The organism is Enterobacter cloacae complex sp. IR5458, from assembly GCF_049238025.1.
GTDB classification, from domain to species: Bacteria; Pseudomonadota; Gammaproteobacteria; order Enterobacterales; family Enterobacteriaceae; genus Enterobacter; species Enterobacter kobei.
In genome coordinates this window covers 1-57,317 of the sequence record NZ_JBMKIF010000018.1, presented here as the reverse complement: position 1 = coordinate 57,317, position 57,317 = coordinate 1, and the positions used below count along the sequence as shown (strand labels likewise).

Here is a 57,317-nt window from a genome sequence, read left to right as displayed (position 1 = left end):
TCGTGGTCAGCAGGTAGACATCCGCAAACATGTAGAACATCCAGATGGTTCGCAGCGTCACCACCGTAGCCAGCACTGGCATGATGGCGGGCAACGTCACGATACGAAAACGCTGCCAGGCGTTAGCCCCGTCCATCTCTGCGGCTTCGTACAACGATTTGTCGATGGTCTGCAAAATCGCCAGGAATGAAATGAAGGCGTACGGGAAGTAGCGCCAGATGGCGAACAGCACGACCAACACAAAGCTACTGCCGGGGTTGTCGAACCACAGCGGTGCCTGGTCATAAAGGTGCAGCAGATCAACGCCCAGGTAGTTCACAATGCCGTAGCCGTTGTTGAACATATATTTCCAGGCAAACACCAGGGAAATAGACGGCGTCACGTAGGATAAAATCACCAGTGAACGTGCCGTTTTGCGCATCCGAAATTCGCGATTAAAGAAGATCGCCACGGCCAGCCCCAGCCCGGTGCTGCCCATCACCACCAGCGCCGTATACCAGAACGTCATCCACAGCGAGTGCCAGAATGCCGCATCACTGAGGATGCGAATATAATTGTCCAGCCCAACAAACACAGCGCTAATGCGCGGGTTAAGCGGCAGTCGTAAGAAACTGATTTCAATATTGGAAATCATTGGCCAGGCCACCAGGCCCCCCAGCAAAATCAGGCTGGGGGCCAACAGCAGCATGGCGAAAGGCATATCTGATCGACCAGAAAACAACGTCTTCATAATTTCCTTCCGCAAAGCGCTCCTATCGTTGTGAAATCAGGTCAGCCAGTCGCTTCTGGCTATTGCTGAGCGTAGCGCTGAGATCTTGTTTACCCACCGTGACGTTATGCACCATGGAACTGATAATGCCGGACCCGGTGACATCGCCCATGCGGGTAAAGTTCTTGTCGCCCACAGCGCCAAACACCTGCACATTTGGGAACTGAGCAATCAGCTCATAAGGCAGTTGCCCAAACGCTTTAATGACCTCGTTGTTTTTCCAGGTATCCGTACCTACCACCAGCTTGTTCACCGGCAGCGCCGCACCAGGCGACATCATGACCCAGTCGGTTGCGTTTTGAGCCTGCTCCATCCACGTCACAAACTTTTCAGCCGCCTGCGTTTCAACTTCAGATTGCCCCGTGGTGATCGTCAGCGATGTGATCATGCCGTAGACTGCAGAGGTCTTTTCGGTAGGGACTACGAAGCCAAGATTGGCAGGGTTTCCATCATGGAATACCGCAGGCAGGATGTAGGTGGAATAAACCGCCATCGGTGCGGAACCGTTCATGAAGGCATCTTTGATCTCCATGACGTCGTTCGAGCCCGGCATGGTGGTCGCGGCCAGCGCTTTATAAAAAGAGAGCGCTTTCGCCATCACAGGGGTATCGATTTCGACGTTCCCGTTGGCATCAAAAACGTTCGCGCCGCCGGAAAGTGCAAACTGGGAGAATGCCTGCTCGGTCATGACGCTTTCCGCGGTAGGCAGCGCAATGCCGTAATGTTTTTTGGCCGGGTCGTTTAGTTTCTCACTGGCCTTCAGCAGTTGTTCCCAGTTGTGAGGCTCCTCAATACCCGCAGCAGCCAGCACATCTTTGTGATACCAGACGCCGGACAGCCAGGCACTCATTGGCACGCCCGTCCAGGCGGTACCGTCTTCGGTACGGACTACGCGCAGGATCCCGTCATAGAAGGTGTTTTCGCCTACCGCTTTAATGGCTTCGCCAATCGCCTTGCGATCCAGCAGCTGTTCCTTATCCATGACTTTTGCGTAATCATGGCTGACTTCAATCACCTCAGGCAGCGCCCCGGTTCTCGCGAGCGTAATCACCTTGGTGTTGTAGGCGTCTTCTTCCACCGGCACCTGTTTCACCGTGATGCCAGGGTTCTCTTTTTCAAATTTCTCGATCAGTTTCGTAATAACCGCCTGACGCTCCTGCTCTACTGAAGAGTGCATAAACTCAATGGTCACAGCAGACGTTTTATCATCCTTACAGCCTGATAACAGGGCGCACGAAACCAGTGCTGATAACAGCACAATTTTGGGCATTTTCATTTAAGGGTCCTTTTTTAGTTTTCTTTAATCCACATAACCTGCCATGGATTGAGGGTCAGTTCCGTACCGTCAATAGCCTGTCCTGATAGCAATTCCACACCGGAAAGCACTTTCTCGTAAACGGTATGAACGTTATGACTAAAATTAAATAGCGCGGTAATTCTTTCACCATTATCAGCCACGCGAACAATTTTAAGAATCTGTTCATCAAGTGATTCAAACATTGCCTGAGCATCAGGATGAAAAGCGCGTTCCCCACGACGAATAGCAATAAACTCGCTTAAACGGGAATAGATTTTATGGCGAATACTTTGTTTATTATTGAGCTCAAGGTCAACCTGACCGGCGGTGTATTTCTTGCGGTTTATCGCGCGGTTATAGCCGAGGCGTTCAACGCCTTCATAATCGTTACGCGAGCCAAGAATGCTTTGAATATATACGGCAGGTACACCCGGGAAACTCAACAGTACAGCATGTGCCAGAATAAACCGCGCAATACGTTCATTATCCGGGCTGTCTTGCGAGCTTAATGCGTCCAGATAGGTCACATTGATTTCGTAAGGACTGCGCGTTCCGTCAGGATTATTTTTCCAGTTAACCAGCGCCCCTTCCTGCTGAAGTTTTTCAACCAGTGACAGTATTTCTGACTCCGGAAGAATGCCGCGTAACGGGTTCAGGCCGATACCGTCATGAGACGCCAGGAAGTTGAACCAGGTCGTTTTTGTTGAAGGCAGCGCCAGCGAACCCGCCCACTGGCAAAGTGCTTTTACATCCTGACGATGAACAGCATGCAGCACCAGCGGTGGCAAGGAGAACTGATAGACCATCTGGGCTTCATTTTCACCATCACCGAAGTACGAGATATTGTCTTTATGCGGGACGTTTGTCTCGGTAATGATCACCGTGCCGGGTGCCACAGCGTCGGTAATCGCACGGAAAAGCTGGATAAGGCAGTGTGTCTGCTCAAGATGGATGCAGCTGGTTCCTGGAATCTTCCACATAAACCCAACGGCGTCGAGGCGAATGTAACGCGCCCCTTCCGCCAGGTAATGGAGCAGTACGTCAACCATCGCAATCAGTACCTGAGGCGAGGCGAAGTTGAGATCGATCTGGTCATCACTGAACGTGGTCCAAAGATGACGCACGCTTCCATCATGCAGCTTAAATGGCGTCAGCAACGGTAGTGCGCGAGGGCGCGTCACGGCAGATAAATCAGTTTCAGGATCGACAGAAATAAAGAAATCGTCAAAGCCCGGCTTCTGCGCAAGATAATTAGCAAACCATTCACTTTTTGCTGACATATGGTTGCACACGAAGTCAAACATTAAGCTGGCAGACTGTTTTAATTCAGCAACTTCCTGCCAGCTTCCGGTTTCAGGCGCGACGCTGTGGTAATCAATAACGGAAAATCCGTCATCAGAGGACCACGGATAAAAAGGTAAAAGATGGACATGGGAAAACGTGCGGGCAAGCCATTCATTATAAAAGCGGGTAAACACCGGCAACGCTTTCTCCCCTTTCGCGGAGAACTGATCGGCGTAAGTAATCAGGACAACATCTTTTTCATCCCAGCCTGATTTGCGCTTTTCTGTAATATCAATAGCGGCTTGCTCAAGCTTTGATAATAACACGTCTAAATGTGCGTCAGAAAATGATTCACCGTAGATATGATTGATAAGTTTTTTAATTTTTGCGTTCACTTTATTTTCCATGGTAGCGGTCCCACGAAGGGCAATCTACTCCCATGAAAAATATCTGTCAACGAAGCGGGAGGCTGAAAAACGCAATTCCAAAGCGGCTCTGCTCAGTATTGTGAGCTGCCGCAAAGAAAGCACATTAAAGGGAGGGAAATGTTTGAGACGGCGCCAGCCCTTCTCTGGGAAAGTAGGGGCTGACGCGCGTGTGAATTAGCGAGATAAGTAACGGCGCGATAGCCGTTTTGCCACTTTTTGCAGCATTGGTTCGAGCGCTACGGCCAGCAACATTCTGACCGGCTTACGGGCAACAGATTTGATCGCCCAACCCGCCACACCTGCCGGGCCGTAACGTAATGCCGTCATCAGAACCAGCTTACCTGCGATTTTCAGGCCGGGTTTTACCTTATGACCGGCCTGTTGCCAGTTTTGCTTCATATAAATTCTCTCTTAAAGCTGACGAAAACGACTTCTCAGCGTAAAGGTATCCGACGTGACATAACGTTCCATTTCACGTAACCGCTTCTCCCCTGCGGCCAGTTGCTCGTCAACCGCGTTCAGAAGATCGTTACTGGTTGGCGCACTTTCTGCGGCCAGTTCTCCGTCGGGCATGGGATCAAGGACAAACGACAGTACGATGTATGCCACGAACGTGATAAACGCCAGACCGAAGAAAATAGACAGTACCGTCACCACACGAACCAGTTTTACTGGAACGTCAAGATAGTGTGCCAGCCCGGCACAAACGCCACGCACCATCCCCTGCTGTGGGATTCGCCACAACTTTTTGTTCAGATTCAATCCGGTCATTAACGATCCCTCCAGTTTGGATGTTCTGCATCCAGGATCGCTTCCAGCGCCTGAATGCGGTCACGCATCTTATTTGCCTGTTCGGTAAGCTGCGCAAGACGTTGCTGTTCACTCTGGGAAAGATCGCCTTGTGAAGAACGGTTGCTGTAGTGCAGCCATAGCCAAATCGGCAAAACAAACAGCACGAAAATCGTCAGGGGAATGGCCAGAAAAAGCGCGCTCATGTGTACTCCTTGTCTTAGGATGCATAGCGGCACGCTCAGGTGCCGCAACAGTATTATTGGTTATCTTGCTTCATTTTGGCTTTCAATGCCGCCAGCTGCTCGCTGATTTCATCGTCCGCTTTCAGGTCGGCAAACTGTTGATCCAGTGACTTTTGCTTCCCGATGCTGTGGCTTTCTGCTTCCGCTTCCATCTGATCGATGCGACGCTCGAAGGACTCAAATCGCGCCATGGCCTCATCCAGCTTGCCGCTGTCCAGCTGACGACGTACGTCGCGGGAAGAGCTTGCCGCCTGATGACGCAGCGACAGCGCCTGCTGACGTGCGCGGGTTTCGCTCAGTTTATTTTCGAGCTCACCAATCTCTTTTTTCATGCGGGTGAGCGTGTCATCCACCAGCGTCACTTCATGCTCAAGCGTCGCGACCATGTCCGTCAGCTTCTGTTTTTCAATCAGCGCCGCACGAGCCAGATCTTCTTTATCTTTACGCAGGGCGAGTTCCGCTTTTTCCTGCCATTCATTGAGCTGGGCGGTAGCCTGCTCAATCCGGCGCGTTAACTGTTTTTTCTCAGCAAGCGCGCGAGCAGAGGTAGAACGCACTTCAACCAGCGTGTCTTCCATCTCCTGAATCATCAGACGCACCAGCTTTTGCGGGTCTTCCGCCTTTTCCAGCAGTGAGTTGATGTTGGCGTTCACGATGTCGGCAAAACGAGAAAAAATACCCATAATAAAAATCCTCTTATTTCTGTGGTCGGGCAATGCCCTGCTGTTGAGATAATACAATTCCCGTGCCAGTTTTTTATCCTATTGATTTTGCTTGATGTGTTTGATTTATACGCAATGAAGAACTATGCTGACCTGGTGAATATCGCTAAGGAGTGGTTAATTTCATCATGGCTGGATACAAAGACAATTTACTCGGGGAAGCAAACAGCTTTCTGGAGGTGCTGGAACAGGTGTCCCGCCTTGCACCGCTCAACAAGCCGGTGCTGATTATCGGCGAGCGCGGCACGGGTAAGGAACTGATTGCCAACCGCCTGCACTATTTATCCGGACGCTGGGACGGCCCCTTTATCTCGTTAAACTGCGCGGCGCTAAATGAAAACCTGCTCGATACAGAGCTTTTCGGCCACGAAGCAGGCGCCTTTACCGGCGCCCAGAAGCGCCATCCGGGACGGTTTGAGCGCGCCGACGGCGGTACGCTGTTTCTTGATGAACTCGCCACCGCGCCCATGCTGGTGCAGGAAAAACTGCTGCGCGTCATTGAGTATGGCGAACTGGAGCGCGTCGGCGGTAGCCAGCCGCTGCAGGTTAACGTGCGTCTGGTGTGCGCCACCAACGCCAATCTGCCGGAGAGGGTCGCGGAGGAGAAATTCAGGGCCGATCTGCTTGACCGCCTGGCCTTTGACGTTGTTCAGCTTCCCCCCCTGCGCGAGCGAAGAAGTGACATTATGCTGCTCGCAGACCAGTTTGCGATTCAGATGTGCCGCGAGCTCGGCCTGCCTCTGTTCCCCGGCTTCAGCGATTATGCAAAGGAGACACTACTGGCCTATCACTGGCCGGGAAATATTCGCGAACTGAAAAACGTCGTGGAGCGCTCTGTCTACCGCCACGGCAGCAGCGAGGCGGAACTGGATAACATCATTATCGATCCTTTTCAGCGTCATGCGCCGCCGGTCACCGCCCCCTCATCGTCTGACCACGCCCCCGCCCTCCCTCTTGATTTACGTCAGTTCCAGCACGACCAGGAACAACAATTGCTGGAGCAAAGCCTGAAGACGGCGAAATATAACCAGAAACGGGCGGCTGAACTCCTGGGTCTGACCTACCATCAGTTACGGGCATTGCTCAAAAAGCATCAAATGCGCTGACAATATCGGCACTTACCCGCAGACATTTTTACGAAGCAGGCGTAAGTGCGATACACTTTGCAGATCGAACCTAAAAACCTTAAAAATTATGCGTCTGGTTTTATCGTCCTTTTTTGCACTCGGTCTGTTCAGCAGCATGGCTTTTGCCGCGCCGGGGCAGACTTCGCAGCCTGACATCCGTGACAGTGGCTTCGTCTATTGCGTGAGCGGCCAGGTGGATACCTTCAACCCGCAAAAAGCGGGCAGCGGCCTGATTGTCGATACGCTTGCCGCGCAATTGTATGACCGTCTGCTTGATGTCGACCCGTACACCTACCGTCTGGTCCCTGAGCTTGCGGAAAGCTGGGAAGTGCTGGACAACGGTGCAACCTACCGCTTCCACCTGCGCAATGATGTCGCGTTTCAGCGCACGCCGTGGTTTACCCCCACGCGCAAGCTGAATGCGGACGATGTGGTCTTTACCTTCCAGCGGATCTTTAATCGCAATCATCCGTGGCATAACGTCAATGGAGATCATTTCCCTTACTTCGACAGTCTGCAGTTTGCCGACACGGTTAAGAGCGTGCGTAAGCTGGATAACCGAACGGTTGAATTTACGCTAACGCGCCCGGATGCCTCCTTCCTCTGGCATCTGGCGACCCACTATGCGTCCGTCATGTCTGCTGAATATGCGTCGCAGCTTGCGAAAAAAGATCGCCAGGAGTTGCTCGATCGCCAGCCGGTGGGCACCGGTCCGTTCCAGCTGGCGGAATACCGTGCGGGGCAATATATCCGCCTGCAGCGTCATGAACATTTCTGGCGCGGCACGCCGCTGATGCCGCAGGTGGTGGTTGACCTCGGCTCCGGCGGAACGGGACGTCTCTCAAAACTGCTCACCGGGGAATGTGACGTGCTCGCCTGGCCTGCCGCCAGCCAGCTCACTATTTTGCGTGACGATCCGCGTCTGCGTCTGACGCTACGCCCGGGAATGAACATCGCTTATCTGGCCTTTAACACGGATAAGCCGCCGTTGAACAACCCTGCCGTCCGTCATGCCCTGGCGCTGGCGATTAACAACCAGCGTCTGATGCAGTCGATCTACTACGGCACGGCGGAAACCGCGGCCTCTATTTTACCGCGCGCCTCGTGGGCCTACGACGGTGAAGCTAAAATTACGGAATACAATCCGGCAAAAGCACGCGAACAACTGAAAGCGCTGGGCGCGGAAAACCTCACCCTCCAGCTTTGGGTGCCGACCAGTTCCCAGGCGTGGAACCCGAGCCCGCTGAAAACGGCCGAACTGTTACAGGCAGATATGGCACAGGTGGGCGTCAAGGTGATCATCGTGCCGGTTGAAGGCCGTTTCCAGGAGGCGCGCCTGATGGACATGAATCACGATCTCACGCTGACCGGCTGGGCTACCGACAGTAACGACCCGGACAGTTTTTTCCGGCCGCTGCTGAGCTGTGCGGCGATCAACTCGCAGACCAACTACGCTCACTGGTGTAACCGGGAGTTTGACGCCGTGCTGCAAAAAGCGCTCTCTTCCCAACAGTTGGCCTCACGCATCGATGCTTATGATGAAGCGCAGAAAATCCTCGCCGAGGAGTTGCCCGTGCTGCCGCTGGCCTCTTCCCTGCGTCTACAGGCCTATCGCTATGATATTAAAGGTCTGGTGCTGAGTCCGTTCGGCAATGCCTCGTTCGCGGGCGTCTCGCGCGAAAAAGAACAAGAGGTGAAAAAACCATGATTATTTTTACCTTGCGCCGACTCCTGCTGCTGCTGGTGACGCTCTTTCTACTGACCTTTGTCGGTTTCAGCCTGAGCTATTTTACGCCGCACGCCCCGCTTCAGGGCTCATCGTTGTGGGATGCCTGGCTGTTCTGGTTTAACGGTCTACTGCACTGGGATTTCGGGGTGTCCAGCATCAACGGGCAGCTTATCTCCGACCAGTTGAAAGAGGTTTTTCCGGCCACGATGGAGCTGTGCATTCTGGCCTTCGGTTTTGCCCTGATGGTGGGGATCCCCGTGGGTATGCTGGCCGGGATCTATCGCAACAAATGGCAGGATAAGTTCATCAGCGCCCTCGCCCTGTTAGGCTTCTCCATCCCGGTATTCTGGCTGGCGCTGCTGTTAACGCTCTTCTTCTCGCTGACGATGGGCTGGCTACCGGTCTCGGGGCGTTTCGACCTGCTCTACACGGTGAAAACGGTGACGGGTTTTGCCATTATTGACGCCTGGCTGTCCGATTCAGTGTGGCGTCATGAGATGATCGTCAGCGCCGTGCGCCATATGGTGTTGCCGGTACTGACGCTGGCCGTCGCCCCGACCACGGAAGTAATTCGCCTGATGCGCCTGAGCACCATCGAGGTGTTTGACCAGAACTATGTCAAAGCCGCCGCCACGCGGGGTTTGTCACGCCTGACCATCCTGCGCCGCAACGTTCTCCATAACGCGCTACCGCCGGTGATTCCGCGTCTGGGGCTGCAGTTCTCCACCATGCTCACTCTGGCGATGATCACCGAGATGGTCTTTAGCTGGCCAGGACTGGGACGATGGATGATCAACGCTATTCGCCAGCAGGACTACGCCGCTATTTCAGCGGGTGTGATGGTGATTGGTTCGCTGGTGATTATTGTTAACGTGTTGTCCGATATTTTGGGTGCGATGGCTAACCCGTTGAAGCATAAGGAATGGTATGCCTTACGATAACGTATACAGTGAAAAGCGCACACCCGGTGCGCTGCGTACCGTGTGGCGTAAGTTCTATGGTGACACCACGGCGATGATCGGCCTTTATGGCTGCGCCGGGCTGGTATTACTCTGCCTCTTTGGCTCGTGGTTTGCCCCGTATGGCATTGACCAGCAGTTCCTCGGCTATCAGCTTCTGCCGCCTTCCTGGTCACGCTACGGCGAAGTCTCTTTCTTCCTCGGCACTGACGACCTCGGACGTGACGTATTGAGCCGCCTGTTAAGCGGCGCTGCTCCGACGGTGGGTGGTGCATTTGTGGTCACGCTTGCGGCGACAGTCTGTGGACTGGCGCTCGGTATTTTTGCGGGATCCACGCATGGCCTGCGTTCGGCGGTACTGAACCACATTCTGGACACCCTGCTGTCGATTCCGTCTCTGCTGCTGGCGATCATTGTGGTTGCTTTTGCCGGACCGCATTTGTCGCATGCGATGTTTGCCGTCTGGCTGGCAATCCTGCCCCGCATCGTGCGCTCGGTTTACAGCATGGTGCATGACGAGCTGGAAAAAGAGTATGTCGTCGCCGCCCGTCTGGACGGCGCGACCACCTTCAACATCCTGTGGTTTGCCGTTCTGCCGAATATCGCCGCCGGGCTGGTCACCGAGATCACCCGTGCGCTGTCGATGGCGATTCTCGATATTGCTGCGCTCGGCTTCCTCGACCTTGGCGCCCAGTTGCCGTCACCTGAATGGGGCGCAATGCTCGGTGACGCGCTGGAGTTAATCTACGTGGCGCCGTGGACAGTCATGCTGCCGGGGGCGGCGATTATGGTGAGCGTGTTGCTGATCAACCTGCTGGGCGACGGTATTCGCCGTGCAATTAACGCGGGGGTGCAATAATGCCACTTCTTGATATCCGCAACCTCACCATCGAATTCAAAACCGGTGAAGGCTGGGTTAAGGCCGTCGACCGCATCAGTATCACGCTTGCTGAGGGTGAAATTCGCGGGCTGGTGGGTGAATCTGGCTCAGGGAAAAGCCTGATCGCCAAAGCTATCTGCGGCGTGGCGAAAGACAACTGGCGCGTGACCGCCGACCGTATGCGCTTCGACGACATTGACCTGCTGCGCCTCTCCCCGCGCGAGCGGCGTAAGCTGGTTGGCCACAACGTCTCGATGATCTTCCAGGAGCCGCAATCCTGTCTCGATCCGTCCGAGCGCGTGGGTAAACAGCTCATGCAGAACATCCCCGGCTGGACCTATAAAGGCCGCTGGTGGCAGCGTTTCGGCTGGCGTAAACGTCGCGCCATCGAACTGTTGCACCGCGTCGGGATCAAAGATCATAAAGACGCGATGCGCAGCTTCCCGTATGAGCTTACCGACGGTGAATGTCAGAAGGTGATGATTGCTATCGCGCTGGCTAATCAGCCGCGCTTGTTGATTGCGGATGAACCCACCAACGCGATGGAGCCGACCACGCAGGCGCAAATTTTCCGCCTGCTGTCACGTCTGAACCAGAACAACAACACCACCATTTTGCTGATCAGCCATGACCTGCAGATGTTAAGCAAATGGGCGGACAAAATTGATGTGATGTACTGCGGGCAAACGGTCGAAACCGCCCCCAGCGAAGACCTGATCAACGCCCCGCATCATCCGTATACGCAGGCGCTTATCCGGGCTATTCCTGATTTTGGCAGCGCCATGCCGCACAAGAGCCGCCTGAATACCTTGCCAGGGGCGATTCCGCTGCTGGAATCCTTGCCGATAGGCTGCCGTCTTGGGCCTCGTTGCCCGTATGCTCAGCGTAAATGTATTGAGACACCACGCCTGACCGGCGCCAAAAATCATCTTTACGCCTGTCATTTCCCGCTGAACATGGAGAGAGAGTGAAATGGTCGAAACCTTACTGGAAGTCCGCAACCTGAGTAAGACCTTTCGCTATCGTACGGGGCTGTTTCATCGTCAGACTGTCGAGGCGGTAAAGCCGCTAAGTTTTACCCTGCGTGAAAAACAGACGCTGGCGATTATTGGCGAAAACGGCTCCGGGAAATCGACGCTGGCGAAGATGCTTGCCGGCATGGTAGAGCCTACCGCTGGAGAAGTGTTGATTGACGATCATCCTCTGGCGTTTGGGGATTACTCTTTCCGCAGCCAGCGTATCCGCATGATCTTCCAGGATCCGTCAACCTCGCTCAATCCTCGCCAGCGTATTTCGCAGATTCTGGATTTTCCTCTGCGTTTGAACACCGAGCTGGAGCCCGAGGCGCGACGAAAGCGCGTCTTTGAAACCCTGCGCATGGTGGGACTGTTACCGGATCACGAAAGCTACTATCCGCATATGCTGGCCCCCGGCCAGAAACAGCGCCTGGGTCTGGCGCGCGCATTGATTTTGCGCCCGAAGGTAATCATTGCCGACGAAGCGCTTGCCTCGCTGGATATGTCGATGCGTTCGCAACTGATTAACCTGATGCTGGAGTTGCAGGAAAAACAAGGTATCTCCTATATCTACGTTACCCAACATCTCGGAATGATGAAGCACATCAGCGACCAGGTGATGGTGATGCACCAGGGGGAAGTTGTCGAACGTGGCAGCACAGCGGATGTCATGGCCTCTCCGCTTCATGAGCTGACGAAACGACTGATTGCCGGTCATTTCGGTGAAGCGCTGACCGCCGATGCGTGGAGAAAGGACCGCTAAGCACAACGGTAACCCCCCCCCCGCTAAATCAAGGATTAAATAACCTGCGTACGTTATTTAATCCTTTTAATTTTCGTCTCCATCCTTGCTCCATATTTTACGCAATATCCATCAACAGTTCTTCTCCAGAATATCAGGACATTACGGAGGAGAAAAAATGATCACCGCCACTTATGTTCTAAAATACACAGAGTATCTCATCAGAAAATGTCGTTCATTTTTAATGACGGACCTGCACTTCCATACTGTGAGGCTCAAGAGAACAACCGGGAAAACCCCTGACATTAAATCACCCTCGACGTTGAGTGAAAAAATATGCCATCGTCTGGTCTATGACCATAATAACGTCTATACAATGCTTGCCGATAAACTCGCCGTTCGGGAATACGTTTCTACCAGAACTACGCGCGTGAAAACGGTGCCATTACTTGGTGTTTATACCAGGGCGTCGCAAATTGATTTTTCAGTACTTCCTGACAAATTCGTCCTTAAGTGCAACCATGACAGTGGTAGCACAATAATATGTACCGACAAAGCGCTCTTTAATGACAGGGAAGCCTGTAAAAAACTGAGCCTCGCGTTAAAGAAAAATCTGTACTACACCACGCGCGAATGGCAGTACAAAAACATTACGCCGAGTATACTTTGCGAGCCATTTGTCGATCTCTTCGACGATGCTGACAGGAATACAACGCCCGAAATGTTGAGGATCCATTGCTTTCATGGCGTTGCCCACTATGTTGAAGCGGATTTTACGGATGATAACGGGAAAGGGTTTATCAACGTTTATGACAGGCACTGGAACTTACAACCTTTCCAGATGGAATATCCGAATACTTCAGCAGATCCTGGCGAACCGCTTTTATTCCGAGAAGCATTGTTGGCCTCCCAGGAGCTGGCGCAGGGAATTGATTACTGCCGCGTTGATCTTATGCTAAAAAAAGATGAAATCTATTTCAGTGAAATAACCCTAAGCCCGAGACGCGGTAAACTGACGATTACCCCACAGGAATGGGATGCTAAGCTAGGACAAATATGGCATTTATCGCCAGCAAGCACATTTAATCTGCCGCTGAAACTCACGGGTCGGGCCAGGTGAGTTTAAATATTGAGTGGTTTTGCTTTGATAAGGTATAAGTGACATCGCCACCATGGGCCAGCATGATGGCTTTTACCACCGATAAGCCTAAACCACACCCTTCGGGATTCAATGCCCTGGCGCCATTATCCCGCTGAAAAGGCTGAAATAAAAAATCGTGGAAGGCCTCAGGGATGCCCGGTCCGCCATCCTGAATAAGAATATAATTGCCTTTATCAGACACGCCATTTTTGACAATGAGCGTCCGCGAGGTTGAATAGTGTAATGCGTTGTCAAAAAGCACGGCCAGACACTGGTTGATACGCAACGGATCGAACACACAACGCTGCTCCCTCAACGCTGTCTTTATCGTAAACTGATTACGTTTAAATTCGGGCATGAACGTATCAAGCGCGTCCTGTATTGTCCCGTTGAGATCCGTTCTGGATTTAGACAACGTATAACCCGCCCCACCGTCAGAGCTGACAACCCGTAGATCTTCAATAAGGCGGGTTAACCCTTCGGTCTGCCTGAGAAGATTATTAAAAAGCACCGGATCCGGTTCAAAAACGCCGTCTACCAGACCCTGAAGCCGCCCGCGTAAAATCGTGACCGGGGTTCTGAGTTCATGGGCAATGGCGGCATTCCAGGATTTACGCTGCATATCCAGCGTCTGCAGTTTTTCCGCCATTTCATTGAAATCCATGACCAGGTGATTGATCTCTCCCAGCCTGGAACTGGCACAATAAGCCCGGGCATCCAGTTGGCCCTGCGAAATTTTTTTCAGGCTGGACGCGACCGCGTTTAGCGGGGTGAGTATCCGCGAGGAAAGTTTGATCGTTAAAAAAACCGCGAATATCAGACTGATTGTTGTTGCTGTCCCGATCCACACCCAGTCCCACAGGGTCATCTGCTCGTCTTCCCCCGCCGCAGCGCCGCCGGGGAGGTGATCCAGAATAAAGGAGTAAAAAAACCAGGAGCCCAGTATGGAAATGGCAATGATCGTAAACGTCAGCAACATCATGTACGTTAAGATCTGACGACTCAGGACAGACTCTCTGTTCATTTTTTCTCCCCAAGCCGGTAACCCATACCCCTGATGCTCTCAGGGACGCCGTAAAGCCCCGCGAGCTCAAGTTTTTTACGCAGCTTGCTCATATGGCTATCTACTGTTCTGTCGAGGGTATCACCTTCCGGAAGACATGCGTTGAGTAACTCTTCGCGGGAGCAGACCTTTCGCGGATATCTGACCAGATACGTAAGAAGCTTAAATTCCGTCGTCGTTAACACCGGGGAGATCACTTCAGGTCCTACGGTAACCTCAACGTAGAAATCATCCGGATAGACCGTAATAAAAGGCGTCCTGAGAGGCGCGGCCCCCGCCTGCTGAATAGCGGGTTTGGTTCTACGCAGCACGGCTTCAACCCGCGCGACAACTTCAGAAGGGTTAAAAGGCTTGATAACGTAATCATCTGCGCCAAGCCTCAGCCCCATGAGTTTATCTACGTCCTGATCGAGGGCAGAAACCATAATGACGGGCACGGAACTTTCCTGACGAAGCGTCGTGAGGACGCTCCAGCCGTCGCATACGGGCAGATGAATGTCCAGCAAGATGAGATCCGGTTTATGAAGGCGATTAAGCGCTATCGCCTGCTCGCCCTGTCTGGCCCTCAGCGTTTTCATCCCTGAACGCTCTAAGTAACTCATCAGTATTTCAGCAATGTCGTCTTCATCTTCAACAACAAGGATTAGAGTATTTTTGTTCATTTTATCTCCGCGGGTGAAATCCCTTTGAGCACGCTATCAGATATCTTTAGCACAATAAGACACAGCCTCCGGGAAAAAGTGCCGTAGCCATGAAAATTTCCAGCACTAATTTAAATGTCCGGCCATGCCTCCACACAGCCTACACATTCAGTCAATAAAGACTCGACAATGCCTGGCCAGAATAGCTATTCGGGCAGAACCCTTCTTTCATAGAACGGTGAGAATTAACCCTGTCGCTTTAAGGCTTTATGAATCTGGCTGAGATAATGAACATGGAATTTTCGAAATATTTCTCTACTAAGAAAATCGGTATATATACGCTGTTCCTGCTGCTGTCGTGGGGATTACTTTATACCTGGCTGGTGTTGATGCATAAAATGGATGAAAAAGTTGCCGCGACGCTGCCCTCCTCTCCCATTATTTATGGTTGCATCGCTTTGTCGGTTGTCTCTTTGATAATACAAAACAAAGCAGGTGCATTCACTGAATTACTTGTCATCGCCTTCTGGCTAATGGTGATTTTTATATATCTCATAATTACGTTCACTGTGCTGCTGAACGCTACGCCAGATTTCGACGATTTGGTGTTTTACTACGAGTGTTATTTAATTCTTTTTTTCTGCGGTTCGCCGTTGTACCTCATTATGAGAATGATTTGAACAACCGCACGGTTGCGCTCCACACTCTCTCCATAAAACTGCCATTTCCGCTAAACAGGCGAGTTGTAGACTTCCTGCCAACCCTTATTGCTCAAAATACACTCACTTAAAGAGTCTGAAACCTGTTACCCAGAATGAATAACCTTAATAACAATCGTCGTTCTCCAGATACAGCTGGCGTTATGTACTCGCTTAAAGAGCTCGCGGTACGTCACCGGAAAAAACTGGTTGTGACTTTTTTCCTTGTCGTGGCTGAAAACGTGATGTTTTTACTGTATCCCGTTCTGGCAGGCATCGCGATTAATGCCATTCTTGCGGGTAAGACACTTAACGCCGCACTGTACGGACTGATGGTGCTCTGTATGTGGATCATAGGTGCGACAAGACGGAGTGTTGATACACGAACGTTTGCTCGTATTTATGCCGGGCTTGCGGTCTCCGTTGTGCTTTCACAGCGGAAATACCAGCTTAACCATTCGGCTATCGCCGCCAGGGTCACACTCTCGCGCGAGTATGTGGATTTCTTTGAAATGCACTTGCCCCTGCTTATTACCTCGCTGAGTTCTCTCTTTGGTGCGGCAATCATGCTGTTATTTATCGAATTCTGGGCCGGCATCATGTGCTGTGCAATCGTCATCATTCTGATGGGATTTGTCTCGGAATATGCCCGTAAAAATGAATGGTTATTCATGCGCCTGAATAATCGTCTTGAGAAAGAAGTTGATTATGTTCATAAGGCAGGCACCGCCACCCTTCACCGACATTACGTCACGCTTGCACGTTTACGCATTGCGTTATCGGACCGGGAGGCGTGGGGCTATTTATGGGTGGGTATACTCGTTGCCCTGCTTTTTACGCTGACCATTATCTGGATGACGCAATCGGCTGGCATCACCGCCGGACATATTTATTCCGTGATGACATACATGTGGATGTTCGCGACAAGTCTCGATGACGCCCCGCAGCTTCTTGAGAAATTTTCTCAGCTCAGGGATATCGGTAAACGCGTATCAGCCGATGACGAAATTCACGTATCTGGACGTTAATTTAATGCCTCATTTTTTTATTGAACGCCCCGTATTCGCCTGGGTAGTGGCGCTTTTTATTGTCCTGACGGGTGTACTGTCTATACCCCGGTTGCCGGTTGCGCAGTATCCGGCGGTAGCACCGCCGGGGATCATTATTTCTGTCACTTATCCGGGGGCCAGCCCCGATATCATGAATACGTCCGTGGTGTCGCTCATCGAGCGTGAAATATCGGGCGTGGATAATTTGCTCTATTTCGAATCATCCAGCGACACAACCGGTTCTGCATCTATTACCGTGACCTTTAAGCCCGGCACAGACATTAAGCTGGCACAGATGGATCTTCAGAACCAGATCAAGATTGTAGAGCCACGTTTGCCGCAGGCGGTCAGGCAAAATGGCATCAACGTCGAGGCGGCCAATTCCGGATTTTTAATGATAGTGGGGTTGAAGTCCACAACCGGCAAGTTTGAAGAGGCGGATTTAAGCGATTATTTTGCCCGCAACGTCAGCGACGAACTACGCCGTGTGCCGGGAGTCGGAAAAGTCCAGCTGTTTGGTGGCGAAAAAGCGCTGCGCATCTGGCTGGATCCCATGCAGCTGCACAGTTACGGGCTTTCGGTGAGCGATGTTCTTACCGCTGTAGCTCAGCAAAATGCCCTTGTTTCGCCGGGGAAAACGGGAGACGAACCGGCAACTGCAGGACAAGGCGTAACCTATCCCATCACCGTGAAAGGGCAACTCACTTCTGTAGAGGCTTTCAGAAACATTACCCTTAAAGCAGATGCGTCTGGCGCAAGGCTGAAACTGTCCGACGTTGCGCGGATTGAGTCTGGCCTGCAAAGTTACGCTTTCGGTATCCGCGAAAATGGGGTGCCGGCAACGGCTGCGGCAATCCAGTTGTCGCCAGGCGCCAATGCGATGAGCACGGCGTCAGGCGTACGTGCACGTATCGACGAACTTTCTCAGGTGTTGCCGGAAGGAATGGCGTTTACAGTTCCCTTCGATACCGCACCGTTTGTAAAGCTGTCCATCATGAAGGTGGTGCAAACCTTTGTGGAAGCGATGGTCCTTGTCTTTCTCGTTATGCTTCTGTTTTTACATAAGATACGCTGTACGCTTATCCCCGCGATTGTGGCCCCCGTCGCGCTGCTGGGCACCTTCACAGTGATGCTATTGAGTGGATACTCGATCAATATTCTGACCATGTTCGGCATGGTGCTGGCGATAGGGATTATCGTGGATGACGCCATTGTGGTCGTGGAGAACGTTGAACGGCTGATGGAAGAAAAAAACCTTTCTCCGCGCGACGCTACCCGGGAGGCCATGGCCGAAATCACCCCGGCAATTATCGGGATCACGCTGGTACTTACCGCTGTCTTTATACCCATGGGTTTTGCTGATGGGTCCGTAGGCATTATTTATCGACAATTTTGTATTTCCATGGCGGTATCCATACTGTTGTCGGCATTTCTTGCCCTCACGCTGACTCCCGCGCTTTGTGCGACGTTGCTTAAGCCCCACAGCGCGCAAAAACACGGTGGCGGCAGGTTCGCGGTAGGCTTTAACGCCCGTTTTCATACCCTGACGACATGGTACGAATCCGGCCTGGGCGCGGTTCTGAAACGAACCGGCCGAATGCTGCTTCTGTATGTTGCGCTTTGTGCTGCGCTATTTTTAGGATTGTCTTCGCTGCCCTCATCCTTTCTGCCGGACGAAGATCAGGGCTATTTTATGTCCTCTATTCAGCTTCCCTCTGATGCCACAATGCAGCGCACCCTGAAAGTAGTAAAAACATTTGAACAGGAAATTGCGACCCGACCGGATATTGAAAGCAACATTATGATCCTGGGTTTTGGGTTTTCAGGATCAGGACCGAATTCGGCCATGGCGTTCACCACGCTGAAGGACTGGAAAGAAAGGCACGGCTCTACAGCCGAGGATGAAGCCGACCATATGCAGGCCAGTATGGCAAACGTCTCTGATGCCGTAACGATGAGCCTGCTCCCGCCTGCCATTTCGGATATGGGTACCTCGTCGGGCTTCACCTGGTACGTGCAGGACAGAGCGGGACTGGGCTACGAGGCGTTAAAGCAGGCGGCCGATGCGCTGGTGCTGAAAGCGAATCAACGTCCTGAACTGAGTGGCGTGTATATCGACGGCCTGCCGGAAGGCACTAGCCTGGCGCTTCAGATTGACCGGGAAAAAGCGGAAGCTCTGGGCGTCTCATTTGATGAAATCAACCAGACGCTCTCCGTCACCATGGGTTCAAACTACGTTAATGACTACACGAACAATGGGCGTGTTCAGCAGGTGATTATCCAGGCCGATGCGCCTTACCGAATGCAACCTGAGCAGATCCTGAAATTATCCGTTAAAAACCGCCAGGGGCAGAGGGTGCCAGTGTCAACGTTTGCGACGCTCTCCTGGAACGTTGCACCGCAACAACTAACGCGTTATCAGGGGTATTCTGCTATCCGCATTACCGGCAGTGCGGCCACAGGTGAATCCAGCGGTACCGCAATGAAAGTTATGGAGAATTTGTCCAGGGATTTACCTCAGGGCTTGGCGGGAGAATGGGCCGGGAGCTCATTGCAGGAAATAAAATCCCAGTCGCAGCTCCCGGGTCTGATCGTCCTGTCGATTCTGGTGGTGTTTATGGTGCTCGCTGCCCTGTATGAGAGCTGGTCAATACCTTTTGCCGTCATGCTGGTGGTGCCATTGGGACTGATCGGTGCAGTCATGGCCGTGTCTGTTGCCGGCATGACGAATGATGTTTTCTTCAAGGTCGGCCTTATCACCCTGATAGGCCTGTCTGCCAAGAACGCCATATTGATTGTGGAGTTTGCCAGACAATTGCATCGTGAAGGGAACCCTCTGGTGGCGGCAACGATACAGGCCGCAAGCCAGCGCCTGCGCCCTATTCTGATGACATCGTTAGCCTTTACGTTGGGAGTGGTTCCCTTAATGCTGGCCAGTGGCGCAAGTGACAGCACACAACACGCCATCGGCACCGGTGTCTTTGGCGGCATGATTAGCGGTACGCTTCTCGCGATCTTCTTCGTCCCGGTTTTCTTTATTGTCATCGCGCGTTTCATAGAAAGCGCCAGGAAAGGGTCACTATCGTGAGGGATCGCCCATCCACGCTGGTTGGATGAGGCGAAGCTGCTGCCGGGTGATATACTGGACGAATGCTGAAATTTTGAACCCACGCCTCACCTTCTGGGGCATTCGTCTTTGGCGATCGGCGAGAAATATCGTGACACAAGGGGCTGTGAGTGGGCTATAATTTCGAGCTAATTTCGAATGATTTTGAAATACTGCCTGTAACGCTATGAATTACAAGGCAAAATAAGCAATGAATATAAGGATTAAAGCTATGGGTTTTCTTTCCGGTAAGCGCATTCTGGTGACTGGCGTTGCCAGCAAACTGTCCATCGCATACGGCATCGCACAGGCAATGCATCGCGAAGGCGCTGAGCTGGCGTTCACCTACCAGAACGACAAGCTGAAAGGCCGTGTTGAAGAGTTTGCCGCGCAGCTGGGTTCCAGCATCGTTCTGGAATGTGACGTTGCACAAGATGAAAGCATCGATGGCATGTTTGCTGAGCTGGCAAAAGCATGGCCGAAATTCGACGGTTTCGTTCACTCCATCGGCTTCGCGCCTGGCGACCAGCTGGACGGTGACTATGTGAACGCGGTTACCCGTGATGGCTTTAAAATCGCTCACGACATCAGCTCCTACAGCTTCGTTGCGATGGCTAAATCTTGCCGCGCGATGCTGAACCCGGGCGCAGCGCTGTTGACCCTGTCCTACCTGGGCGCGGAACGTGCTATCCCTAACTACAACGTGATGGGTCTGGCTAAAGCGTCTCTGGAAGCCAACGTACGCTATATGGCGAACGCAATGGGTCCTGAAGGTGTGCGTGTTAACGCCATCTCCGCGGGTCCTATCCGTACCCTGGCGGCGTCCGGCATCAAAGATTTCCGTAAAATGCTGGCGCACTGCGAAGCGGTTACCCCGATTCGTCGTACTGTTACCATTGAAGATGTGGGTAACTCTGCTGCATTCCTGTGTTCTGACCTGTCCGCGGGTATCTCCGGTGAAGTGGTTCACGTTGACGGCGGCTTCAACATCGCTGCAATGAACGAGCTGGAAATTAAATAAGCTCAGACTCTCTTCCCGCACGGGAAGAGAGTTTTCCCCCGCACCATCCCCTCGTTATTCCGTTCTGCTATTTGTTATCACCTAACAATATTTTTCCCTTTATCTGCGTTACGCCAGGATATTGATCGCCATTTTGAGATCAAGGAACGCCCATGGAACAACGCCGTTTTTCCGGCAAAGGCCACTGGTATCACGAAACCCAGTCAAACCACGCGCAGTCGGATGCGCTGCCCCTGGTGCCCGAAGCCGCTAACGTTGACGATCGTTTTTTGCTCGATTTAGCCCTGCCCGATGAGATTGTCGCCGCCTGTACCGGCTGGCTTGCCCCTGCCAGAGCCTTATGCCATCAGCTGTTTCCCCTCTCACTTCCCGTCAATCGTCTGCGAACGCTCAGCGCCTATGACCGATTAAGTACCGCGTTGACGGTTGCGCAGGCCTGTGGCGTTCAGCGGCTATGCAACCATTACGCCGCCCTTCTTGCTCCGCTGCCGGGTCCTGACTCCTCCCGCGAAAGTAACCGGCGGCTGGCGCAAATCACGCAGTATGCCCGTCAGCTCGCCAGCTCACCGGATGTCATTGATGACAAGGCGCGAAACCAGCTTGATGAGGTGGGTCTCTCTACCTATGACATTGTGGTGATTAACCAGATCATCGGCTTTATCGGTTTTCAGGCGCGCGTGGTTGCGGTCTTTCAGGCTCTGCTTGGCCATCCCGTTCGCTGGTTGCCGGGCCATCATATTCAGCCGCACACCCTGCCAGCGTGCGCCGGTAGGTGGATAGCGCTTCTTCCCGTGGTCGAGCTTCGCTATGCGAGTGCGCAACAGCTTGAGTCCCTCTCCCGCTGGCAGGCAGAACCTGCGCTTGAGGCGCTGACACCCGTCCTGTGCCATGAACCGACCTTGCTCGACCTGACGGGAGAGATCCTGATAAACAGCCGGGAAGAGAGTGCGCTTTCCCCGCCGTCGCTTTTGGCAGCAGTCGACTTGCTGACACGCTCGCCGGACCGCTTCAGTGCCGCGCAGTTTACCCCACTCATGGAAGAAGGACTGACTGTTGCCCAGGCGATCAACCGCCTGTCTCAAAGCGCGTTTGAGGGCTGGCTTAATCGACTAAAAGTCGCGGCTGGCAAAGCGGAATAACCACACGCAATCCCCAAAGACCGCTTGCTGTAGAAGTGAGAATCGCGTAAAACTGTCAGCCGCTCAATGGCTACGAAAATAGAACATTATGTTTCAGGACAACCCGCTGCTAGCGCAGCTTAAACAGCAACTGCATTCCCAGACGCCGCGTGCAGAAGGGGTCGTGAAAGCCACGGAAAAGGGCTTTGGCTTCCTTGAAGTTGACGCGCAGAAAAGCTACTTCATTCCGCCACCGCAGATGAAGAAAGTGATGCATGGCGATCGCGTCATGGCCGTCATTCATACAGAGAAGGAACGTGAATCCGCTGAGCCGGAAGAACTGATTGAACCGTTCCTGACCCGCTTTGTCGGTAAGGTTCAGCGAAAAGACGATCGTCTTTCTATCGTGCCGGATCATCCCCTGTTGAAAGATGCCATTCCCTGCCGGGCCGCCCGCGGCGTTGAGCATGATTTTAAAGAAGGTGACTGGGCCGTAGCAGAAATGCGCCGTCATCCTCTGAAAGGCGACCGTGGTTTCTATGCAGAGCTGACGCAGTTCATCACCTTTGGCGATGACCATTTCGTCCCGTGGTGGGTCACGCTGGCGCGCCATAATCTTGAAAAAGAAGCGCCGAACGGCGTGGCGACTGAAATGCAGGACGAAGGTTTGACGCGCCGCGATCTCACTGCGCTGGAATTTGTCACCATCGACAGCGCCAGCACAGAAGATATGGACGATGCGCTCTACGCTGAAGAGAGCGCCGATGGCAAACTGCATCTGACCGTCGCCATTGCCGATCCTACCGCCTGGATTGCACAAGGCAGTAAACTGGACGAAACGGCCAAAATCCGTGCGTTTACCAACTACCTGCCAGGCTTTAACATCCCGATGCTGCCGCGCGAACTGTCAGACGATCTCTGCTCGCTGCGCCCAAATGAAGTGCGCCCGGCTCTCGCCTGCCGCATGACCATCGCCGCGGATGGGACGATTGAAGACGATATCGAATTCTTTGCCGCCACCATCGAATCCAAAGCCAAGCTGGCCTATGACAATGTCTCTGACTGGCTGGAAAACACCGGCAGCTGGAAACCTGAATCTGATGCCATTGCGGCGCAGATTCGTCTGCTGCACCGTATTTGCCTGAAGCGTGGCGAATGGCGTACAACCCACGCCCTGGTGTTCAAAGATCGTCCGGATTACCGGTTTGTTCTCGGTGAGAAAGGCGAAGTGCTGGATATCGTGGCCGAGCCGCGACGCATTGCTAACCGCATCGTCGAAGAAGCGATGATTTCCGCCAACATTTGCGCCGCACGCGTGCTGCGCGACAAGCTGGGCTTTGGTATTTACAACGTTCACACCGGATTCGATCCGGCCAATACCGAAGCGCTGGCGGCCCTGCTGAAGAATCACGATGTGCATGTTGATCCGGAAGAAGTCCTGACGCTGCCAGGATTCTGCAAGCTTCGCCGCGAGCTGGACGCACAGCCATCCGGTTTCCTTGATAGCCGTATTCGCCGCTTCCAGTCCTTCGCTGAAATCAGCACCGAACCAGGCCCGCACTTCGGCCTCGGTCTGGAAGCTTACGCCACCTGGACATCCCCAATTCGTAAATATGGCGACATGGTTAACCACCGTCTGCTGAAAGCGATTATCAAAGGCGAAACGATTGCACGCCCTCAGGACGACACGACCGTGCAGATGGCAGAGCGTCGCCGTCTGAACCGCATGGCGGAACGTGACGTTGGAGACTGGCTGTACGCGCGTTTCCTGCAGGATAAGGCCGGAACCGACACCCGCTTCGCTGCGGAGATTATTGATATCAGCCGCGGCGGGATGCGTGTCCGTCTGGTGGATAACGGTGCTGTCGCCTTTATCCCTGCCCCATTCCTGCATGCCGTTCGTGACGAACTGGTCTGTAGCCAGGAAAGTGGCACCGTGCAGATTAAAGGTGAAACAGTTTACAAAGTCACTGAGGTGATTGACGTAACTATCGCTGAAGTCCGCATGGAAACCCGCAGTATTATCGCGCGACCAGCTGTCTGATAACCCGCTAAATTGTCGGCCATTTCCGTTCGGGAAGGCCGACAATTTTTCTTTTTAACCCGCCCCACAAATTCATCATTTTTTCTGACTATTTTCCGATTCCCCCCGCCCAAAATGGCCATAATTATCTACAGTAAAAGAGTGCCGTCATATTCGGTCACCTGAATAGCTGGATGCTCAGTATTCTTTTTTGGCAGACTCGTTTTATTATAAGAAAGCAGGGAAAAACAATACGTTCACTTCGGTTTTACCGCTGTTTCACAACGGAAAAGTCGACTGCAAATGAATAATTTGTGCGCTAATGAGTAGCAGCGGGAGAAATCATGATCGACGATCTTGAGCAGAATTTGCTGTTTCGTTACATGGGTACTCACAGTCCGTGGTGGCGATTGTCGGCAGACAGCAACGCTCTGCACCTTGCCGCCAGCGAAAATGCCGATGCGACTCAGGTGGTGACGCTGGACGATGAACAAGCCACGTTGATCCGCCAGTTAACGGTAATTACCTCCAGCATTTCAATGAACCTCTCCCTGTATGGCGAAGAGGTTCCCGTGCATCTTGTCGGCCGCAAAATCACCCGAAACGAGTGGGCCGGCACGGCATCGGCCTGGAACGATACCCCCTCCGTAGCACGCGATCTCGCTCAAGGACTCTCCTTCGCGGAACAGGTGGTTTCGGAAGCGAATTCCGTCATTGTGATTCTCGATCAGCACGGCAATATTCAGCGTTTTAATCGCCTGAGCGAAGAGTATACCGGTCTGAAAGAGCAGGAAGTGATCGGTCAGAACGTGTTCAAATTGTTTATGAGTCGCAGCGAGGCGGCAGCCTCGAAGCGAAATATTACCGGTTTCTTCCGTAACGGCAGCTCCTACGAAGTCGAACGCTGGATCAAGACGCGGAAAGGACAACGCTTGTTTCTGTTCAGAAACAAATTCGTTCACAGCGGCAGCGGTAAAAACGAAATATTTCTTATTTGCTCCGGCACCGACATTACCGAGGAACGTCGGGCGCAGGAGCGCCTGCGCGTGCTGGCCAATACCGATACCATCACCGGTTTACCCAACCGCAATGCCATCCACGAACAGATCTCAGACGCCATCAACCATCGGGGCGAAACGCAGGTTGGCGTGGTGTATCTTGACCTGGATAACTTCAAAAAGGTCAACGATGCCTACGGGCATATGTTTGGCGATCAGCTCTTACAGGCGGTTGCACTCGCCATTCTGAGTTGCCTTGACGAGGGGCAGGTCCTGGCCCGGCTCGGCGGCGATGAGTTTATCGTGATGGCCACGAATACGTCTCAGGGCTCGCTGGAAGCGATGGCGTCGCGCATTCTGACCCGCCTGCGCCAGCCGTTCAGAATCGGGCTGATTGAGATATATACCGGCTGTTCTTTGGGGATCGCCCTCGCGCCGCAGCACGGGAACGATCGGGAAAGTGTGATTCGCAATGCCGATACGGCCATGTACACCGCCAAGGAAAATGGCAGGGGTAAGTTCTGCGTCTTCTCCCCTGAAATGAACCAGCGCGTATTTGAGTATCTTTGGCTGGACACCAATCTGCGTAAAGCGCTGGATAACGATCAGCTTCTGATTCACTACCAGCCTAAAATGACCTGGCGCGGTGAGGTCAGAAGTCTTGAGGCGCTGGTCCGCTGGCAGTCGCCGGAGCGCGGCTTGATCCCACCGCTGGAATTTATCTCTTATGCCGAAGAGTCCGGTTTGATTGTGCCGCTGGGGCGCTGGGTGATGCTCGACGTGGTTCGTCAGGTGGCGAAATGGCGTGACAAGGGGATTAACCTGCGCGTGGCCGTGAACGTCTCTGCACGTCAGCTTGCCGACCAGACGATTTTTCAGCGATTTAAAGCAGGTGCTTAAGGATCTGCATTTTGAGTACTGTCCTATCGACGTCGAGTTAACAGAGAGCTGTCTCATCGAAAACGAAGAGCTGGCGCTTTCGGTGATCCAGCAATTCAGCCGACTCGGGGCACAAATACATCTGGATGACTTTGGTACGGGCTACTCTTCCCTTTCCCAGCTGGCGCGTTTTCCTATTGACGCCATTAAACTCGATCAATCTTTTGTCAGAGATATTCATAAGCAGTCCATCTCCCAGTCTCTGGTACGCGCCATTGTCGCAGTGGCACAGGCCCTGAATCTGCAGGTGATCGCCGAGGGGGTGGAGAATGCAAAAGAAGACGCCTTTCTGACTAAGAATGGCGTCAACGAACGGCAGGGTTTCCTTTTTGCTAAGCCGATGCCCGCAGCCGCATTCGAGCGATGGCTAAAACGCTATCAGGCGCGACAACAGCGCTAGCTGGCCTTGCGTAAGCCCGCCGCATGATGGCGGTTTTGCAACATCACCAGACGCTCCATGTAGGCGATATCTTTCGGCTCAAGGCAGAATGCGGCATCGACCCAGTCTTCGGTAATATCCATCAGCTCACTGCGTGGCAACTGCAGAACGCGCGTACGAGCACGCAGCATGGCTCTTACGCCGTTCAGTTTTGGCCGCAATGTGTCTATGAAGGTCCTGACCGAGACGTAGCTTTGCCCGGGTTCATACAGCACATCCACCAGCCCGTGCTGCTCGTACCATTCTGCCGTGTGGGACTCCCCTTTGTAGATGAGCTCCTCCGCCAGCTTCATGCCTGAACGTCGTGCGACCAGCGAATACCCCCCCATCCCCGGGAACAGATTAAAGGCAATTTCCGGGAAACCTAACCGGGCATCACGCTGAGCCAGGACAAAATGGTGCGCCAGCGCTGCCTCAAATCCGCCGCCTAATGCGCTGCCTTCGACCATTGCCAGCGTGATGGCCCCCGTATCAAACCCTCTTGACGCCGCATGGACGCAATCAACACAGGCGCGGGCATACGCCCGTAACGCTTCACGCCGCCCGTTCTGAATGCACTCGACGAAGAACTGCAAGTCCCCTCCCACGTTGTACATTTCAGGAACAAGCGAGCCGGTAACCCAAAAATCGACCGCAAAACCCGACTGACGGACCAGCCAGGAAAGGTTCATGATCTCCTCAATTAAGGCATGGTTGAAGCAAGGACGCGGCTGAGCCCGCAGCATCATCCAGACGGTGCGTCGCTCCGCCTCGTAATACCCTGAGAGCTGCGTGAAACGTTCAGTATCGGTAAACAGTGTACAGGTAGGCTGATTGATAACTGTCATAGTCCAATTCCTCATATAAAAAAGCGCCTTGCGCGCAGTTTTAGACTAATCCACCGATTAAGCCTGCTATATGAGGGGGAATAAATTTATCACTTTCATTTATGTAATTTCGTTATCGCATTTTTTCCCTTCTCTTTTGACCCCATTTTCTGCATCATTGAAATTATTCACTTTTCGCTCCCGGGGAGAGATTATGTCTACTATTGATCCACAAGCTGTAGCACAACGTATTGATACCGTGCTGGATATTCTGGTAGCGGGTGATTATCACTCTGCGATCCGTAATCTCGAGATCCTGAAGTCTGAACTTCTTGCTCAGAATGGCGCTGACAACGCCCCCGAAAACAAACAGCCAAAAGCGCCGTGGGAAGTGTAATCCCACCGTTTCCGACCTCGTTTCGCTTTATTAAATGGATGCTATGAATTCCCGACAACAACTCATTTTGCAGATGGTCATCGATCAGGGGCGTGTAAGCGTGGTCGATCTCGCTAAAACCACCGGCGTCTCCGAAGTCACCATTCGTCAGGATCTTAATCTGCTGGAAAAACAGAGTTACCTGCGCCGTGCGCATGGTTATGCCGTGCCGCTGGACAGCGACGACGTTGAGACGCGCATGATGAATAACTACGCGCTTAAACGTGAACTGGCAGAGTTTGCCGCATCACTGGTAAACCCTGGCGAGACGGTCTTTATTGAAAACGGCAGCAGCAACGCCCTTCTGGCACGGACGCTCGCGGAACAAAAAGACGTGACTATCATCACTGTCAGCAGCTATATCGCCCATTTACTCAAAGAGACGCGCTGTGAAGTCATTTTGCTGGGTGGCATTTACCAAAAGAAAAGTGAAAGCATGGTGGGCCCGCTGACCCGGCAATATGTTCAGCAGGTGCATTTCAGTAAGGCCTTTATCGGCATTGACGGCTGGCAGCCGGAAACAGGTTTCACCGGCCGGGATATGATGCGCACTGACGTGGTGAATGCCGTACTGGAAAAAGAGTGTGAAGCCATTGTGCTCACTGACAGTTCCAAATTTGGCGCGGTCCACCCTTATACAATGGGTCCCGTCTCACGCTTCAGTCGCGTCATTACCGACGAACGGTTAAGTGACGAGCATCGTAATAAGCTGGAAGAAGACGGTCTGATTGTCGATATTATTAAAACGTCCGCCTGAGTCCATTTCGCGCCCGTCATTCGGGCGCCTGCATATCCCTTCGTCTGAGACGATTCCTAACGCCCCTTTAAGAGTTTTTACCTGTTTAACCCGCATTAAAGTCGTAAAATTAATGTTAGCGATATAACAGGAAGTGACTATCACTTGCGTGATTACGTAACGCCTGCGCGACCAGCTTTCACGGAAAAAAGAATTAGGCATTCGTTTTGTCTATACTTAACGTGTACCTCTTTCCGTGAATCGATAATTCAGGAGAAAGTATTATGACCTTAACCAGCAAAAAATTAGCCGCCGCTGTTCTGGCAATCACTGTAGCAATGTCCCTGAGCGCATGCTCTAACTGGTCTAAACGTGACCGTAACACCGCCATTGGTGCCGGTGCAGGTGCACTCGGTGGTGCAGTCTTAACAGATGGTAGCACGCTGGGTACATTGGGTGGCGCTGCTGTCGGTGGTATTATCGGTCACCAGGTTGGCAAATAATTATTCTATAAGCCTTCCCGACATCGCGATTTAGCGTCGCATTTCAGGTCTGACTTACGCACGTATATATCACGAGCCACGGCATTTGCCGTGGCTCATTTATTTTAACCGCCTGCCAGTTTGACTTTCATGCCCTTTGCTTCAAGCAGCGATTTAATTAAATCGCGTTTATCACCCTGAATTTCAATAATGCCGTCTTTCACGGCACCACCGCAGCCACATTTCTTTTTCAACTCAGCCGCCAGTTTTGTTAGCTCAGCATCATCCTGGTCAATTCCTGAGATAAGGCAAACCCCTTTCCCTTTTCGTCCACTGGTTTGACGCTGGATACGCACAATACCGTCGCCCTTCGGACGTTCAACTTTGGTTTTCGGCTCATCTATGCGCCCGCCCTCCGTTGAGTAGACCAGACGACTGTTGGAATCGGTCATTACGCCCCCTTTTTCAGTGATGCGTTGATTGCCTTAAGCGTCTCTGCCGGGTTAGCTGACTGCGTTACTGGCCGCCCGATAACCATATAATCCACACCAGCAGCCAGCGCCTGCTCAGGCGTCATAATACGGCGCTGATCGCCTACGTCGCTGCCTGCCGGACGAATACCTGGCGTGACCAGTTTAAAATCTTTGCCCAGTTCTGATTTGAAGCGGACCGCTTCCTGTGCGGAGCAGACGACGCCATCCAGCCCGCAGTTCTGCGTCAGACGCGCAAGACGCTCGGCATGTTCGGCAGGTGACAATGTCACGCCAAGATCGCGTAAATCACTTTCGTTCATACTGGTCAATACGGTCACCGCAATCAGCAATGGCGCATCTTTCCCGAACGGCAGGAGGGCTTCACGTGCGGCAGTCATCATTCTCGCTCCGCCCGACGCATGGACGTTGACCATCCATACACCCAGCTCTGCGGCGGCGGCAACGGCGTGCGCCGTGGTATTCGGGATGTCATGGAACTTGAGATCGAGGAAGACATCGAAACCACGCTGCTGCAGATCGCGGACGATTTGCGGTCCAAACAGCGTGAACATTTCTTTACCAACTTTCAGGCGGCAATCGCGAGGATCGATACCGTCGACAAAGGCCAGTGCAGCGTCACGCTTATTGTAATCAAGCGCAACAACAACAGGAGAATCCGTAATAACGCGGGAAGTGGAGGAAGTAACAGACGTCATGACCAGCCCTTTTCGTCTATGGGCGCGCAGCGGCGCGGAACAGATAAACGGCCAGCATTCTACCTGCCGCCGCCGCAAATTGACAGAATCCATTTGCCCCCCTGCCAGGCTGGCACACCGCACGGTGTTAAGGAAGGGGTATAAACCATCAGTATGTTGTAACTAAAATGGGGTGTTTTAAAAAATTACTGGCCGTCAAGACCACGGATTGGCTTGATGGTGGACCAGGCCCGGCAGGAAGGACAATGCCAGTAAAGCGTATACGCGGTAAAACCACACTTCTGGCAACGGTAGCGCGGTTTACTCCGCACCTGCTCGCCGACCATGTCGCGCAGCACCATCAGGCTCTCTTTGGCGCGCCCTTCTTCTGCGTCGTTCAGGTGGTAATCCATCAGTTTATGGAATACCCGCATCGTCGGATGACGCTGTAGCTGACGGGTAATATACACCTGCGCGGTGTCGGTCCCTTCGTACTGCTCAACCACGTCTGAGAGCATCAGCTCTGCGGTCGCGCCGGTATTCTCTTCCACGCAACGGCGCAGGAATGCTACCCACTCTTCCTGCTTGCCCAGCTGTTGATAGCAGGTTTGCAGCATCTCCAGCGTTTCACTGACCAGCTCTTTGTCCTGGTCAATCACCCGGAGCAGGCTTTCAACGGCTTTGGCGTAATCGCCATTCGCCATAAAAACGCGTCCCATCATGATAGAGATACGCGCGCTATTGCGATCTGCTGCTGCACCTTTCTTCAGCAACGCCATGGCTTTGTCCATGTCGTCGTTGCCCATCTGCTGAAGGGCAAGTTCACAGTAGAAATGGGCTATCTCAACACGCTGCTTATCTTTACCCAGCTTCACCAGCCGCTCGGCAGTATCAATGGCTTTTTGCCATTCGCTGGTGGCCTGATAAATTTGCAGTAATTGCTGCAACGCACCGATACGGAAATCCGTTTCATCAATCAGCTGCGAGAACATATCTTCAGCGCGGTCGTACAGCCCGGCAGCCATGTAATCGCGCCCCAGCTGCTGGACCGCGAGGAGACGTTGTTCGTAGGTCAGCGAGGCGCTTTCCATAAGGGTCTGGTGGATACGGATGGCACGGTCAACCTCGCCACGCGAGCGGAACAGGTTACCGAGCGTGAGATGGGCTTCGACGGTCCCCGTATCCTCTTTCAGCATATCGAGGAACAGGTCTACCGCTTTGTCCTGCTGATTACTCAGGAGGAAGTTCACCCCCGCAACGTAGTCGCGAGAGAGACGGTTAGCCTCATCCTGCTTTGTTTGTTGCGCACTTCTGCGGCCCATATACCAGCCATAGGCAGCGGCTACAGGCAAAAGCAGAAACAACAACTCCAGCATCGTCGATTATTCCTTCACGACCGGCACACCAGAGCTTTCCGGAATGTCGGACGCAGGCGCAATGTTATGCTCAAGTCGTTTAATTTTACGTTCAGCGCGTGCAAGAGAAACACGGACTTTCAGCCAGAACAGACCGCAAACCAGCCAGCCAATGGCAAAGCCTGCGGCAAACAAGACCGCAAGCAGACTTGATACGCGATACTCGCCCTGCGCCAGCAGATAGTTAAACGTCACCTGTTGATCGTTTTGTGCACCCAATGTGACTGAAATGACAAAAATCGCCAATACCAGTAAGAAAATGAGTAAATATTTCACATTACTTCCCGTTATGTGGTTCAAGCGAATAAAGTGTGTTCAACTTACCGCAATCAGCCTTATAAACTACCATTTTAGCGACGGGCGCGAAACGGAAAAAGTGACGCACACGTCATGGATTTATGGGCGAAATACGCAATATCAACCGTCAGGCGTCGCTTTGCTCCCTTTCGGCGATTTCTTCTTTCTCTTCAGGCGGTGGCGTAAGCGGGCCACAGAGTCGTTCTGCAAGCCAGGTTGCCAGCGTCACCAGCAGCCATGAGATCAGCGTAGCGACCACCAGGTCCCGTGGCCAGTGCATCCCCAGCAGCAAGCGGCTGCCCATCACTCCCGTTGCCCAGATCAGTAATATCCCGATGGTAACCGTTCGACGTCGTGGCCAAAGCAGCCCAACAGCCAACAGCGCCCAGCTGGCCGCAAACATCGTGTGGCCGGAAGGAAACGCGAAGCCCGTCTCTTTTTGCCAATGTTTACGCAAGAACTTCGGAATATCCTGCTGTTCCGTAAGCTGTTCTTTCACCAGCGCACCGCGATCTTTACGCTTTAAATTGTAGAACTCATCTACCGGAATATGGTGTGTTTTTTCCAGCCAGACGACAAACGGTCGTGGCTCCTGAACATGGTCTTTCACCCAGGACTTAACGCCCTGACCAATAACAATCGCGCCACCCAGGATAGCAAAGAGCATCAGCGCCGCGCGCAGACGAAAACGCAGGCACCACAGGAACCAGCCACAGAGAATGATATGGGTGATAATTCCCCACGGTTGCGTGACCGTCTCCGTTACCCAGTACAACGTTTTCAGCCACGTGGCATTCTGCCCGGGCTGCCACATCCAGCCGGAGACCCATACGGTCAAAGGCATAATCAGTAAAATGGCCGCGCCTGCTGCCGTACGTCTGGCGATTGAAAGCATGTCTTCTCCTTTTACGCTAAGCCTCACAATCATAACTGAAATTCATCCGATGGGTGGAGATGTCGGATCGTGCGTTTAACGTTCATATAGCATGGTGCCCATTAGGCGAACGTGCTGAGCTTGTGGCAAAATGAACAGATACAGAAAGTAAAACAGGCGCAAGACACGAAACGTGTCAGCCTACTCTGGAGAATCACATGCAGCTTAAACGTGTGGCAGAAGCCAAACTGCCAACCCCATGGGGCGATTTCCTGATGGTGGGGTTTGAAGAACTGGCAACCGGACAGGATCATGTTGCGCTGGTCTACGGCGATATTTCAGGGCAGACGCCGGTGCTGTCCCGCGTCCATTCGGAGTGTCTGACCGGCGATGCGTTGTTCAGCCTGCGCTGTGATTGCGGTTTCCAGCTGGAAGCTGCCCTTTCTCATATTGCCGAAGAAGGCCGCGGTGTGTTGCTCTATCACCGTCAGGAAGGTCGTAATATTGGCCTGCTGAATAAAATCCGCGCATATGCGCTGCAGGACCAGGGCTACGATACGGTAGAAGCCAACCATCAGCTCGGTTTTGCCGCCGATGAACGTGACTTCACCCTGTGTGCGGACATGTTCAAGCTGCTGGGCGTCGACGAGGTTCGTCTGCTGACGAACAACCCCAAAAAAGTGGAAATCCTCACCGAAGCGGGAATCAACATTGTCGAACGTGTGCCGCTGATTGTTGGCCGCAACCCGAAAAATGCCCACTATCTTGATACTAAAGCCGCCAAGATGGGCCATCTGCTGAAAGAGTGAAAGTAAAAAGCCCGGCATAAGCGCCGGGCTTTTTTATCAATCGAGCATCTTACGAATCACATAGTGTAAAATGCCGTCGTTCTGGTAGTAGGTCAATTCGGTTGCCGTATCAATACGGCACCGGCAGTCCAGTACCTCCGTCTTCCCGTCAGCTCGCGTCAGCTTCACCGGCACCGTTTTACCCGGCTGCAGGTTTTGCAGACCACTAATATCAATCTGCTCTTCTCCGGTCAGCCCCAGCGTTTTACGGGTTACGCCCTGCGGGAACTCAAGCGGCAGAATCCCCATGCCGATGAGGTTCGAGCGGTGAATACGTTCAAACGACTCGGCGATCACCACACGAACGCCTAGCAGGCGCGGTCCTTTCGCCGCCCAGTCACGGCTGGAACCGGAACCGTACTCTTTCCCGGCAATCACCGCCAGCGGTGTACCTTCCTGTTGATATTTCACGGCTGCATCGTAAATCGACACGACGTCCGTCCCCGGTAGATGGCGCGTCATCCCCCCTTCCACCCCCGGAACCATTTCATTACGAATGCGAATGTTGGCAAACGTGCCCCGCATCATGACTTCATGGTTACCGCGGCGCGAACCGTAGGAGTTAAAATCGCGGCGCTCCACTCCCCGGCTTTGCAAATAACGGCCCGCCGGGCTATCGGCTTTGATACTCCCCGCCGGAGAGATATGGTCAGTGGTGACAGAATCCCCCAGCATGGCCAGGATGCGCGCCCCATGAATATCTGTAAGCGGCGCAGGCTCGGCGAGCATCTCATCAAAGAACGGAGACAGACGAATATAGGTCGAGTCATCCTGCCAGTCATAGGTGTCCGACCCCACGACATTGATGGTTTTCCATTCCGGCGTGCCTTCGAAGACCTCCGCATACTCTTTGCGGAACATCTCGGTAGAGACCTTTTCAACGGCCATCGCAATTTCACGCGAGGACGGCCAGATATCTTTCAGGTAGACGGGCTCGTTCTTGCGGTCGTGACCAATCGGATCGGTCACCAGGTTAATGTTCATGTTCCCGGCCAGCGCATAGGCCACCACCAGCGGCGGCGAAGCAAGCCAGTTGGTTTTCACCAGTGGATGAATACGCCCTTCAAAGTTACGGTTGCCGGAAAGAACGGCGCCTACCGTCAAATCGCCCTGCTTGATCGCCGTTTCAATGGGCTCAGGCAGCGGTCCGGAGTTACCAATGCAGGTCGTACAGCCATACCCCACGAGGTTAAAGCCCAGCTCATCAAGATAAGGCGTCAGCTTAGCCTGAGCCAGGTAATCCGAAACCACTTTGGAGCCCGGCGCCAGCGAGGCTTTGACCCACGGTTGAGGTTTCAGACCCAGTTCAACCGCTTTTTTCGCCAGCAGACCGGCCGCCATTAAAACACTGGGGTTTGAGGTGTTGGTACAGGATGTGATGGCGGCAATCACAACCGCCCCGTCCGGAAGTTGATATTGATGGCCGTTCAACACATAGTCGATGGGACGATGGTCTTTCTTCGCCACGTTGACTTCCAGCTCATTGCTGGCGGCAAAGGCTTTCGGCACGTCTGTCAACGCGACGCGATCCTGCGGACGTTTTGGCCCGGCGAGGCTTGCCTCAACGCTGCCCATATCAAGCTCAAGCGTACTGGTAAATACCGGTTCATCGCCCGGATTGCGCCACATACCCTGCGCTTTGGTATAGGCCTCTACCAGCGCCACCTGCTCTTCGCTGCGTCCGCTCAGACGCATGTACTCCAGCGTGACGTCATCAATTGGGAAAAAGCCACAGGTTGCGCCATATTCTGGTGCCATGTTGGCAATGGTCGCGCGGTCAGCCAGGGGCAGCGAATCCAGCCCGTCCCCGTAGAACTCAACAAATTTGCCCACCACCCCATGCTTGCGCAGCATTTGCGTAACGGTAAGTACCAAATCGGTCGCGGTAATGCCTTCTGACAGTTTTCCTGTCAGCTTAAAGCCCACGACATCCGGAATCAGCATGGAGACCGGCTGACCGAGCATGGCGGCTTCCGCTTCGATTCCGCCGACACCCCAGCCCAGCACGCCGAGGCCGTTAATCATGGTGGTGTGGGAATCTGTACCCACCAGCGTATCCGGATAAGCCACCCACTCTTTGTCCTGTAATTCGCTCCAGACGGCTTTACCAAGATACTCAAGGTTAACCTGGTGGCAAATACCCGTGCCCGGTGGAACCACGCTAAAGCGGCTGAATGCCTGCTGGCCCCACTTCAGGAAAACATAACGTTCGTGGTTACGCTCCATCTCCAGACGCACGTTCTCGCCAAAGGCATCGTCATCACCGAAATGGTCAACGGTCACGGAGTGGTCAATCACGAGGTCAACGGGGGAAAGCGGGTTCACTTTGGCCGTATCGCCGCCGAGGCGTTTAACCGCCTCGCGCATCGCGGCGAGATCCACCACGGCAGGTACACCGGTAAAGTCCTGCATCAGGACCCTTGCCGGGCGGTAGGCAATTTCTCTGTCGGCATGGGCATGCTTCAGCCACCCCGCCAGCGCCTGGATATCATCGAGCGTGACGGAATCACCGTCCTGACAGCGCAAGAGGTTTTCCATCAGAACTTTCAAGGACTTGGGTAAACGCGAAATGTCCCCAAGCGTTCTGGCAGCCAGCGGCAGGCTATAGTAATGCCAGGTTTTATTTTCTGCCTGTAATGTGTCCTTACTGGCTTCGCGTAGGGTTAACGACATAAGCTCCTCCTTAATTACAGAGATGTCCTGACAATCATCAGGGCCGTAATTAAAGATAACACAAAGATGTCGTAACGTTTTGATAACAACCCGAATTGATAAATTTAGGAATGGTCCAGAGGACGTCAAAACAAAAAACCCCGCCGCAGCGAGGTTTTATCATTTAGCGGATGGCCAGCCAGATGAGCTGACTCCAGAACAGGATCGACAGGGTAAACACGCCAATCCATGACCAGTATTTGTGAGACGTCATGTTATTCATCATAGGGACACCAGGCATTATTTATTAAACATTCCGAGGCAGGTCCTCAGTGCGATATTGCTGATGTGTATTTATTAAAGAGTACAAAGGTGCATAGTCGTTATTCAGACCCAATGCATCATTACGCAAAAAACTAAATTATTGTTTTTTGGGTTCGTCTTCCGCGAACACATCAATAAAGGCTTGCTGCTGCGGCGTCAGTTTCCAGGATGCAGGCACAACTGTCGCAGGAGTCTTACGTCCTTTGTGGACAGTGTCATGACGCTGACACATCTGTTTTACCGTTTCTGTACGTACCGTCACTGCCATATTCAACCCCAATATTTCCAGGCCAGGAGAGCAACCATCAGCCAGAACAGGGCGGAGACGAGAAAGACCGCCAGCCAGGCTTTACGCTTGAGCGCAGGATCCCTTTGCGGTTCTTCACTTCCTGAAGGCATTGCTAACCTCATACAATCGATATCGCTTATCATTTAGGACCAAACAATTGGTACAATTAATCATCTGTTGAGATAAATCCTAAAGAAACTTTAGCCGAAAAGCCAGTGAATTTACGCATCCGGAGGTATGAAATATTCATTCTTTTGACCACAAATAAATATTTGAAAAGAAAAATTTGCGTAGCCGTTAATTAGTTTCTATTTTTGTCGCCAATTCACGACATTAAAACCATACAAAATAAAAGGATAATGACAATATATGGCAGGGAGAGCGCAGATGATGATAATTCTAATTTAGCTTTAAGGCGGTATTTCGGTATCTTCCGTTAGGGAAAGATACCGGGTGTGATTATTTTGCGGGGAGTTTGATGTCTTTAAACATCTCTTCAATATCTTCATTTGAGCGTAATGCAACGGCGGTATCCACCACGTCACGCGTTAAATGCGGGGCAAAGCGCTGAATAAAATCATACATATAGCTACGCAGGAAGGTACTGCGACGGAAGCCAATTTTTGTGGTGCTGTGGCTAAAAATATCGTGTGCATCAAGACGTACCAGATCAGGGTCTGACACCGGGTCGACCGCCATGCTGGCAATAACGCCCACGCCCAGACCAAGCCGTACGTAAGTCTTGATGACGTCGGCATCGGTTGCGGTAAAGACAATGCGTGGGGTTAACCCGGCACGGTTAAAGGCGGTATCAAGCTCGGAACGTCCGGTAAAGCCAAACGTATAGGTGACTAACGGATATTGCGCCAGCTCTTCAATCGTCACCGACCCTTTCCCAGCCAGCGGGTGATCGGGAGTCACTACGATCGATCGGTTCCAGTGATAGCACGGAAGCATTACCAGATCGTCATACAGGTGGAGCGCTTCCGTCGCGATGGCAAAATCGGCATTCCCCTTCGACACCGCTTCAGCGATTTGCGTCGGTGACCCCTGATGCATATGCAAAGAGACGCGCGGATAACGCTCGATAAAGCCCTTAATGACGCCAGGTAATGCATAGCGCGCCTGGGTGTGCGTGGTGGCAATATACAGCGAGCCTTTATCTGGCCAGGTATGTTCTCCTGCAACAGATTTAATCGCATCGACTTTGGAGAGGACTTCACGCGCAATGCGAATAATTTCCTGCCCCGCTGGCGTCACCTGCGTAAGGTGCTTACCGCTACGGGCGAAAATCTGAATACCTAATTCATCCTCCAGCATGCGAACCTGCTTGCTGATGCCCGGTTGCGAGGTATATAGCCCCTCGGCAGTAGAAGAGACATTAAGGTTGTGATTCACCACCTCAACGATATAACGAAGCTGCTGTAATTTCATGCCAGACCATCCGATTTAGCGCACGCGGTCAATCGCTTAAGACGATTTGATAATAAGAAATGGGTTAACTATAACCACTATATCATTTATAGCCTGACTGTATAGTACGGAACAAAAAATAATAATAAGGTAATAAAAAAGGGCCGGAAGTCCGGCCCTTTCACAGGTAAGTGACGGTCAGGCAAGCTTATTTCTTGCCTTCAACCCATTTGCCATCGACAAAGAAGGCGGACCAGCCGGTCGCTTTGCCCTCTTTCTCTGCCGCCACGTACTGCTGCTTCGTTTTACGGCTAAAGCGAACCACCGTCTTATTGCCTTCAGGATCCTGCTGTGGCGCATCGGCCAGGTAACGCAGTTTTTCTGGCAGACGGTCACGGAAGCGGTGCAGTTCTTCAACCAGCGGCGCACGTGTTTCACGCGATTTCGGGAAGGTGTTGGCCGCCAGGAAGACACCCGCAGCACCATCACGCAGCACGAAGTACGCGTCGGATTTTTCACACGGCAGCTCTGGCAACGGAACCGGATCTTCCTTCGGCGGAGCCACTTCACCGTTACGCAGAATTTTGCGCGTGTTTTTACACTCGTCGTTGGTGCACGCCATGTACTTCCCGAAACGCCCCATTTTCAGGTGCATTTCAGAGCCACACTTCTCGCACTCCACAATCGGGCCGTCATAGCCTTTAATGCGGAATTCACCTTCCTCAATCTCATACCCGTCACACGTTGGGTTATTACCGCAGACGTGCAGCTTACGTTTAGGATCGATCAGGTAGCTGTCCATCGCCGTGCCGCATTTTTTGCAGCGGCGTTTAGCACGCAGAGCGTTGGTTTCCGCATCCTCACCTTCCAGCACGTTGAGAACTTCGTTCTCCGGCACCAGGTTGATGGTGGTTTTGCAGCGCTCTTTTGGCGACAGCGCATAGCCGGAACAGCCAAGGAAGACGCCCGTGGTTGCCGTACGAATACCCATCTTGCGGCCGCAGGTTGGGCAGTCGATGCTGGTCAGAACCATCTGGTTAGGCAGCATGCCGCCCTCTTCAGGATCTTTCTCCGCTTTTTCAAGCTGGTTGGTAAAATCGCTGAAGAAGCTGTCGAGAACCTTCTTCCACTCCGCCTTATGGCTGGCAACCTCGTCGAGGCTGTCTTCCATTTGCGCGGTGAAATCGTAGTTCATCAACTCGCGGAAATTAGCTTCCAGACGGTCGGTGACGATCTCACCCATTTTTTCCGCATAGAAACGACGGTTTTCAACTCGAACGTAGCCGCGATCCTGGATCGTCGAGATGATTGACGCGTAGGTCGATGGACGACCAATACCGCGTTTTTCCAGCTCTTTCACCAGCGACGCTTCACTAAAGCGCGCAGGCGGCTTGGTGAAGTGCTGAGCAGGAACGAGATCAACCAGAGAGAGCTCATCTCCCTTGTTCACCGCTGGCAGCGTACGGTCTTCATCACCTTTACGCAGCGCAGGCATGACTTTTGTCCAGCCGTCGAAACGCAGGATACGACCGCGCGCTTTGAGACGGAAGTCGCCCGCACCGACGGTCAGCGTCGTGGAGTCATACTTCGCAGGCGTCATCTGACAGGCGACAAACTGACGCCAGATCAGCTGATACAGCTTCTGGGCGTCGGCTTCCATATCTTTCAGCGACTCGGCTAACACAGAGACATCAGAAGGACGAATCGCTTCGTGCGCTTCCTGAGAGTTCTCTTTGCTGGCGAATTGATTGGCGCTTTCCGGCAGGTATTTTTTACCGAAGTTATCACTGATATAACCGCGTACCATGTTTACCGCATCCTGGCTCAGATTCGTTGAGTCAGTACGCATGTAGGTGATGTAACCCGCTTCATACAAGCGCTGGGCCATCATCATGGTTTTCTTCACGCCATAGCCAAGGCGCGTACTCGCCGCCTGTTGCAGGGTAGACGTGATAAACGGCGCGCCAGGTTTACTGCTGGTCGGTTTATCTTCACGTTCCAGCACCTGATAGCGTGCTTTTTCCAGCAACGCGACGGCAGCCATGGTCTGGTCACGGTTTTCAGGACGGAAAGGCTTATCGTTCTGATGGCTCACCTGCAGTGGCAGAGCGTCACCGCCCGGCGTGGTCACATTGGCGTCAATTTCCCAGAATTCTTCCGGCACGAAGGCTTTAATTTCGCGTTCACGCTCAACGACAAGACGCACGGCGACGGATTGCACACGTCCTGCGGACAGGCCACGGGCAATCTTTTTCCACAGCAGTGGAGAGACCATATAGCCTACAACGCGGTCCATAAAGCGACGCGCCTGCTGGGCGTTGACACGGTCGATGTTCAGCTCGCCAGGCTTCTCAAACGCCTGACGAATCGCATTTTTTGTAATTTCGTTAAACACTACGCGACTGTAGCGTTTGTCATCGCCCCCGATCACTTCCCGCAGGTGCCATGCAATGGCTTCCCCTTCGCGGTCAAGGTCGGTTGCGAGATAAATGTGGTCTGCTTTTTCAGCCAGCTGCTTCAGCTCGTTAACGACTTTCTCTTTTCCGGGCAGCACTTCGTATTGTGCATCCCAGTTGTGCCATGGGTTAACACCCATGCGGTTGACAAGCGCGCTACGTTCATCCTTTTTAGGCTTTTTAGCCCCTTTGGTGGAGGTAGAGTCTGCGCTCTTTTTGCTGGCTGAGCCACTGGTCGGCAAATCGCGGATATGACCCACGCTGGACTTAACCACGTAGTCATTACCCAGATACTTATTGATCGTTTTGGCTTTTGCCGGGGACTCAACGATGACGAGAGCTTTACCCATATTCACCTTTACCTAATTTAATTCTTCCAGGAATACGCCGCACGTTGATTTCCCTTCCGCTGACGACGAGCCAATGATATTGCGGCTGCGTCAGGAGATATCAACCCCTTTGTCCTACCGGGTGTCTGAGGAAAGACGCCCAGGTGATTGAGTTATCGGGTATTTTTCTCACACCTCGTATAATTCGTGACGAGTTCCCGGTCGAATGTCAAGCAATTCTGTTGCCAGAATGACGAAAGCGCACACTCTACCTGATAAAATTCGTTACGCAACTTTATTAGCATGCAAAAGCAAATCCCGCCAACCTGCCCCCTGTATCTTATCCCCTCACAAAACAGGGAAAATTTGCCCCCAAAGCGCCCCCGGCGTAGACTATTGTCACTGTTTAAGGAGTGGATTATGCAGAATACGACCCAACCTATTGACCGAGCCTCTCTGCTTATCGAAGCAAATAAGCTTATCCGTGACCATGAAGATACCCTGGCGGGCATCGAAGCCACCGGTGTAGAGCAGCGTAATGGCGTGCTGGTTTTCAGCGGCGAATACTTCCTTGACGAACAGGGATTACCTACCCCAAAAAGCACCGCTGTGTTTAATATGTTTAAATACCTGGCGCATACGCTTTCTGAAAAATATCACCTGGTCGATTAATGCAAAACGCGAGGCATATGCCTCGCGTTTTTGCTTACAGCAGCGGTTTTTGTCCGCGCTGTAGCCAGCGAAGCAGCAGGCGATCTGCGCTTTCCGCTGCACTGTTGGTAAAGCGGTCCATCAGGCGCTTACGCTGGGTGAACCGCACGCCTATCAACTCCCTTCCGTCCATCAGGTTGAGCAGCAGATCGTCGCTGGTCCCCACTTCATCTACCAGCCCTTTTTCCTGCGCCTGAATACCGTACCAGTGTTCGCCTGTCGCGACCTGCTCAATATCCAGCGTTGGGCGCATACGGTGTACGAAATCTTTAAACAGGTGGTGCGTTTCGTTGAGATCCTCACGGAATTTTTGGCGCCCTTCTTCCGTATTTTCCCCCAGCAGCGTCAGGGTACGTTTGTACTGACCCGCCGTGTGCAGTTCGATATCAATCTCTTTATTCTTCAGAAAACGGTTAAAGTTTGGGATCTGTGCGACCACGCCGATAGAACCAATGATGGAGAACGGTGCCGCAACAATTTTGTCCGCCACGCAGGCCATCATATAGCCACCACTTGCCGCGACTTTATCTACCGCCACGGTAAGCGGGATCTGCTTTTCTCGCAGACGCTGTAGCTGAGAAGCGGCCAGTCCGTAGCCGTGCACAACCCCGCCTGGGCTTTCAAGACGCACCACCACTTGATCCTGCGGAGTGGCCACGGCCAGAACGGCAGTCACCTCTTCCCGTAGCGAAGCGACTTCATGCGCATCCATACTGCCTTTAAAATCGAGTACATAGACGCGAGGCTTCGCGTCAGACTGTGGCGTTGCAAGCTTAGCTTTCGCCTTTGCGGCTTTGGCTTCCTGCTTGTGCTTTTTCTTCTGGGCCTTCAGCCATGCCTTCTGTTGATGGCTATCAAGCAGTGAGAGGGACATGTCTTCCTGCATCTCTTTGTACTGCTCGCTCAGACGGGTAATGCGTAACTCCCCACGCTGGCGTTTGCGCTGCGTGAGATTGACAATCAGAACGGCAACGACCGCAATGGCAATCACCACCGTCGCGATTTTAGCCAAAAACAACCCATATTGAGAAAGTAATTCCACGCGTTCCACCTTGATTTAACCACGAATCTTTCACGGCAGTGTACAACAGCCCTGCCTTTGCGTCTCGCCCGTGACATTACCTGTGCGAGCCATCTTCAGGAATCCCCGCCCGGCGGTTTAAATATTTGCAAATTGTTAATTTTACAGTAATACGTCCTGTAGACTGATTGAATTCTCACGCTAATTCGGGCATAAAGCCGAAAAGTCATTATGAAGGCGCCATTGAGTCACCGTGCGCCTGAGGAGTCACCGTGCACTATCAACCGCAAAAAAACCTGCTGCAGAACCGGATCATTCTTGTCACCGGTGCCAGCGCGGGTATTGGTCGCGAAGCGGCCCTGACGTATGCTGAATATGGCGCGAGCGTTATTCTGATCGGTCGCAACGAAGAAAAACTCAAAGGTGTCGCTCAGGAAATTGAAGCGGCAGGTGGCATACCGGCCCCCTGGTATACTCTTGATTTACTGACCTGTACGCCAGCGGTATGTCAGGAATTAGCCCAACGTATCAGCACCCATTATCCACGTCTGGACGGTGTGCTGCATAACGCCGGGTTGTTAGGCGAAGTTCGTCCAATGGATGAGCAGGATCCTGATATCTGGCAGCAGGTCATGCAGGTTAACGTCAACGGCACCTTTTTCCTCACCCAGGCCTTGCTTCCTTTATTACTCAAATCCGAGTCAGGCTCTCTGGTCTTTACCTCTTCCAGCGTAGGCCGTGAGGCGCGCGCAAACTGGGGGGCATATGCTGTCTCTAAATTTGCGACCGAAGGTATGATGCAGGTGCTGGCGGAGGAATATCAGAGCCGCCATCTGCGCGTAAACTGCATTAATCCGGGCGGAACACGCACCAAAATGCGTGCCAGCGCGTTCCCGACAGAAGATCCGCAGAAGCTGAAAACCCCGGCCGATATTATGCCACTCTATCTCTGGCTAATGGGCGACGACAGCCGTCGCAAAACCGGAATGACTTTTGATGCCCAACCGGGCCGTAAACCGGGGATTTCGCAATGAGTGAAGAACGTCACCAGCAGCGCCAGCAGCGTCTGAAAGAACAGGTTGATGCGCGCATTGCGTCAGCCCAGGACGAGCGAGGGATCGTCATCGTATTTACCGGCAACGGCAAAGGCAAAACCACCGCCGCGTTCGGCACCGCCACCCGCGCCGTCGGACACGGGCAAAAAGTGGGCGTAATCCAGTTTATCAAAGGCGAATGGCCCAATGGGGAGCGCAATTTGCTGGAACCTCACGGCGTTGAGTTTCAGGTGATGGCAACCGGTTTTACGTGGGACACGCAGAACCGTGAAACCGACACCGCAGCCTGCCTTGCTGTCTGGGAGCACGCCAAAAGAATGCTGGCCGATCCGACGCTCAATATGGTGCTACTGGACGAGATCACCTATATGGTCGCCTACGACTACCTGCCGCTGAATGCCGTGCTGGATGCACTGAAAAACCGCCCTGCACATCAGACGGTAATCGTCACGGGTCGTGGGTGTCATCGGGATATTCTGGAACTGGCAGATACCGTCAGCGAGCTGCGTCCGGTCAAGCATGCATTTGATGCAGGTATCAAAGCGCAGCCTGGGATTGATTACTAAAGAAAAAAGCCCGGTGCGTTCACCGGGCTTTTAGATTAACCGTTGTTATTCCGGCTGCCAGAGCGACGGTTGCTGCTGTTCACCTGGCTATGGCGTTTCACCGCACGACGGATCTGGTTCGCCTTCATACGACGACGATCTTTCTCCACCGCCACTTTTGAGGTGGTTTCCGGCGTTAGCCCCACCAGCTCGCGCAGGTAGTTGGTCTGGGTCAGATCCAGTTCGGTATAGCCGCCACGCGGCAGACCTTTTGGCAGCAGAATGTCGCCGTAACGAACGCGAATCAGGCGGCTAACCTGAACCCCTACCGCTTCCCACAGACGACGCACCTCGCGGTTACGCCCCTCTGTCAGGGTGACGTTGTACCACTGGTTAATCCCTTCACCACCGGTAAATTTGATGGTTTTAAACGCTGCAGGACCGTCTTCCAGCTGAACGCCACGCGACAGGTCGCGCAGTTTATTTTCATCAACCTGGCCGAAGACACGCACGGCATATTCACGTTCCACTTCACGGCTTGGGTGCATCAGACGGTTTGCCAGCTCACCGTCGGTGGTAAACAGCAGCAGGCCGCAGGTGTTAACGTCCAGACGACCCACGGCAATCCAGCGCGCACCTCGCAGTTTAGGCAGACGGTCAAACACCGTCGGGCGACCTTCCGGGTCGTTGCGGGTACACAGCTCGCCTTCCGGCTTATAGTAAGCCAGCACGCGGCAAATCTGTTCAGCAGACTCTTTCACGGAGATAAGATGACCGTCGATGCGGATCTTAAGCCCCGGTACGATTTCTACGCGGTCACCCAGCGTGGCGATTTTACCGTCCACACTCACGCGGCCCGCTTCAATAATGGCTTCGATTTCACGGCGCGAACCGTGGCCGGCGCGCGCCAGCACTTTCTGTAACTTCTCGCTCATTGAGCTTCCTCAGGTGTCGCCTTCACAGGCGTCGAATCAGGTCAAAAGAGGGCCTGGCCCTGCTTTGATGGCCGCGTAGTATATCTGCTTACACCTCTACAAGAAAGGCTTAACATCGCCCACGCCTTCACGAATCACTTCTGGCGCATCTTCGGTTAAGTCGACCACAGTGGTCGGTTGCTGACCAAGATAGCCGCCGTGAATAATCAGCTCAACCACCTTCTCCAGACGATCTTTGATCTCTTCCGGGTCGGACTCGGTAAACTCACTTCCCGGCAGCATCAGCGAAGTCGAGAGCATCGGTTCGCCGAGGGTTTCCAGCAGTGCCTGCGCAATCGGGTTGGACGGCACGCGCATCCCGATGGTTTTCCGTTTTTCCTGCAACAGGCGGCGCGGAACCTCTTTCGTCCCTTTCAGGATGAAGGTGTAGTTACCCGGCGTGTTGTTTTTAATCAGGCGAAACGCCACGTTATCAACATACGCATAGGTCGACAGCTCAGAGAGATCGCGACACATCAGCGTAAAGTTATGGCCGTCCGGAAGCTGGCGAATACGGCAGATACGCTCCATCGCCCCTTTGTCTTCAATTTTGCAGCCCAGCGCGTAGCCAGAATCGGTCGGGTAAACAATCACGCCGCCTTTGCGGACGATCTCCACGGCCTGATTGATCAGACGTGGCTGCGGGTTATCCGGATGAATATAGAAAAACTGACTCATACTTCCCTCTCTTCAATTTGCTGCGGCTGTTCCCAGAGCTGCCAGACCGGCTCAACGCCTGCCGGTAACCAAAGCTTGCGCCCCAGTTCAATCCACGCGCAGGGCTGATGGAAATCAGAGCCCTGCGACCCTGACAGGCCGAACTGGCGAGCATAAGTCGCAAGCTGCGCACGCTCATTGGGTGCCTGCTGACACTGGGCGACTTCCATCGCCTCGCCACCGCATTCAGCAAAGTGTGCCAGCAGTCTTTTCAGCCATTTAGCAGAAAGATTATACCGCCCCGGATGGGCCAGCACGGCCTTACCACCAGAATGATGAATCACATCAATAGCTTGTTTTATTGTACACCACTGTGGCGGAACGTATCCGGTTTTCCCGCGCGCCAGATACTTTTTAAAAACATCCGCCATGGTCGTTGCCTTGCCCGCTTCAACGAGAAAACGGGCGAAATGACCGCGCGTGACTGCCCCACCGTTCGCGAGCGCTTGTGCCCCTTCCAGCGCGCCCGGAATATGCGCCTTTTCCAGACGCTCGCCGATCATCTCCGCTCGCTGGTTGCGGCGCGTTTTTTGTTCTTGCAAAAACGTTACAAGTGCCGGATGTTCTATATCGATGTTCAGACCAACGATATGAATTTCATGGTTTTCCCAGACGGTTGAGATCTCAACCCCGGCGACCAGATTCAGCGCCAGCCCGCTGCGGGCAATCTCAGCGCGCGCTGCCGGAATGGCATCAGTGGTATCGTGATCGGTTATCGCCAGCGTGCCGACGCGCATCTCAACCGCGCGATGAACCAGGGCTTCGGGTGTCAGCAGACCATCAGAAGCCTGCGTATGGCTGTGTAAATCATAAATAATGGCGTAGGTGGTATCGCTCAAAGCACTTCCCATAACAGGTTGGAGACATCCGAAACCGCCATGATACCGACTTAACGCGAAATTCTGAAATCAAGGGTTGACAACTCGCCACCGAACCAGTTAACTAGTACGCAAGTTCACACGAGAAAGGTATCTGAAAATGACAGCACATTTCACTCTGCACGGTTGGTGGCGCACTTCCTGATTTTCGGGCAGTGTCACGCGTCTGCGAAATGCAAACAGATACCCAGCCCGCTACCCAGCGGGCTTTTTTTTGAACAAAATAAATGAGAACAACAACATGCAAACAGCCAAACCCCATCTCGACCTGCTGACCTGCGAGGCGGCCTATCGCCACAACCCGACCGCGCTGTTTCATCAGGTGTGCGGCGCACGTCCGGCAACGCTGCTGCTGGAGTCTGCAGATATCGACAGCAAAGACGATCTTAAAAGCCTGTTGCTGGTCGACAGCGCGCTGCGCATTACCGCTTTAGGTGACACTGTCACCATCAAGGCGCTTTCTGACAATGGCGCATCGCTGCTGCCGCTGCTCGATGCTGCCCTGCCTGCGGGCATCGAGAATAAACGTCACCCGGACCAGCGAATTCTGCATTTTCCTCCGGTAAGCCAGCTGCTGGACGAAGATGCCCGCCTTTGCTCGCTGTCCGTTTTCGACGCTTTCCGCCTGCTGCAAAATCTGGTCACCGTGCCGGAAGATGAGCGTGAAGCGATGTTCTTCGGCGGGCTGTTTGCATATGACCTGGTCGCCGGGTTTGAAGATTTGCCGGAAACCGAGCAGGGTAACCGCTGCCCGGATTACTGCTTCTATCTGGCCGAGACCCTGCTGGTGATCGACCATCAGAAAAAATACACCCGCATCCAGGCCAGCCTGTTCACGCCGTCCGCGGCTGAGAAAGAGCGCCTCGAAAATCGCATCGCTCAACTCCAGCAGCAAATGACGGAGGCGCCCCCTGCGCTGCCGGTACAGCGCGTCGAGCAGATGACGTGTGAGGTTAACCAGACCGACGATCAGTACGGGGCCGTGGTTCGCCAGATGCAAAAAGCGATTCGCGCCGGGGAAATTTTCCAGGTGGTGCCTTCCCGTCGTTTCTCTCTGCCCTGCCCGTCGCCGCTGGCGGCTTACGATGTGCTGAAAAAGAGTAATCCGAGCCCTTACATGTTCTTCATGCAGGACAATGATTTCACTCTGTTTGGTGCGTCACCGGAAAGCTCACTGAAATACGACGCTACCAGCCGCCAGATTGAGATCTACCCAATTGCAGGCACCCGCCCCCGCGGCCGTCGTGCCGACGGTTCACTGGATCGCGATCTCGACAGCCGCATCGAACTGGAAATGCGTACTGACCACAAAGAGCTCTCCGAGCATCTGATGCTGGTTGACCTGGCGCGTAACGACCTTGCGCGTATTTGCACGCCGGGTAGCCGTTACGTGGCCGATCTGACCAAAGTCGACCGTTATTCCTTCGTCATGCATCTGGTCTCCCGCGTGGTGGGTGAACTGCGCAGCGACCTCGATGTGCTGCACGCCTACCGGGCCTGCATGAACATGGGCACCCTGAGCGGCGCGCCGAAAGTGCGTGCGATGCAGTTGATTGCCGCTGCCGAAGGTCGTCGTCGCGGCAGCTACGGCGGCGCGGTGGGTTACTTCACCGCCCACGGCGATCTCGATACCTGCATCGTGATCCGCTCTGCCTACGTTGAAGACGGAATTGCCACCGTCCAGGCCGGCGCCGGGATTGTTCTCGACTCTGTTCCGCAGTCTGAAGCTGACGAAACCCGCAGTAAGGCTCGCGCGGTATTGCGCGCCATTGCTACCGCACATCATGCACAGGAGATTTTCTGATGGCTGACATTCTGCTGCTCGATAATATCGACTCCTTTACCTATAACCTGGCAGATCAGCTGCGTGCGAATGGCCATAACGTCGTTATTTACCGCAACCACGTACCGGCGCAGACCCTGATTGACCGTCTGGCGACCATGCAAAACCCGGTGCTGATGCTCTCCCCGGGTCCGGGCGCGCCAAGTGAAGCAGGCTGTATGCCGGAGCTGCTGACCCGCATGCGCGGCAAGCTACCGATTATCGGCATCTGCCTCGGTCACCAGGCGATCGTTGAAGCCTACGGCGGCTATGTCGGCCAGGCGGGCGAGATCCTGCACGGTAAAGCCTCCAGCATTGAACATGACGGCCAGGCGATGTTTGCCGGGTTACCGAATCCACTTCCGGTTGCGCGCTATCACTCGCTGGTCGGGAGTAATATTCCCGCCGGACTGACGATTAATGCCTCGTTTGAAGGGATGGTGATGGCGGTACGTCACGACGCAGATCGCGTCTGCGGCATGCAGTTCCACCCGGAATCGATCCTGACGTCACACGGTGCCCGTCTGCTGGAGCAGACCCTCGACTGGGCGCTACAGAAGCTGGAGCAGACCAATACCCTGCAACCGATTCTGGAGAAACTGTACCAGGCGCAGACCCTTAGCCAGCAGGAGAGCCACCAGCTCTTCTCCGCCGTAGTGCGCGGCGAGCTGAAGCCTGAACAGCTGGCCGCGGCGCTGGTGAGTATGAAAGTGCGCGGCGAAAGCCCGCAGGAGATCGCCGGTGCCGCCACGGCCCTGCTGGAAAATGCCGCCCCGTTCCCGCGCCCGGACTATCCGTTTGCCGATATCGTCGGCACCGGCGGCGACGGCAGCAACAGTATCAATATTTCGACTGCCAGCGCCTTTGTGGCGGCGGCATGCGGGATGAAGGTGGCGAAACACGGTAATCGCAGCGTTTCCAGTCGGTCTGGCTCCTCCGATCTGCTGGCCGCGTTCGGTATTAACCTCGACATGAATGCCGAACGTTCCCGAGAAGCGCTGGATGACCTGGGCGTCTGCTTCCTGTTCGCGCCGAAGTACCACACCGGTTTCCGCCATGCGATGCCGGTGCGCCAGCAGCTTAAAACCCGCACGCTCTTTAACGTGCTCGGTCCGCTGATTAACCCGGCCCATCCGCCGCTGGCATTGATTGGCGTATACAGCCCTGAGCTGGTCCTGCCGATTGCCGAGACGCTGCGCGTCCTGGGTTACCAGCGTGCTGCCGTGGTACACAGCGGCGGTATGGATGAAGTTTCTCTCCACGCACCGACGCTTGTGGCCGAGCTGAACAACGGCGAAGTGCTTAGCTATCAGCTGGAGGCGTCTGATTTCGGCTTAACACCCTATCATCAGGACGCGCTGGCGGGCGGCACGCCGGAAGAAAACCGTGACATTCTGACGCGCTTACTACAAGGTAAAGGTGAGGCCGCGCATGAGGCCGCCGTGGCAGCCAACGTCGCCATGCTGATGCGTTTGCACGGTGAGGAAGACCTGAAGGCTAACGCCCAAAAAGTTCTGGATGTACTGCGCTCCGGTGCAGCTTACGATCGCGTTACCGCACTTGCGGCAAGAGGGTAAAGAATGCAGACCGTTTTAGCGAAAATCGTTGCCGATAAGGCCATCTGGGTGGAAGCCCGCAAAGCAGAGCAGCCGCTTGCCAGTTTCCAGAATGATGTTGTTCCCAGCAGCCGTCGTTTCTATGACGCCCTGCAGGGCGCACGCACCGCCTTTATTCTGGAGTGCAAAAAGGCCTCTCCGTCAAAATGCGTTATTCGTGACGATTTCGACCCGGCGCGTATCGCCGGTATTTATAAGCATCATGCGTCCGCCATCTCCGTGCTGACGGATGAGAAATATTTCCAGGGCAGCTTCGATTTTCTGCCCATCGTCAGCGGCATCGCGCCGCAGCCGATCCTGTGCAAAGACTTTATTATCGACCCGTATCAGATCTGGCTTGCGCGTTTTTACCAGGCTGACGCCTGCCTGCTAATGCTCTCGGTACTCGACGACGAGCAGTATCGCCAGCTGTCTGCCGTAGCGCACAGTCTGAACATGGGCGTGCTGACCGAAGTAAGTAATGAAGAAGAACTGGAGCGCGCCATCGCGCTGGAAGCCAAAGTGGTCGGCATTAACAACCGCGATCTTCGCGACCTGTCGATTGACCTGAACCGTACGCGCCAGCTTGCGCCGCGTCTGGGTTCTGGCGTCACGGTAATCAGCGAATCCGGCATTAACAGCTACGCTCAGGTGCGCGAGCTGAGCCACTTCGCCAACGGTTTCCTGATTGGTTCCGCCATGATGGAACATGACGACCTTAACGCCGCGGTACGTCGCGTCCTGCTCGGTGAAAACAAAGTGTGTGGCTTAACTCGCGAACAGGATGCCCTGGCCGCGTATGACGCGGGGGCCATTTACGGCGGCCTGATCTTTGTTGACGCCTCGCCTCGTGCCGTCAGTGAGGAACAGGCGCGCAATGTGATCGCAGCAGCGCCACTTAGCTATGTGGGCGTGTTCCGTAATGCGGATATCGCAGACGTCGTGGCAAAAGCCGAAACGTTATCCCTGAGTGCGGTGCAACTGCATGGCGATGAGGATCAAGCCTACATCGATAAGCTGCGTGCAGACCTCGCCCCTCAGGTGCAGATCTGGAAAGCGCAAAGCGTGGGTACCACCCTGCCCGCACGTAACCTGAATCATGTTGATAAATATGTGCTCGACAACGGCCAGGGCGGTACGGGTCAGCGTTTTGACTGGTCACTGCTAAATGGCGAAAAGCTGGACAACGTCCTGCTGGCGGGTGGATTAAGCCCGGATAACTGCGTGGAAGCTGCCAAAGCGGGCTGCGCAGGCCTCGATTTCAATTCAGGCGTAGAGTCACAACCGGGTATTAAAGATGCCAGCAAACTGGCCTCGGTTTTTAACACTCTGCGTGCATATTAAGGAAGAGAAGATGACGACATTACTTAACCCGTATTTTGGTGAGTTCGGCGGGATGTACGTCCCGCAAATCCTGATGCCCGCCCTGCGCCAGCTGGAAGAGGCGTTCGTCAGTGCGCAGAAAGATCCGGCATTTCAGGCGGAATTTACCGACCTGCTGAAAAACTATGCGGGCCGTCCGACAGCGCTGACGAAATGTCGCAACCTGACCGAAGGCACAAACACGACGTTGTATCTCAAGCGTGAGGATCTGCTGCACGGTGGCGCACATAAAACTAACCAGGTTCTCGGCCAGGCGCTGCTCGCGAAGCGTATGGGGAAAACCGAAATTATTGCTGAAACCGGTGCAGGCCAGCACGGCGTAGCCTCTGCGCTCGCCAGCGCCCTGCTGGGCCTGAAATGTCGCATTTACATGGGTGCGAAAGACGTTGAGCGTCAGTCTCCGAACGTGTTCCGTATGCGCCTGATGGGGGCGGAAGTGATCCCAGTGCACAGCGGCTCCGCGACGCTGAAAGATGCCTGTAACGAAGCGCTGCGCGACTGGTCTGGCAGCTACGAAACCGCGCACTACATGCTCGGTACCGCGGCGGGTCCGCACCCGTTCCCGACCATCGTGCGCGAATTCCAGCGCATGATCGGTGAAGAGACCAAAGCGCAGATCCTTGAAAAAGAAGGTCGTCTGCCGGATGCGGTGATCGCCTGCGTCGGCGGCGGGTCTAACGCCATCGGCATGTTTGCTGATTTCATCGACGACACCCGCGTGGGTTTGATTGGCGTCGAGCCTGCCGGTCACGGCATTGAATCGGGTGAACATGGCGCACCGTTGAAGCATGGTCGCGTGGGGATCTACTTCGGTATGAAATCGCCAATGATGCAAACCGAGGAAGGCCAGATTGAAGAGTCCTACTCTATCTCTGCGGGCCTGGATTTTCCGTCAGTTGGACCCCAGCATGCGTATCTGAACAGCACGGGTCGCGCGGATTACGTTTCTATTACCGATGACGAAGCGCTGGAAGCCTTCAAAACGCTGTGCCGCAGCGAAGGGATTATCCCGGCGCTGGAGTCTTCCCACGCCCTGGCGCACGCGCTGAAAATGATGAAAGAGAACCCGGAAAAAGAGCAACTGCTGGTCGTTAACCTTTCCGGTCGCGGTGACAAAGACATCTTCACCGTTCACGATATTCTGAAAGCACGAGGGGAAATCTGATGGAACGCTACGATAATGCATTTGCCGAACTGAAATCCCGCCAGGAAGGCGCGTTCGTTCCCTTCGTTACGCTGGGCGACCCTGGTCCGGAGCAGTCGCTGAAGATTATCGACGCCCTGATTGAAGCGGGTGCCGACGCGCTGGAGTTGGGTATTCCGTTCTCTGACCCGCTGGCGGATGGCCCGACCATCCAGAACGCCACCCTGCGCGCGTTTGCCGCAGGCGTGACGCCCACTCAGTGCTTCGAGATGCTGGCGGCGATCCGCCAGAAGCATCCGACGATCCCGATTGGCCTGCTGATGTACGCCAACCTGGTGTTTAACCGTGGTATTGATGAGTTTTACGCCGAGTGCGCGCGCGTGGGTGTCGACTCCGTTCTGGTGGCAGACGTACCGGTAGAAGAGTCTGCGCCGTTCCGTCAGGCGGCGATGCGCCATAACGTGGCACCTATCTTCATCTGCCCGCCAAACGCCGATGATGAACTGCTGCGCCAGATTGCCTCCTATGGTCGCGGGTATACCTACCTGCTCTCCCGTGCGGGTGTAACCGGCGCGGAGAACAAAGCGGCGTTGCCTCTGCATCATCTGGTCGAAAAGCTGGCCGAGTACCATGCCGCGCCTCCGCTGCAGGGCTTTGGGATTTCATCTCCCGACCAGGTCACGGCGGCGATTGACGCTAACGCAGCCGGTGCAATCTCAGGCTCCGCTATCGTTAAAATCATTGAGAAGAACGTGGACAAGCCAGAGCAAATGCTGGCTGAGCTGAAAACCTTTGTCAGCGCAATGAAAGCAGCAACGCGCAAAGCGTAATCTCTCCACCGTCTGGCTTCGCCGCCAGACGGTGTTTCTTTAGCGCCGCCATTCTGGGCACTGCCACGCACATTCGCCTGCTTTTATCGACTTGAACGAATTTGAAAATAAAGTTACTGACCGCAACAAAATAGCTCGGTGCGGCTTAGGATTCAGGTCGTGGACTTGCCTGTACCGGATATGCCATTATATGATTTGGTTAAATCTTTGTATTTATCTCCTGAATGAGGTTAATACAAAATGGCATACGATTCAGGCGATAAGCGGTGGTGTACTTGGATTATTTATTAACATTCATAGAAAGCAATCCGGCTCTGGCCATTGGATTTAATCTTATTCTGCTGGTCATCTCTGGTTTCTTTGCGCACCTGATGTGCAAATTCCTGCTCATAAAAATCGTTCGTAAGGTCTTCTTTTCCAGCCATAAACAGGATGTCCCGCTGGAAAAAGATCGTCGTATTGCCGAGAAGCTGTCGAATTTCATTCCGGTTATTATCGTTTATTACGTCCTGCAGTTTATGCCCAATATGCCGGCATCGCTGGTGACGGCAATAAATACCATCTGTGGGATTTTATTCTTTATTTTTCTGTCGGTTTTCTTCAATGAGATGCTGGATATTGTCAACAGCTCTTATTTACGCAAGACGAAGCGTAAAAATCACTCTATCAAAGGCTATATTCAGATAGGGAAAATATTTATCCACATCATCGCTGCGATCATGATCCTTGCCGTCATGTCGAATAAATCCCCTGCGATCATTATTTCCAGCCTCGGGGCCGTAGCAGCCGTACTGATGTTAGTCTTTCAGCACACCCTGCTTTCGCTCGTGGCCAATATCCAGCTTTCGTCAAATGATGTCCTGCAGTTGGGGGACTGGATTGAAATGCCCGATAAGAACCTGAGTGGCGAAGTGACCGACATAGCGCTGCACACTATTACCATCCGTAACTGGGATAACACAATCTCGCGTATCCCGACCAAAAACTTCCTGACCGAAACGTATACCAACTGGCAGGCCATGTTTTCGTCAGGGGCGCGCCGGATTATGCGCAGCACCACTATCGATCAGCACTCCGTTAAATTCCTCACTCAGGAAACGCTGGCCCCGATGCTGGCCCTGCGCGGCACGAATGAACCGCTGGCAAAGCTCATCGACGGGCGTGATCCCATGGGCGTACCGGACAGTTGGTTTATGGATAATGGCCTGACAAATTTAACGCTTTTTCGGCACTACCTGATGGCATGGCTCGCCGATCGGCCTGATATTATCAAAGATATGTATATTGTCGTGCGAACGCTAAAGCCTACGCCGTCGGGTATTCCCCTGGAAATTTATTGTTTTACCTCATCCGTACTGTGGATGGAGTATGAAAATACCCAGTCAGCGATATTTGAATACATCACCGCTGTCGCCGGTCAATTCTCGCTCCGCTTATATCAGCATCCGGCTGGTCATGATTTCTGGCGTTTATCACAGGAATACAGCCTTCGGGACCGCATCCCGCCTCCGGGTGAAGGATAATTGTCTCAGAAAACAGGTCGGCTAAACAGAATAACAATTTTCCTGGAGCCATAAAAAAACCCGCACTCGGCGGGTTTTTTGTTATCAGTGAAGCTTAACTGCTCAGACTCGCGTCTTCATCGCTATCGTAAGGGTCACTGATAACAGGCGCGACTTACAGCGGAGAAACATTACCCGCTGCCGGGCCTTTAGCGCCATTTTCAATGGTGAAGGACACTTTCTGGCCTTCATCAAGCGATTTGAAGCTGTCGCTCTGAATAGCAGAGAAATGTACGAATACATCTTTGCTGCCGTCGTCAGGCGTGATAAAGCCAAAACCTTTATCAGCGTTAAACCATTTTACTAAACCAGTCATTTTATTAGACATAGATAATTCCTTATTTTTTGAGCCACTAAGCGCGGCGATGATGGCCTGTATTTAGAGAGTAACTTATTTGGCACTTAGGAGGAGGCTCACGAAGAAGAGTATCTATTGATAACACCTGAACTGAGGACTGCTTTACTAAACTGCGTTTATAAGGTCTGTATTCCAAACCGATGACGCTATTTAGGCACAGAAAATTTTTTTAAGCAAAGTTTTTATTTTTTATTATAACCGCTTAAACACCCGGACGGCTGAATGGCAATGGAAACTAAAGCCGCTGGGGCCATGTATTCGCATCCTGTGATAGCCAAAGCATATTGCCTCTTTTAGTGACGGAGAGCTCCCTGAAAGGGGGGATCTTATCGGCACCATTTCAAACTCTTCTCAAGTCTACCAAAATCAACTTAAAGCCCGTATACTGCGGTTTCTAGCCCGTATCTTATCTCCTGTTATCAACTGGACTCAACCGGAATCAAGTTACAGTTGGGGGCATAAGTGGGGGCATTCTGTGTTCGGTCCAGGGAGATGCCCCCAATGAAGCTAAATGCACGACAGGTAGACGCTGCGAAACCCAGAGAGAAAGCCTATAAGCTTGCAGATGGTGCTGGTTTGTATCTTGAGGTTGTTCCTTCTGGTTCTCGATACTGGCGGATGAAATATCGCTTCAATGGAAAAGAGAAGCGTATGGCTTTTGGGGTCTATCCGGCAGTGTCCCTTGCACAAGCGAGGGCACTGCGTGATGAAGCCAAGAAAAAGCTGGCTGAGGGTATCGATCCATCATTTGCTAAGAAAGAAGAAAAGCTGGTTCGGGATGTGCAGCTCAACAACACGTTCCAGTCTGTGGCGCTTGAATGGCACGGAACGAAGGTAAGCCGATGGTCAGAAGGTTATGCCTCCGACATTATCGAAGCTTTCAATAAAGATATTTTCCCCTATATCGGCCAGCAGCCGGTGAATGAAATCAAACCGCTGGTTCTGCTTAATGTGCTGCGTCGAATGGAAAGCCGTGGCGCGACAGAGAAGGCCAAGAAGGTTCGCCAGCGTTGCAGTGAAGTCTTTCGTTACGCCATCGTGACTGGTCGTGCGGAATATAACCCTGCAGCGGATCTTACCAGCGCGATGTCAGGGCATGAATCGAAGCATTATCCCTTCCTTACCGTTGAGGAGTTACCTGATTTCTTTAAAGCTCTCTCTGGTTATACAGGCAGCCCGCTGGTTGTTCTTGCCGCACGTTTGCTGATCCTTACGGGAGTTCGCACCGGCGAGCTTCGAGGTGCTTTCTGGAGTGAGTTTGACCTTGAGAAAGCGGTGTGGGAAATTCCTGCCGACCGAATGAAGATGAAACGGCCTCACCTTGTCCCCCTCTCTACCCAAGCACTAGAGATCGTACAGCAGCTCAAAGTGATGTCTGGGCAATATCCTCTGGTGTTTCCTGGGAGGAATGATCCCCGCAAAACGATGAGCGAAGCGAGTATTAATCAGGTGTTTAAGCGGATTGGATACACGGGGAAGGTAACGGGGCATGGTTTCCGTCACACGATGAGTACGATTTTGCATGAGGAAGGGTTCAATACGGCGTGGATTGAAACCCAGCTGGCTCACGTTGATAAGAATGCGATTCGTGGGACGTATAACCATGCTCAGTATCTGGAAGGGCGTAGGGAGATGATGCAGTGGTACGCCGACTATATTAATAACATTGGCAAAAATAAACTTATCATAGCCTTATGATACTAGCTCCGAATTTAGCCGTTTATTGGTAGATAACGTGAAAACTCAAGCAGAGTTCCTCCGTTTTGGAGGAGCTCTGCACTAGAAATTTTTTTTGCTAATTTACATTTACGATTAATTCAGAAACGTTACATTTGCGTCTGACGGTCTAATTAATACCAAAGATGAAACTCCCTGATTACTCGAAATTTTAAGTTACGGTGACCTGCACAATGGATCTGATGTAGCCCCCTGAAACACCAGACAGTAGCTGTATCTCCAGATAAGAGATAGGCT

Annotated in this window: 54 protein-coding genes, 1 pseudogene and 1 other annotated feature (1 of these 56 running past the window's edge); of the genes and pseudogenes, 29 read left to right on the top strand and 26 right to left on the bottom strand. The window is 53.2% G+C overall.

Annotation, left to right across the window (positions count from 1 at the left end; translation table 11 throughout):
- From ACOTYN_RS15455 to pspA, 7 genes are all read right to left on the bottom strand, one after another.
- Positions 1-730, bottom strand: the 5' portion of a protein-coding gene (locus ACOTYN_RS15455; RefSeq protein WP_014884057.1) for a carbohydrate ABC transporter permease. 152 nt of this gene lie to the left of the window's left edge; 730 of the gene's 882 nt are visible here — the first part of the coding sequence; the start codon lies at positions 728-730; its stop codon lies beyond the left edge, outside the window.
- Positions 731-752: 22 nt separating this feature from the next.
- On the bottom strand, positions 753-2,045 hold the full coding sequence (locus ACOTYN_RS15450; protein WP_200924263.1) for an ABC transporter substrate-binding protein: 1,293 nt from the start codon (positions 2,043-2,045) through the stop codon (positions 753-755).
- Positions 2,046-2,059: 14 nt separating this feature from the next.
- The gene (locus tag ACOTYN_RS15445; protein WP_332958300.1) at positions 2,060-3,757 is read right to left on the bottom strand and encodes a sugar phosphorylase; all 1,698 of its coding nucleotides are present in this window, start codon (positions 3,755-3,757) and stop codon (positions 2,060-2,062) included.
- 195 nt (positions 3,758-3,952) lie between these two features.
- Positions 3,953-4,177: a phage shock protein PspD gene (gene pspD, locus ACOTYN_RS15440; protein WP_014884060.1), complete on the bottom strand. Its 225-nt coding sequence runs from the start codon at positions 4,175-4,177 to the stop codon at positions 3,953-3,955.
- Positions 4,178-4,189: 12 nt separating this feature from the next.
- Positions 4,190-4,549: an envelope stress response membrane protein PspC gene (gene pspC, locus ACOTYN_RS15435; protein ID WP_014884061.1), complete on the bottom strand. Its 360-nt coding sequence runs from the start codon at positions 4,547-4,549 to the stop codon at positions 4,190-4,192.
- Positions 4,549-4,773, bottom strand: coding sequence for an envelope stress response membrane protein PspB (gene pspB / locus ACOTYN_RS15430; protein ID WP_014884062.1), 225 nt, complete (start codon positions 4,771-4,773; stop codon positions 4,549-4,551). The genes pspC and pspB overlap by 1 nt, the downstream gene beginning before the upstream one ends.
- 53 nt (positions 4,774-4,826) lie before the next feature.
- Entirely contained in the window at positions 4,827-5,495 is a 669-nt protein-coding gene (pspA, locus tag ACOTYN_RS15425; protein WP_023337367.1) for a phage shock protein PspA, read from the bottom strand.
- Positions 5,496-5,662: 167 nt separating this feature from the next.
- Between pspA and pspF the strand changes: the two genes are divergently transcribed.
- The 7 genes from pspF (at position 5,663) to ACOTYN_RS15390 (ending at position 13,107) form a co-directional block, all read left to right on the top strand.
- A complete protein-coding gene (pspF, locus tag ACOTYN_RS15420; protein WP_023330538.1) occupies positions 5,663-6,640 on the top strand; it encodes a phage shock protein operon transcriptional activator in 978 nt (325 codons plus the stop codon).
- A gap of 88 nt (positions 6,641-6,728) precedes the next feature.
- Positions 6,729-8,369 (top strand): ABC transporter substrate-binding protein SapA, encoded by a 1,641-nt coding sequence (gene sapA, locus ACOTYN_RS15415; RefSeq protein WP_014884065.1) that lies wholly within the window; start codon positions 6,729-6,731, stop codon positions 8,367-8,369.
- Positions 8,366-9,331 (top strand): putrescine export ABC transporter permease SapB, encoded by a 966-nt coding sequence (gene sapB, locus ACOTYN_RS15410; protein ID WP_023337369.1) that lies wholly within the window; start codon positions 8,366-8,368, stop codon positions 9,329-9,331. The genes sapA and sapB overlap by 4 nt, the downstream gene beginning before the upstream one ends.
- On the top strand, positions 9,318-10,208 hold the full coding sequence (gene sapC, locus ACOTYN_RS15405) for a putrescine export ABC transporter permease SapC (protein ID WP_014884067.1): 891 nt from the start codon (positions 9,318-9,320) through the stop codon (positions 10,206-10,208). The genes sapB and sapC overlap by 14 nt, the downstream gene beginning before the upstream one ends.
- Entirely contained in the window at positions 10,208-11,200 is a 993-nt protein-coding gene (sapD, locus tag ACOTYN_RS15400) for a putrescine export ABC transporter ATP-binding protein SapD (RefSeq protein WP_014884068.1), read from the top strand. The genes sapC and sapD overlap by 1 nt, the downstream gene beginning before the upstream one ends.
- Before the next feature lies 1 nt (position 11,201).
- Complete coding sequence (sapF, locus tag ACOTYN_RS15395) at positions 11,202-12,008, top strand: putrescine export ABC transporter ATP-binding protein SapF (protein ID WP_014884069.1); 807 nt, start codon at positions 11,202-11,204, stop codon at positions 12,006-12,008.
- Between the two features lie 157 nt (positions 12,009-12,165).
- Complete coding sequence (locus ACOTYN_RS15390) at positions 12,166-13,107, top strand: ATP-grasp fold amidoligase family protein (RefSeq protein WP_332958304.1); 942 nt, start codon at positions 12,166-12,168, stop codon at positions 13,105-13,107.
- On the opposite strand, the gene ACOTYN_RS15385 is transcribed toward ACOTYN_RS15390, so the two are convergent.
- Both ACOTYN_RS15385 and ACOTYN_RS15380 read right to left on the bottom strand, forming a co-directional pair.
- Complete coding sequence (locus ACOTYN_RS15385) at positions 13,088-14,152, bottom strand: ATP-binding protein (RefSeq protein ID WP_023330540.1); 1,065 nt, start codon at positions 14,150-14,152, stop codon at positions 13,088-13,090. The two genes, ACOTYN_RS15390 and ACOTYN_RS15385, sit on opposite strands and share 20 nt — an antisense overlap.
- Entirely contained in the window at positions 14,149-14,853 is a 705-nt protein-coding gene (locus ACOTYN_RS15380) for a response regulator (RefSeq protein WP_014884072.1), read from the bottom strand. The genes ACOTYN_RS15385 and ACOTYN_RS15380 overlap by 4 nt, the downstream gene beginning before the upstream one ends.
- A gap of 266 nt (positions 14,854-15,119) precedes the next feature.
- On the opposite strand from ACOTYN_RS15380, the gene ACOTYN_RS15375 reads away from it, so the two are divergent.
- From ACOTYN_RS15375 to pdeR, 7 genes and pseudogenes are all read left to right on the top strand, one after another.
- Positions 15,120-15,512 carry a transporter gene (locus ACOTYN_RS15375; protein WP_100124566.1) on the top strand — a complete coding sequence of 131 codons (393 nt, stop codon included), beginning with the start codon at positions 15,120-15,122 and terminating at the stop codon, positions 15,510-15,512.
- A gap of 134 nt (positions 15,513-15,646) precedes the next feature.
- Positions 15,647-16,558, top strand: coding sequence for an ABC transporter six-transmembrane domain-containing protein (locus ACOTYN_RS15370; protein WP_332958306.1), 912 nt, complete (start codon positions 15,647-15,649; stop codon positions 16,556-16,558).
- Positions 16,559-16,562: 4 nt separating this feature from the next.
- Entirely contained in the window at positions 16,563-19,667 is a 3,105-nt protein-coding gene (locus tag ACOTYN_RS15365; protein ID WP_332958309.1) for a multidrug efflux RND transporter permease subunit, read from the top strand.
- A gap of 250 nt (positions 19,668-19,917) precedes the next feature.
- Positions 19,918-20,706, top strand: a complete 789-nt coding sequence (gene fabI, locus ACOTYN_RS15360) for an enoyl-ACP reductase FabI (RefSeq protein WP_003856831.1) — start codon at positions 19,918-19,920, stop codon at positions 20,704-20,706.
- Between the two features lie 152 nt (positions 20,707-20,858).
- Complete coding sequence (locus tag ACOTYN_RS15355) at positions 20,859-21,845, top strand: CMD domain-containing protein (RefSeq protein ID WP_196347726.1); 987 nt, start codon at positions 20,859-20,861, stop codon at positions 21,843-21,845.
- Between the two features lie 88 nt (positions 21,846-21,933).
- Positions 21,934-23,868 (top strand): exoribonuclease II, encoded by a 1,935-nt coding sequence (locus ACOTYN_RS15350; protein ID WP_023337374.1) that lies wholly within the window; start codon positions 21,934-21,936, stop codon positions 23,866-23,868.
- Between the two features lie 323 nt (positions 23,869-24,191).
- A pseudogene (gene pdeR, locus ACOTYN_RS15345) lies at positions 24,192-26,184 on the top strand (cyclic di-GMP phosphodiesterase).
- Here the strand turns inward: pdeR and ACOTYN_RS15340 are convergent.
- Positions 26,181-27,050: a crotonase/enoyl-CoA hydratase family protein gene (locus ACOTYN_RS15340; RefSeq protein WP_014884079.1), complete on the bottom strand. Its 870-nt coding sequence runs from the start codon at positions 27,048-27,050 to the stop codon at positions 26,181-26,183. The pseudogene pdeR and the gene ACOTYN_RS15340 sit on opposite strands and share 4 nt — an antisense overlap.
- 193 nt (positions 27,051-27,243) lie before the next feature.
- Here ACOTYN_RS15340 and ACOTYN_RS15335 point away from each other — a divergent pair, with 193 nt between their 5' ends.
- The 3 genes from ACOTYN_RS15335 to osmB all read left to right on the top strand — a co-directional run bounded on the left by ACOTYN_RS15335 (position 27,244) and on the right by osmB (position 28,704).
- A complete protein-coding gene (locus tag ACOTYN_RS15335) occupies positions 27,244-27,426 on the top strand; it encodes a hypothetical protein (protein WP_014884080.1) in 183 nt (60 codons plus the stop codon).
- 43 nt (positions 27,427-27,469) lie between these two features.
- Positions 27,470-28,222, top strand: coding sequence for a DNA-binding transcriptional regulator YciT (locus ACOTYN_RS15330; RefSeq protein WP_014884081.1), 753 nt, complete (start codon positions 27,470-27,472; stop codon positions 28,220-28,222).
- Positions 28,223-28,485: 263 nt separating this feature from the next.
- Entirely contained in the window at positions 28,486-28,704 is a 219-nt protein-coding gene (gene osmB / locus ACOTYN_RS15325; protein ID WP_008501216.1) for an osmotically-inducible lipoprotein OsmB, read from the top strand.
- A gap of 104 nt (positions 28,705-28,808) precedes the next feature.
- Here osmB and yciH read toward each other — a convergent pair whose 3' ends face one another.
- The 5 genes from yciH to pgpB all read right to left on the bottom strand — a co-directional run bounded on the left by yciH (position 28,809) and on the right by pgpB (position 32,458).
- A complete protein-coding gene (gene yciH, locus ACOTYN_RS15320; protein WP_023337376.1) occupies positions 28,809-29,135 on the bottom strand; it encodes a stress response translation initiation inhibitor YciH in 327 nt (108 codons plus the stop codon).
- Positions 29,135-29,872, bottom strand: a complete 738-nt coding sequence (pyrF, locus tag ACOTYN_RS15315) for an orotidine-5'-phosphate decarboxylase (protein ID WP_047365967.1) — start codon at positions 29,870-29,872, stop codon at positions 29,135-29,137. The genes yciH and pyrF overlap by 1 nt, the downstream gene beginning before the upstream one ends.
- A 185-nt stretch (positions 29,873-30,057) precedes the next feature.
- Complete coding sequence (lapB, locus tag ACOTYN_RS15310; RefSeq protein WP_088126678.1) at positions 30,058-31,227, bottom strand: lipopolysaccharide assembly protein LapB; 1,170 nt, start codon at positions 31,225-31,227, stop codon at positions 30,058-30,060.
- Between the two features lie 6 nt (positions 31,228-31,233).
- On the bottom strand, positions 31,234-31,542 hold the full coding sequence (locus ACOTYN_RS15305; RefSeq protein ID WP_014884085.1) for a LapA family protein: 309 nt from the start codon (positions 31,540-31,542) through the stop codon (positions 31,234-31,236).
- A 148-nt stretch (positions 31,543-31,690) separates the two neighbouring features.
- On the bottom strand, positions 31,691-32,458 hold the full coding sequence (pgpB, locus tag ACOTYN_RS15300; RefSeq protein WP_023330548.1) for a phosphatidylglycerophosphatase B: 768 nt from the start codon (positions 32,456-32,458) through the stop codon (positions 31,691-31,693).
- 197 nt (positions 32,459-32,655) lie between these two features.
- On the opposite strand from pgpB, the gene ribA reads away from it, so the two are divergent.
- Positions 32,656-33,246 carry a GTP cyclohydrolase II gene (gene ribA, locus ACOTYN_RS15295; protein WP_008501210.1) on the top strand — a complete coding sequence of 197 codons (591 nt, stop codon included), beginning with the start codon at positions 32,656-32,658 and terminating at the stop codon, positions 33,244-33,246.
- A gap of 36 nt (positions 33,247-33,282) precedes the next feature.
- On the opposite strand, the gene acnA is transcribed toward ribA, so the two are convergent.
- From acnA to topA, 6 genes are all read right to left on the bottom strand, one after another.
- On the bottom strand, positions 33,283-35,958 hold the full coding sequence (gene acnA / locus ACOTYN_RS15290; RefSeq protein ID WP_332958314.1) for an aconitate hydratase AcnA: 2,676 nt from the start codon (positions 35,956-35,958) through the stop codon (positions 33,283-33,285).
- A 163-nt stretch (positions 35,959-36,121) separates the two neighbouring features.
- Entirely contained in the window at positions 36,122-36,220 is a 99-nt protein-coding gene (gene ymiC, locus ACOTYN_RS15285) for a small membrane protein YmiC (protein WP_014884088.1), read from the bottom strand.
- A 138-nt stretch (positions 36,221-36,358) separates the two neighbouring features.
- Positions 36,359-36,529 (bottom strand): hypothetical protein, encoded by a 171-nt coding sequence (locus ACOTYN_RS15280; protein WP_045135519.1) that lies wholly within the window; start codon positions 36,527-36,529, stop codon positions 36,359-36,361.
- 2 nt (positions 36,530-36,531) lie between these two features.
- Positions 36,532-36,672, bottom strand: coding sequence for a YmiA family putative membrane protein (locus ACOTYN_RS15275; RefSeq protein WP_213391151.1), 141 nt, complete (start codon positions 36,670-36,672; stop codon positions 36,532-36,534).
- Between the two features lie 337 nt (positions 36,673-37,009).
- Positions 37,010-37,984, bottom strand: a complete 975-nt coding sequence (gene cysB / locus ACOTYN_RS15270) for an HTH-type transcriptional regulator CysB (RefSeq protein ID WP_006175683.1) — start codon at positions 37,982-37,984, stop codon at positions 37,010-37,012.
- Positions 37,985-38,171: 187 nt separating this feature from the next.
- On the bottom strand, positions 38,172-40,769 hold the full coding sequence (topA, locus tag ACOTYN_RS15265) for a type I DNA topoisomerase (RefSeq protein ID WP_023330550.1): 2,598 nt from the start codon (positions 40,767-40,769) through the stop codon (positions 38,172-38,174).
- A gap of 399 nt (positions 40,770-41,168) precedes the next feature.
- Between topA and ACOTYN_RS15260 the strand changes: the two genes are divergently transcribed.
- Positions 41,169-41,420: a YciN family protein gene (locus ACOTYN_RS15260; RefSeq protein WP_003856804.1), complete on the top strand. Its 252-nt coding sequence runs from the start codon at positions 41,169-41,171 to the stop codon at positions 41,418-41,420.
- A 34-nt stretch (positions 41,421-41,454) separates the two neighbouring features.
- Here the strand turns inward: ACOTYN_RS15260 and sohB are convergent, their stop codons facing one another.
- Positions 41,455-42,501 (bottom strand): protease SohB, encoded by a 1,047-nt coding sequence (gene sohB / locus ACOTYN_RS15255; RefSeq protein ID WP_014884092.1) that lies wholly within the window; start codon positions 42,499-42,501, stop codon positions 41,455-41,457.
- Positions 42,502-42,752: 251 nt separating this feature from the next.
- On the opposite strand from sohB, the gene ACOTYN_RS15250 reads away from it, so the two are divergent.
- On the top strand, positions 42,753-43,514 hold the full coding sequence (locus ACOTYN_RS15250) for a YciK family oxidoreductase (RefSeq protein ID WP_096218512.1): 762 nt from the start codon (positions 42,753-42,755) through the stop codon (positions 43,512-43,514).
- Positions 43,511-44,101, top strand: coding sequence for a cob(I)yrinic acid a,c-diamide adenosyltransferase (gene cobO / locus ACOTYN_RS15245; RefSeq protein ID WP_023337380.1), 591 nt, complete (start codon positions 43,511-43,513; stop codon positions 44,099-44,101). Before ACOTYN_RS15250 ends, cobO begins: the two co-directional genes overlap by 4 nt.
- 35 nt (positions 44,102-44,136) lie before the next feature.
- On the opposite strand, the gene rluB is transcribed toward cobO, so the two are convergent.
- From rluB to rnm, 3 genes are all read right to left on the bottom strand, one after another.
- Positions 44,137-45,015 (bottom strand): 23S rRNA pseudouridine(2605) synthase RluB, encoded by an 879-nt coding sequence (rluB, locus tag ACOTYN_RS15240; RefSeq protein WP_014884095.1) that lies wholly within the window; start codon positions 45,013-45,015, stop codon positions 44,137-44,139.
- Between the two features lie 96 nt (positions 45,016-45,111).
- Complete coding sequence (locus ACOTYN_RS15235) at positions 45,112-45,732, bottom strand: L-threonylcarbamoyladenylate synthase (RefSeq protein WP_003856793.1); 621 nt, start codon at positions 45,730-45,732, stop codon at positions 45,112-45,114.
- Positions 45,729-46,610 carry an RNase RNM gene (gene rnm / locus ACOTYN_RS15230; RefSeq protein WP_045135522.1) on the bottom strand — a complete coding sequence of 294 codons (882 nt, stop codon included), beginning with the start codon at positions 46,608-46,610 and terminating at the stop codon, positions 45,729-45,731. Before rnm ends, ACOTYN_RS15235 begins: the two co-directional genes overlap by 4 nt.
- Before the next feature lie 139 nt (positions 46,611-46,749).
- Between rnm and trpL the strand changes: the two genes are divergently transcribed.
- The 7 genes from trpL (at position 46,750) to ACOTYN_RS15195 (ending at position 54,946) form a co-directional block, all read left to right on the top strand.
- On the top strand, positions 46,750-46,794 hold the full coding sequence (gene trpL / locus ACOTYN_RS15225) for a trp operon leader peptide (protein ID WP_106993556.1): 45 nt from the start codon (positions 46,750-46,752) through the stop codon (positions 46,792-46,794).
- Positions 46,771-46,865 (top strand) — a sequence feature (Trp leader region). (Overlaps the previous gene by 24 nt.)
- A 25-nt stretch (positions 46,866-46,890) precedes the next feature.
- Entirely contained in the window at positions 46,891-48,453 is a 1,563-nt protein-coding gene (locus ACOTYN_RS15220) for an anthranilate synthase component 1 (RefSeq protein WP_023330555.1), read from the top strand.
- On the top strand, positions 48,453-50,048 hold the full coding sequence (trpD, locus tag ACOTYN_RS15215) for a bifunctional anthranilate synthase glutamate amidotransferase component TrpG/anthranilate phosphoribosyltransferase TrpD (protein ID WP_014884098.1): 1,596 nt from the start codon (positions 48,453-48,455) through the stop codon (positions 50,046-50,048). The genes ACOTYN_RS15220 and trpD overlap by 1 nt, the downstream gene beginning before the upstream one ends.
- A gap of 3 nt (positions 50,049-50,051) precedes the next feature.
- Positions 50,052-51,410: a bifunctional indole-3-glycerol-phosphate synthase TrpC/phosphoribosylanthranilate isomerase TrpF gene (trpCF, locus tag ACOTYN_RS15210; protein ID WP_332958318.1), complete on the top strand. Its 1,359-nt coding sequence runs from the start codon at positions 50,052-50,054 to the stop codon at positions 51,408-51,410.
- Between the two features lie 10 nt (positions 51,411-51,420).
- The gene (trpB, locus tag ACOTYN_RS15205; protein ID WP_014884100.1) at positions 51,421-52,614 is read left to right on the top strand and encodes a tryptophan synthase subunit beta; all 1,194 of its coding nucleotides are present in this window, start codon (positions 51,421-51,423) and stop codon (positions 52,612-52,614) included.
- Complete coding sequence (trpA, locus tag ACOTYN_RS15200) at positions 52,614-53,423, top strand: tryptophan synthase subunit alpha (RefSeq protein WP_014884101.1); 810 nt, start codon at positions 52,614-52,616, stop codon at positions 53,421-53,423. Before trpB ends, trpA begins: the two co-directional genes overlap by 1 nt.
- A gap of 266 nt (positions 53,424-53,689) precedes the next feature.
- Positions 53,690-54,946, top strand: coding sequence for a mechanosensitive ion channel family protein (locus ACOTYN_RS15195; protein WP_023330557.1), 1,257 nt, complete (start codon positions 53,690-53,692; stop codon positions 54,944-54,946).
- 154 nt (positions 54,947-55,100) lie between these two features.
- Here ACOTYN_RS15195 and cspE read toward each other — a convergent pair whose 3' ends face one another.
- Positions 55,101-55,313, bottom strand: a complete 213-nt coding sequence (gene cspE, locus ACOTYN_RS15190; protein WP_014884103.1) for a transcription antiterminator/RNA stability regulator CspE — start codon at positions 55,311-55,313, stop codon at positions 55,101-55,103.
- A 531-nt stretch (positions 55,314-55,844) separates the two neighbouring features.
- On the opposite strand from cspE, the gene ACOTYN_RS15185 reads away from it, so the two are divergent.
- Positions 55,845-57,041 (top strand): tyrosine-type recombinase/integrase, encoded by a 1,197-nt coding sequence (locus tag ACOTYN_RS15185; RefSeq protein WP_032230790.1) that lies wholly within the window; start codon positions 55,845-55,847, stop codon positions 57,039-57,041.
- Positions 57,042-57,317 lie beyond the last annotated feature (276 nt).

Excerpts from the sequence above, each read along its gene's own strand:
- ACOTYN_RS15185 (WP_032230790.1), top strand. The coding sequence starts at position 55,845 with ATGAAGCTAAATGCACGACAGGTAGACGCTGCGAAACCCAGAGAGAAA.
- cysB (WP_006175683.1), bottom strand. The coding sequence starts at position 37,984 with ATGAAATTACAGCAGCTTCGTTATATCGTTGAGGTGGTGAATCACAAC.
- sapB (WP_023337369.1), top strand. The coding sequence starts at position 8,366 with ATGATTATTTTTACCTTGCGCCGACTCCTGCTGCTGCTGGTGACGCTC.
- sapD (WP_014884068.1), top strand. The coding sequence starts at position 10,208 with ATGCCACTTCTTGATATCCGCAACCTCACCATCGAATTCAAAACCGGT.
- ACOTYN_RS15280 (WP_045135519.1), bottom strand. The coding sequence starts at position 36,529 with ATGGCAGTGACGGTACGTACAGAAACGGTAAAACAGATGTGTCAGCGT.
- pspB (WP_014884062.1), bottom strand. The coding sequence starts at position 4,773 with ATGAGCGCGCTTTTTCTGGCCATTCCCCTGACGATTTTCGTGCTGTTT.
- ACOTYN_RS15385 (WP_023330540.1), bottom strand. The coding sequence starts at position 14,152 with ATGAACAGAGAGTCTGTCCTGAGTCGTCAGATCTTAACGTACATGATG.
- cspE (WP_014884103.1), bottom strand. The coding sequence starts at position 55,313 with ATGTCTAATAAAATGACTGGTTTAGTAAAATGGTTTAACGCTGATAAA.
- ACOTYN_RS15260 (WP_003856804.1), top strand. The coding sequence starts at position 41,169 with ATGCAGAATACGACCCAACCTATTGACCGAGCCTCTCTGCTTATCGAA.
- trpA (WP_014884101.1), top strand. The coding sequence starts at position 52,614 with ATGGAACGCTACGATAATGCATTTGCCGAACTGAAATCCCGCCAGGAA.
- pyrF (WP_047365967.1), bottom strand. The coding sequence starts at position 29,872 with ATGACGTCTGTTACTTCCTCCACTTCCCGCGTTATTACGGATTCTCCT.
- trpCF (WP_332958318.1), top strand. The coding sequence starts at position 50,052 with ATGCAGACCGTTTTAGCGAAAATCGTTGCCGATAAGGCCATCTGGGTG.
- pspA (WP_023337367.1), bottom strand. The coding sequence starts at position 5,495 with ATGGGTATTTTTTCTCGTTTTGCCGACATCGTGAACGCCAACATCAAC.
- pspF (WP_023330538.1), top strand. The coding sequence starts at position 5,663 with ATGGCTGGATACAAAGACAATTTACTCGGGGAAGCAAACAGCTTTCTG.
- ymiC (WP_014884088.1), bottom strand. The coding sequence starts at position 36,220 with ATGAATAACATGACGTCTCACAAATACTGGTCATGGATTGGCGTGTTT.
- ACOTYN_RS15235 (WP_003856793.1), bottom strand. The coding sequence starts at position 45,732 with ATGAGTCAGTTTTTCTATATTCATCCGGATAACCCGCAGCCACGTCTG.
- ACOTYN_RS15365 (WP_332958309.1), top strand. The coding sequence starts at position 16,563 with ATGCCTCATTTTTTTATTGAACGCCCCGTATTCGCCTGGGTAGTGGCG.
- ACOTYN_RS15445 (WP_332958300.1), bottom strand. The coding sequence starts at position 3,757 with ATGGAAAATAAAGTGAACGCAAAAATTAAAAAACTTATCAATCATATC.
- ACOTYN_RS15370 (WP_332958306.1), top strand. The coding sequence starts at position 15,647 with ATGAATAACCTTAATAACAATCGTCGTTCTCCAGATACAGCTGGCGTT.
- trpB (WP_014884100.1), top strand. The coding sequence starts at position 51,421 with ATGACGACATTACTTAACCCGTATTTTGGTGAGTTCGGCGGGATGTAC.
- ACOTYN_RS15330 (WP_014884081.1), top strand. The coding sequence starts at position 27,470 with ATGAATTCCCGACAACAACTCATTTTGCAGATGGTCATCGATCAGGGG.
- ACOTYN_RS15380 (WP_014884072.1), bottom strand. The coding sequence starts at position 14,853 with ATGAACAAAAATACTCTAATCCTTGTTGTTGAAGATGAAGACGACATT.
- sapC (WP_014884067.1), top strand. The coding sequence starts at position 9,318 with ATGCCTTACGATAACGTATACAGTGAAAAGCGCACACCCGGTGCGCTG.
- pspC (WP_014884061.1), bottom strand. The coding sequence starts at position 4,549 with ATGACCGGATTGAATCTGAACAAAAAGTTGTGGCGAATCCCACAGCAG.
- ACOTYN_RS15335 (WP_014884080.1), top strand. The coding sequence starts at position 27,244 with ATGTCTACTATTGATCCACAAGCTGTAGCACAACGTATTGATACCGTG.
- ACOTYN_RS15220 (WP_023330555.1), top strand. The coding sequence starts at position 46,891 with ATGCAAACAGCCAAACCCCATCTCGACCTGCTGACCTGCGAGGCGGCC.
- ACOTYN_RS15450 (WP_200924263.1), bottom strand. The coding sequence starts at position 2,045 with ATGAAAATGCCCAAAATTGTGCTGTTATCAGCACTGGTTTCGTGCGCC.
- ACOTYN_RS15350 (WP_023337374.1), top strand. The coding sequence starts at position 21,934 with ATGTTTCAGGACAACCCGCTGCTAGCGCAGCTTAAACAGCAACTGCAT.
- acnA (WP_332958314.1), bottom strand. The coding sequence starts at position 35,958 with ATGTCGTTAACCCTACGCGAAGCCAGTAAGGACACATTACAGGCAGAA.
- topA (WP_023330550.1), bottom strand. The coding sequence starts at position 40,769 with ATGGGTAAAGCTCTCGTCATCGTTGAGTCCCCGGCAAAAGCCAAAACG.
- osmB (WP_008501216.1), top strand. The coding sequence starts at position 28,486 with ATGACCTTAACCAGCAAAAAATTAGCCGCCGCTGTTCTGGCAATCACT.
- lapB (WP_088126678.1), bottom strand. The coding sequence starts at position 31,227 with ATGCTGGAGTTGTTGTTTCTGCTTTTGCCTGTAGCCGCTGCCTATGGC.
- ACOTYN_RS15390 (WP_332958304.1), top strand. The coding sequence starts at position 12,166 with ATGATCACCGCCACTTATGTTCTAAAATACACAGAGTATCTCATCAGA.
- yciH (WP_023337376.1), bottom strand. The coding sequence starts at position 29,135 with ATGACCGATTCCAACAGTCGTCTGGTCTACTCAACGGAGGGCGGGCGC.
- fabI (WP_003856831.1), top strand. The coding sequence starts at position 19,918 with ATGGGTTTTCTTTCCGGTAAGCGCATTCTGGTGACTGGCGTTGCCAGC.
- trpD (WP_014884098.1), top strand. The coding sequence starts at position 48,453 with ATGGCTGACATTCTGCTGCTCGATAATATCGACTCCTTTACCTATAAC.
- sapF (WP_014884069.1), top strand. The coding sequence starts at position 11,202 with ATGGTCGAAACCTTACTGGAAGTCCGCAACCTGAGTAAGACCTTTCGC.
- pspD (WP_014884060.1), bottom strand. The coding sequence starts at position 4,177 with ATGAAGCAAAACTGGCAACAGGCCGGTCATAAGGTAAAACCCGGCCTG.
- ribA (WP_008501210.1), top strand. The coding sequence starts at position 32,656 with ATGCAGCTTAAACGTGTGGCAGAAGCCAAACTGCCAACCCCATGGGGC.
- ACOTYN_RS15375 (WP_100124566.1), top strand. The coding sequence starts at position 15,120 with ATGAACATGGAATTTTCGAAATATTTCTCTACTAAGAAAATCGGTATA.
- ACOTYN_RS15340 (WP_014884079.1), bottom strand. The coding sequence starts at position 27,050 with ATGACAGTTATCAATCAGCCTACCTGTACACTGTTTACCGATACTGAA.
- ACOTYN_RS15355 (WP_196347726.1), top strand. The coding sequence starts at position 20,859 with ATGGAACAACGCCGTTTTTCCGGCAAAGGCCACTGGTATCACGAAACC.
- rluB (WP_014884095.1), bottom strand. The coding sequence starts at position 45,015 with ATGAGCGAGAAGTTACAGAAAGTGCTGGCGCGCGCCGGCCACGGTTCG.
- sapA (WP_014884065.1), top strand. The coding sequence starts at position 6,729 with ATGCGTCTGGTTTTATCGTCCTTTTTTGCACTCGGTCTGTTCAGCAGC.
- cobO (WP_023337380.1), top strand. The coding sequence starts at position 43,511 with ATGAGTGAAGAACGTCACCAGCAGCGCCAGCAGCGTCTGAAAGAACAG.
- pgpB (WP_023330548.1), bottom strand. The coding sequence starts at position 32,458 with ATGCTTTCAATCGCCAGACGTACGGCAGCAGGCGCGGCCATTTTACTG.
- ACOTYN_RS15275 (WP_213391151.1), bottom strand. The coding sequence starts at position 36,672 with ATGAGGTTAGCAATGCCTTCAGGAAGTGAAGAACCGCAAAGGGATCCT.